The sequence below is a fragment of the Pseudomonas sp. C8002 genome, assembly GCF_013385765.1.
Lineage (GTDB): Bacteria > Pseudomonadota > Gammaproteobacteria > Pseudomonadales > Pseudomonadaceae > Aquipseudomonas.
Genome location: NZ_JACAPJ010000005.1, coordinates 678312 through 735982, shown reverse-complemented (window position 1 = coordinate 735982; position 57671 = coordinate 678312). Strand labels below are relative to the sequence as shown.

The window sequence follows — 57671 nt, the reverse complement described above, 5'->3', positions numbered from 1 at the left end:
CCTCGCCAGATATCCGCGCCCAGCTTCAAGGCTTCGCCCCGATGCAACCGGGCCGCGCGCTGCGGGATACCGGCATCAGCGCGATCATCCTGATGGACAGCCAGATCGACCACACCACCGGCCTGCTCAGCCTGCGCGAAGGCTGCCCGCACCAGGTGTGGTGCACCGACATGGTCCATGAAGACCTGAGCACCGGCTTCCCGCTGTTCACCATGCTGACCCACTGGAACGGCGGCCTGGCCTGGAACCGCATCGAGCTGGACGCCAGCTTCACGATCCCCGCCTGCCCCAACCTGCGCTTCACACCATTGCCGCTGCGCAGCGCGGCACCGCCCTACTCGCCTCACCGATTCGACCCACACCCGGGCGACAACATCGGCCTGATCGTCGAAGACCTGCGCACCGGCGGCAAGCTGTTCTATGCGCCGGGCCTGGGCAAGGTTGACGCACCGTTGCTGGAAATCATGGCCGGCAGCGATTGCCTGCTGGTGGACGGCACGATGTGGGACGACGACGAAATGCAGCGCCGTGGCGTCGGCACCCGCACCGGTCGCGAGATGGGCCACCTGGCACAAAACGGCCCCGGCGGCATGCTGGAAGTGCTGGAGCAGTTGCCCAAGCAGCGCAAGGTGCTTATCCACATCAACAACACCAACCCGATCCTGGATGAAGACTCGCCCGAGCGAGCCGAGCTGCTGCGACGCAATGTAGAAGTGGCGTACGACGGCATGAGCATTGAATTGTAGGAGCGAGCCAAATGACTGACACACCGCTGACCACCGCCGAGTTCGAACAGGCCCTGCGCGCCAAGGGCGCCTTCTACCATATCCATCACCCGTATCACGTGGCGATGTACGAAGGCCGCGCCACCCGCGAGCAGATCCAGGGCTGGGTCGCCAACCGTTTTTATTATCAGGTGAACATTCCCCTCAAGGACGCCGCGATCCTGGCCAACTGCCCGGACCGGGAGATTCGTCGTGAGTGGATCCAGCGCCTGCTGGATCACGACGGCGCTCCCGGCGAAGACGGCGGCATTGAAGCCTGGTTGCGCCTGGGACAGGCCGTCGGCCTCGACCCGGATCAACTGCGCTCCCAGGAGTTGGTACTGCCGGGCGTACGATTTGCGGTAGACGCCTACGTCAACTTCGCCCGCCGGGCCAGCTGGCAGGAAGCCGCCAGCAGTTCCCTGACCGAGTTGTTCGCCCCGCAGATCCACCAGTCGCGCCTCGACAGCTGGCCCCAGCATTACCCATGGATCGACCCCGCCGGCTATGAGTATTTCCGCACCCGCCTGGGCCAAGCTCGCCGGGATGTGGAGCACGGTCTGGCCATCACCCTGCAGCACTACACCACCCGCGAAGGCCAGGAGCGCATGCTGGAAATTCTCCAGTTCAAACTGGACATTCTTTGGAGCATGCTCGATGCAATGAGCATGGCTTATGAACTGAAACGCCCGCCGTATCACAGTGTGACCGACCAGCGTGTATGGCATAAGGGGATCTCCCTATGAGCTTCGATCGCAGCAAAAAACCGACCTGGCGCCAGGGCTATCGTTTCCAGTACGAACCGGCGCAAAAAGGCCATGTGCTGCTGTACCCGGAAGGCATGATCAAGCTCAACGACAGCGCCGCGTTGATCGGTGGCTTGATCGACGGCGAGCGCGATGTCAGCGCAATCATCGCCGAGTTGGACAAGCAGTTCCCTGGCGTGCCCGAGCTCGGTGAAGACATCGAGCAATTCATGGAGGTTGCCCGTGCTCAGCACTGGATCGAACTTGCCTGACCTGCCACCCAAGCCGGAAATCGGCCTGCCGCTCTGGTTGCTGGCCGAGCTGACCTACCGCTGCCCGCTGCAATGCCCGTACTGCTCCAATCCGCTGGATTTCGCCGAGCAGGGCAAGGAACTGAGCACGGAACAGTGGATCAAGGTATTTCGTGAAGCCCGGGAAATGGGCGCTGCGCAACTGGGGTTTTCCGGCGGTGAGCCGCTGGTGCGCCAGGACCTCGCCGAACTGATCGCCGAGGCGCGCAAGCTGGGTTTCTATACCAACCTGATCACCTCCGGCATCGGCCTCACCGAGCAGAAGATCAGCGACTTCAAGAAGGCCGGCCTGGACCATATCCAGATCAGTTTCCAGGCCAGTGACGAGCAAGTGAACAACTTGCTGGCCGGCTCGAAAAAAGCCTTCGCGCAAAAACTCGAAATGGCCCGGGCAGTGAAAGCCCATGGCTACCCGATGGTGCTGAACTTCGTCACCCATCGGCACAATATCGACAAGATCGACCGCATCATTGAGCTGTGTATTGCCCTGGAAGCGGACTTTGTCGAGCTTGCCACCTGCCAGTTCTACGGCTGGGCCCAGCTCAATCGGGTCGGCCTGTTGCCGACCCAGGAACAGCTGGTGCGCGCCGAACGCATCACCAACGAATACCGCGCCAAGCTCGAAGCCGAAGGCCACCCGTGCAAGCTGATATTCGTCACGCCGGATTACTACGAGGAACGCCCGAAAGCCTGCATGAATGGCTGGGGCAGCATCTTTCTGACAGTAACGCCGGACGGTACTGCCCTGCCGTGCCACGGCGCCCGACAGATGCCGGTGCAATTTCCCAATGTGCGCGACCACAGCATGCAACACATCTGGTACGACTCGTTTGGCTTCAACCGCTTTCGCGGCTACGACTGGATGCCCGAGCCGTGCCGTTCATGTGACGAGAAGGAAAAGGACTTCGGTGGGTGCCGCTGCCAGGCGTTCATGCTGACCGGAGATGCCAGCAACGCCGACCCGGTGTGCAGCAAATCGGAGCACCACGGCATGATCCTCCAGGCCCGCGAAGAAGCGGAGCACGCCACCCAGACCATTGAGCAACTGGCCTTTCGCAATGAGCGCAACTCACGGCTGATCGCGAAAGGCTGAGGTCTTTTAGCGTTTGGCGATGATGTACACCGCGTGCACGATGCCGGGAATGTAACCGCACAAGGTCAGCAGGATGTTCAGCCAGAACGCGCCAGCGAAACCCACTTGCAGGAACACACCCAGTGGCGGCAGCAGAATAGCGATGATGATGCGAATGATATCCATGGGTTCAGCTCCAGAAAATCGGCTCGTGTGAGCCGTACAAGCTAATCGACCTTGGCCGTTGGTAAGGGTTCAGTGGGATCTGGCACTCAGCCATCGTCTAATTCGCGGACAAAAAAACGCCCCCAGCCAAAAGAATCAGGCTGGAGGCGCCGCGTATACCGCGAGACGGTTCAGGAAATATGGGGCTTAAACGGCAATGCCCTTGCGGCATTGCAGCTGTGCAGTGCGCACCCGGGAGAAGGTACGGGCCAGACGCAGGAGCATTTCGTCGACGTTGCTTTTGCTCAATGTGAGCGCCGGGGTGAAGCGCAGGCAATCGGGTTGCGGCGCGCTCAGGATCAGGCCTTCACTGAGCGCGGCGTTTACCACCGCATCTGCCGAATCCTCCGACAGAGTCAGTCCCCACATCAGGCCCTGGCCGCGCAGTTCACCCTGGTCATAGCGATGCGCCAGGCGGGCAAGCCCTTCGCCCAGATAAGCGCCAACCTCGCAAACGTGCTCCAGAAATTCGTGACTCAGTACGGTATCGAGCACCGCTATACCAGCGGAAGCCATCAGCGCGTTGCCATGGTGGGTGCCTTCCAGCTCACCGATTTCAAAACAACACGCCTTGCCCCGCGCCAGCAACGCCGCCAGTGGCACACCACCACCCAAGCCCTTGCCCAGGCAGATGATGTCGGCACGTACGCCGTAGTACTGTTCGGCGAGCAACGTGCCACAACGGCCGGTGCCGGTTTGCACTTCATCGAGGATCAACAGAATTCCCAGCTCACGGCACAGACGTTCGACACCCTTGAGGTAATGCTCGGTCGCGGGAATGACGCCGGCATCGTTCTGGATCGGTTCCAGCATGATTGCCACGGTTTGCGCATCCACCGCCGCGTGCAGCGCCGGCAGGTCGTTGAACGGCACGTGGCTGAAGCCTGGCAACTGGGGCTCAAAACGGTTTTCACTGGCGGCTGCCGAGGCCGACATCGCGGCAAAGCTGCGGCCATGGCAACCGTTGCTCGCGGTGATGATGCGATAGGCGCCACCACGGTGCAGTTGGCCCCATTTGCGCGCCAGCTTGATGGCCGCTTCGCAGGCTTCGGCGCCGCTGTTGAGCAGGTAGGCCTGGTCGCTGCCGGTGCGATGGCACAGGCGGTCGGCGAGGTTCAGTTGAACGCGGTTGTGCAGGCTGTTACCGGGATTGATCAGCGATTGGGCCTGATCGGCCAGCGCCTTGGTCACTGCCTGTGGGCTATGGCCCAGGCTGTTGGCGCCGCCACCCTGGCTGAAGTCGAGATAGGCGCGGTCTTCGCTGTCCCACAGCCAGGAGCCCTGGCCGCGTACAAACACCTGGGGCGGGCGGGCCACGCTGGGCATCAGGCAATCGCTGGAAAGATCGTCTCGCAGAGCCGGGGTCTTCGCCTCGAGGATCAGATCATCCAGGCTGGGGGCGGGGCGACGCAGGTTGAACAGGTTCATGGATGAACCTCTTTGGCAATCGCACCTTGGTCGGTATTACCGATAAACCCATGGCGGAGGTTTTTTGCCTTGCCTATGCAAACACCGTCAACATAAACACTACTCATCTTGCTTTCCGGCCCTGTAAGCCCTGTGAATAGGCGCTAGACTAGGCGCCTTGGGGGCACTCGGCCATTTCGATTTTCCAGCATTTTCGATAAGCATTACTTATGGATTTCAAGCAACTGCGTTATTTCGTCGCGGTGTACGAAGAAGGCCATGTGGGGCGGGCAGCGGAGCGCCTGTCGATCTCCCAGCCAGCTTTGTCGCAGCAGATTCGCCAGCTCGAGCAAAACCTTGATGTGAGCCTGTTCGAACGTAGCAGCAAGCGCCTGCTGCCGACCCTCGCCGCCCACACTTTGTATAACCACGCCCTGCCCTTGCTCGACGGTATGCAGCATGCGGTGGAAGCGCTGCGTAACTTCAAGGGCCAGGCACTGCGCACCTTGGCGATCGGCGTTCTGCAAACCGTGCACACCAGCCTGGTGCCGCAGATGCTCGAACGGGTGCGCAAGGCCCAGCCGCACCTGGTCGTACAGATCTACGAGCTGACCGGGATGGAAATCGAACGCCGGCTGCTCAACGGCTCGCTGGATATCGGCATCAGCTACCTGCCGCCACGCCAGCCGGGGCTGCACGGCGTGCTGCTGTATGAAGATGAACTGAAGGTGGTCATCCCGGCTGATCACCCGCTGCGGGAATTCAAGAAAGTCTCCCTGAAGCAAGCCGCCGAGTTACCCATGTTGCTGCTGGGGGAAGAGTTTCAGGTGCGCCAGATATGGCAAGGTCAATTGGCCAACCTGGGCCGACGCCCGCAAGTGCAGGCCGAGTTGAATACGATGGCGGGGATTCTCGACAGCCTGCCCCACACCAAGCTGGCGACGGTGCTTCCCGGACGCTCCCAGGATGAACACAACAGCAAGGCGTTGCTGTGGAAACCCTTGAGCGAACCACGGGTGCCGTTGAAAGTGGGGTTGGTGTGCCGGGATGTGCAGCGCCAGCAGGCGACGCTGGAATTGTTGCGCACGCTGCTGGAAGACGTGATGAACGCGCCCGCCTGACTTTTTCGCAGGCAAAAGAAAACCCCGCCGAAGCGGGGCTTTGCAGACTGTTTCCCTGACATCCATTTCACTCCGCCTTCCTGGCAGAATCCTACGTGTCCGTGTTGTTGCTTTGCGCTTCCTGCGCGACGTCCATGTGAAGTAGATTATCCGTGGATCCAATTTGGCGATAGAGGACGAATAGCAGCACGTCATGTAAGAGAATGCTTACACGCCCTCCAAGTCCTTAGAACAGTGCTTCATCCAGCAAGAACAGCGATTCGCTACCGGCTTTTACCGAGGCGCTGAGGGACGCGATCCGCGGCAGCAAGCGCGCAAAGTAGAAACGCGCGGTTCCCAGCTTGCTCGCGTAGAAGTCTTCCTGAGCCTCTTTACCCAGAGCCGCCTTGGCCATCAGGGCCCACATGTAGGCATAAGCCATGTAGCCGAACGCGTGCAGGTATTCCACGGATGCCGCGCCGATTTCATTCGGGTTGGATTTGGCGCGGTCCAGCAGCCAGGCGGTCAGTTCGTCCAGGTCATCCACGGCCGCGTTCAGCGGCTTGGTGAATTCGGCCAGTTCGGCGCCGGCAGTGGCGGTGAAATGGCGGATCTCATCAGCGAACAGCTTGTAGAACGCCCCACCGCTGCCGACGATCTTGCGTCCCACCAGGTCCAGGGCCTGAATGCCGTTGGTGCCTTCGTAGATCTGGGTGATGCGCACATCACGCACCAGTTGCTCCTGGCCCCATTCGCGAATGTAGCCGTGGCCGCCGAAAATCTGCTGGCCGTGCACGGTGGTTTCCAGGCCCAGGTCGGTCAGGAACGCCTTGGCAACCGGGGTCAGCAGAGCAACCAGATCGTCCGCGCGTTTGCGGACGGTGGCGTCTTCGCTGAACTTGGCGGTGTCGAGCTGCATCGCCACATAGGTGGAGAACGCACGGCCACCTTCGTTCGAGGCTTTCATGGTCAGCAGCATGCGCCGCACGTCCGGGTGGACGATGATTGGGTCAGCGACCTTGTCCTTGGCTTTCGGACCGGTTGGCGAACGGCTTTGCAGGCGGTCGCGCGCATATTCGATAGCGTTCTGATAAGAGCGCTCACCGGAGGCCAGGCCCTGGATGCCCACACCCAGGCGCTCGTAGTTCATCATGGTGAACATCGCGGCCAGGCCACGGTTCGGCTCGCCCACCAGGTAGCCCACGGCTTCGTCGAAGTTCATCACGCAGGTCGCAGACGCCTGGATGCCCATCTTGTGTTCGATGGAGCCGCAGGTCACCGGATTGCGCGCCCCCAGGCTGCCGTCGCCATTGACCATGAACTTGGGCACCAGGAACAGCGAAATACCCTTGGGACCCGCCGGTGCGTCCGGCAACTTGGCCAGCACCAGGTGGATGATGTTCTCGGTGAGGTCGTGCTCGCCACCGGTGATGAAGATCTTGGTGCCGCTGACCTTGTAGGAACCGTCTGCCTGAGGCTCGGCCTTGGTCCGAATTATCCCCAGGTCAGTGCCGGCATGAGGTTCGGTCAGGCACATGGAACCGGCCCACACGCCGGAGTACATATTCGGCAGGTAAGTGGCCTTGAGCTCTTCACTGGCGTGGGTGTTGATCGACACGCAGGCGCCGGAGGTCAGCATCGGGTACAGGCCGAAGGCCAGGCCCGAGGAGTTGATCATCTCTTCCACCTGGGCCGACACCGCCTTGGGCATGCCCATGCCGCCGTACGCCGGGTCGCCGCCAACACCTACCCAACCGCCTTCAGCGTAGGTTTTGTAGGCGTCCTTGAAGCCAGCCGGGGTGAAGACCGCGCCATTCTCCCAGCGGCAGCCTTCTTCGTCGCCGCCGCGGCTGAGCGGGGCGACGGTCTTGGAGGTGACTTTGCCGGCTTCTTCGAGGATTGCCTCAACGGTCTCGGCGTCGACGGTCTCCGCCAGCGCGGGCAGTTGGGCCCAGAGTTTGGCGACCTCGAAAACTTCGTTGAGGACGAAGCGCATATCGCGCAGCGGCGCTTTGTAGTCAGCCATGGCAAACCTCGTGAGAACTTTAACGTTATTCGGGTGGGGTCGGTTTTACAGACCCCGAGTGTAACCGAACAACTTTTGTGACACATAGGGTCTGCTTGTGACCAACAAGTATTTTACGGTCACTAAAGCGCAAACAGCTCCGCCGGCAGACTCATCAGGCACTCACTGCCCGCCTCCACCGCCGCCCGGTGCGCGGCCGTGCGCGGTAGCAGGCGCTTGAAGTAGAACTCGCAGGTCGCCAGCTTGCCTTGGGCGTAATCGGCATCACCGCTACCGCTGTCCAACTGCTCTTGTGCCACCAGCGCCATGCGCAGCCACAAGTAGGCAAGGATGATGTAGCCGCTGTACATCAGGTAATCCAGGGCTGCAGCGCCGACTTCATCCGGGTTTTTCATGGCTGCCATGCCTACCTTGACCGTCAGCTCACCCCACTGCTGATTCAACTGGTTGAGCTGAGCCACATGGGCCTTGAGTTGCGGATGTTCGGCGTTGGCCGCGCAAAACTTGTGGACGATTTTGGTAAAGCCGCGCAGCAGCTTGCCCTGGCTGCCGAGCACCTTGCGCCCGAGCAAATCCAGGGCCTGGATGCCGTTGGTCCCTTCATAGATCGGCGCAATCCGGCAATCGCGAACCAGTTGCTCCATGCCCCATTCACGAATGAAGCCATGGCCACCGAACACCTGCATGCCGTGGTTGGTCACCTCCAGCCCGGTTTCGGTCATGAACGCCTTGCAGATCGGCGTAAGGAAGGCCAACAGGTCTTCGGCTTCCTGGCGTTGCCCCTCGTCGCCACTCAGGTGTGCGGTATCGAGCAACTGTGCCGAGAAGTAGGTCAATGCGCGGTTGCCTTCATTGAAGGCTTTCATGGTCAGCAACATGCGCCGCACATCCGGGTGGACGATGATCGGATCAGCGGCTTTTTCGGGTGCCTTGGCGCCGGTCAGCGAGCGCATCTGCAAGCGGTCGTTGGCGTACTTGATCGCACCCTGGAAGCTCGCTTCCCCCAGGCAAAGGCCCTGCATGCCGGTGCCCAGGCGCGCATGGTTCATCATGGTGAACATGCAGTTGAGGCCCTTGTTCGCCTCACCGATCAGGAAACCCCGGGCGCCATCGAAGTTCAGCACACAGGTGGCCGACGCCTTGATGCCCATCTTGTGCTCGATGGAGCCGCAACTCATCGTGTTGCGCTCGCCCGAGTCGGCATGGAACTTGGGCACGATAAACAGCGAGATTCCCTTGGTGCCGGCCGGCGCATCCGGCAGCTTGGCCAGCACCAGGTGGATGATGTTGTCACTCATGTCATGCTCGCCGGCCGAGATGAAAATCTTGCTGCCGGTGACTGCATAACTGCCGTCGGCCTGCGGTACGGCGCGGGTCTTGATCAGGCCAAGGTCGGTGCCGCAATGGGCTTCAGTCAGGCACATGGTGCCGGTCCACTGGCCCGCGGTGAGTTTGCTCAGGTAGGTGTTTTTCTGCTCTTCAGTGCCGTGGGCACGGATCGCCGACATCGCACCGTGGGTCAGGCCAGGGTACATGCCCCAGGACGTATTGCTGGAGGAGATCATCTCCGCGAGCACCAGGCCCAGGGACATTGGCAAGCCCTGCCCGCCGTAGGCCGGGTCAGCCGCCAAACCGTGCCAGCCGCCTTCCACGTACTGCGCGAAGGCTTCCTTGAAGCCCTTGGGCGTGGTCACCACACCGTTGTCGAAATGGCAGCCTTCTTCATCGCCGGAGCGGTTCAACGGCGCCAGGACGTTTTCGCAGAACTTCGCACCTTCCTCGAGGATCGCGCCGACCATGTCCGGGCTGGCATCGCTTGCACCCAGCGCGGCGTAGTGGCCGTGGAAGTCAAAGACGTGATCGATCAGAAAGCGCATGTCGCGCAGGGGAGCTTTATAGTCAGGCATGGCAATGTCTCCGGCAGCAGATGCCTTCAACCTACTGCCGCACGGCCCACCGGACAATCACTGTAGGGCCGCTGAATACACCACCATCACTCAACCGGCAGCGCTGTCCATGCGGACCGCGCCGCGGCGGGCCTGCCCCGCAGCGACCACGCAGTTACGCCCCGCGCCCTTGGCGTTGTACAGCGCCTGGTCGGCGGATTTGAGCACTTCTTCAGGGCTGCGCTGCTCGGCCTGGCGTTCGGCCACACCGATGCTGACGGTCACCGACACGCTGGAAGCGCCATTGCCCACACGACGCTGGCGCCCCTGCTGGTCGTCGTGGGGACGGTCCGGGTTACGCAGTTTGATGTCGTAGTTGGCGATGATTTCGCGGATCTCTTCCAGGTGCGGCAGGCATTCATCCAGGGTCTTGCCGGCGAATACCACGGCAAATTCCTCACCGCCATAGCGGTAGGCCCGGCCGCCGCCGTTGACCTTGGACAACTTGCTGGCCACCAGGCGCAGTACCTGGTCGCCCACGTCGTGGCCATGGGTATCGTTGAAACGCTTGAAGTGATCGACGTCGCCCATGGCCAGCACATAATTGCGCCCCAGGCGCTGCATGCGCTCATTGAGCGCGCGGCGGCCCGGCAACCCGGTCAGCTCGTCACGGAAGGCCATTTGATAAGCCTCGTGGGCCACCCCGGCAGCGATCATCAGCATCACCTGGCTGCACATGATGTTCAGGGTGAACGGCAGGATGAACGTCTGCGGCAACATCCAGAACAACCCCAGCAACCCTACCAGCTGCGCGGCGTGCAGCGGTCTTGGTTGATACCAGTACTGCGCGGCCAGGGTCACAAAACCAATCAGGAACATCGGATAGGACAGCTGGATCAGGCTCATCCAGCGGCCATGCAAGGCGGGCCAGCGAATTTCGGCCAACCAGCTTAATAAGGCATGGGGGAAACTTTGTTCAAGGGCAAGCGCCACGCTGCCTACCGCAAACAGCACCGCGCAGCGTGCGACGAAGTCGCGAAACAGATGGGTTTTTTCTTGCCAGACCGCGTAGATGCCGAACAGCAACGGTAACAACAGGCAACACAGATGGAAGACCACGGCCGCGTCGTCCCGCACGCGACCGTTATCGCGGTAGTAATCGGTCTGGGTATCCAGCAGGAAATAGACCACGTACACCGTGATCATCAGGAACAGCTCTCGCTGGCGCCGGTAGACCGCGCAGTACGAACCGCCCAGCAGCAGCACGAGGGTCGGCAGCACATTGAACAGTGAAGTGAAGAACACATTGAGATCCTTCACATACGCAGCCGAGAGCCCCGCCAGCAGTAAAAGCAGTGAAGGTAAAAAATGACTGAAACGTACAGCAGACGCGCGCGACAAGGGTAAAGCTCCGACCCACAAAAAAGATGGCATAGTGCCTTCACTGATCACAGTTAAGCACATTCAATGTGATGCGTATCACATTGCCATCACTGTAACGGCCGCTCGGAGCAATCCCTGAGTGCGGTACTGTGGTTTTTTATCGCGCAAAAAAAACCGCCGCTCCCGAAGGAGCGGCGGCTTTTGAAGCGAACTGGCCGAGGCTTAGTAGCCCAGGTCGAAGTTCTCTTCTTTCATGTCCATCAGGTTGTTGGCGCCCGACAGCATGGTTGCAACGTGGGTGCGGGTACGCGGCAGGATGCGCTGGAAGTAGAAGCGCGCTGTCTGCAGCTTGGCGGTGTAGAAGCCTTCTTCGGTGGTGCCGGCAGCCAGTTTCTCGGCGGCCAGGCGGGCCATGTCGGCCCAGAAGTAAGCCAGGCAGGCATAACCGGAGTACATCAGGTAATCCACCGAAGCGGCACCGACTTCTTCGCGGTCTTTCATGGCCGCCATGCCGACCTTCATGGTCAACTCGCCCCACTCTTTGTTCAGTGCCGCCAGCGGTGCAACGAATTCCTGTACGGCTTCGTTGCCTTCGTTGGCCTGGCAGAACTTGTGGACGATCTTGGTGAAGCCCTTCAGCGCTTCGCCCTGGGTCATCAGCACTTTACGGCCCAGCAGGTCGAGGGCCTGGATGCCGGTGGTGCCTTCGTACAGCATCGAAATGCGGCTGTCGCGAACGTTCTGCTCCATGCCCCACTCGGCGATGAAGCCGTGGCCGCCGTAGATTTGCACGCCGTGGTTGGCGGCTTCAAAACCGACTTCGGTCATGAACGCCTTGGCAATCGGGGTCATGAAGGCCAGCAGTGCGTCAGCCTGTTTCTTGGCTTCGTCGTCAGTGCCGTACTTGACCACGTCAACCTGCTTGGCGGTGAAGTACACCATCGCGCGGTTGCCTTCGGCGAAGGCTTTCATGGTCAGCAGCATGCGGCGCACGTCAGGGTGCACGATGATCGGGTCGGCTGCCTTGTCTGGCGCTTTCGGGCCAGTCAGGGAGCGCATTTGCAGGCGGTCGCGAGCGTATTTGAGGCCGCCCTGGAAGCCGATTTCAGCGTGGGACAGGCCTTGCAGCGCGGTGCCCAGGCGAGCGGTGTTCATAAAGGTGAACATGCAGTTCAGGCCTTTGTTCGCCGGGCCGATCAGGAAACCGGTGGCCGCGTCGAAGTTCATCACGCAGGTGGCGTTGCCGTGGATACCCATCTTGTGTTCCAGGGAACCACAGGACACCGCGTTGCGTTCGCCAATCGAACCGTCGGCGTTCGGTACGAACTTGGGAACGATGAACAGCGAAATGCCTTTGGTGCCAGCCGGTGCGTCCGGCAGGCGAGCCAGCACGATGTGGACGATGTTGTCGGCCATGTCGTGTTCGCCGGCCGAGATGAAGATCTTGGTACCGGAAACCTTGTAGGAACCATCAGCCTGAGGCTCGGCCTTGGTGCGCAGCATGCCCAGGTCGGTGCCGCAGTGCGGTTCGGTCAGGCACATGGTGCCGGTCCACTCGCCCGACACCAGTTTGGTCAGGTAAGCCTCTTGCTGCTCGGGGGTGCCGTGCTCGGAAATGGTGTTCATCGCGCCATGGGACAGGCCCGGGTACATGCCCCACGACCAGTTGGCTTCGCCGACCATTTCGCTGACCGCCAGGCCCAGGGATTCCGGCAGGCCCTGGCCACCGTGCGCCACGTCGTGGGCCAGGCTTGGCCAGCCGCCTTCAACGAACTGTTTGTAGGCTTCTTTGAAACCGGTAGGGGTCTTAACGCCTGACTCGCTCCAGGTGCAACCTTCGATATCACCCACGCGGTTCAGCGGTGCCAGTACCTGCTCACAGAACTTGGCGCCTTCTTCGAGAATGGCGTCAACCATGTCCGGGGTAGCGTCCTGGCAAGCCGGCAGGCTCTGATAGTGCGCTTCATAGCCAAGCAGTTCGTCACGAACGAAGCGAATATCACGCAAGGGGGCCTTGTAGTCAGGCATAGCGATAAACCTCTGCTGATGTATCTGGGATGAACAACCGCATGGATGTGTTGTGGCGGTCAAACAGTTGTTTGAAACATACGTTTACGACCAATCCTTGTCAAGCGTCGCGCAAACGCCGTTTGTCATGACGCAGGTCAACGTCAGGCACGGCAAGGCCTGCAGCGAAATGCCGCATGACGATTCAGGAGGAAAAAGATTATTGAGCGGTGAAGATCAATGTGGGAGCTGGCTTGCCTGCGATGCGGGCGCCGCGGTGTATCAGGAGGATCGAGGTGACGCTATCGCAGGCAAGCCAGCTCCCACAGAGAAGCCAGCTCGCACGATAAGAGGGGGGGGTTATGCGTAAGTATCGATCAAGGTGCCGAGCATTTCGTCGGAAGCCTTGGCGACTTTGGCGCCCAGTTCAACCTGGAACTTGCCTTGGGCCATCTCGACCATGTTGCTCGCCGAGTTGCTCGCCTGATTGGCGTCTACCGAACGCAAACGATCATTTTGCGCGTCCGAAGGCTGGGAAGTGGCGGCGCTGGCAATCTTGCCGGCGGCCTGGTCGACACGGTTCTGCCCGGTCTGAATCGCGCTCAGTCCCGAGTAAAACGCACTGCTACCAGAGATTTCCATGGCGTGAACCTGCCTATAAGAGAATCGTGAACTGTTATTGAAGCAGACCTACCGGCAAAACGCCCGTCAAAAACACTAATGGCATAATGCCTTCGCGATAGGCAAAACTAGTCAAGCAGGTCCAGTTGCAAGTACGCGGCGACCGCTTCGGCGCTGGGATGCTTGAGCTTGGGCACCCTTCCCAGGCATGGCGCGGGGAGTCGTTCAGCCAGGGTCGCGAGGTTTTCTTCCAGACGAGAGGTCTTGGGGTCGATGATATTGGCCACCCAGCCCGCCAGCGGCAACCCGTCCCGGGCGATGGCTTCTGCGGTCAACAACGCGTGGCTGATACACCCCAGCCGCACACCCACCACCAGGATCACCGGCAGCTTCAGCGCCTGGGCCAGGTCCGACAAATTGTCCTGGTCCGCCAATGGCACACGCCAGCCGCCCGCACCTTCGATCAAGGTGAAGTCCGCCTGCTTGGCGAGAACGTGCTGCATGGGTTTCAACAACGACTGCACCGTCAGCGCCACGCCGGCTTCACGGGCCGCCAGATGCGGCGCGATGGCCGGCTCGAAGGCCACCGGGTTGACCTCGGCATAACTCAACGGCAACGAACACTCGGCCAGCAACGCCAGGGCGTCCGAATTGCGCAGGCCCTTGGGCGTCAGCTGGCACCCAGAGGCTACCGGCTTGCCCGCCGCCGTACTTTTGCCGGCTTGCCGCGCGGCATGCAGCAGGCCGGCAGCGACGGTGGTCTTGCCGACGTCGGTGTCGGTCCCCGTGATGAAGTAAGCGGCATTCATAGAGGTTTCTCCAGGACGGCGTACACCACTTGATAAGTTGCCGGCAGGCCCTGGGCCTGGCGGAACTGCTCGTAGGCTTGCACCAGTGCAACAATCCGCGCCCGGCCCGTCAACCCTCCTGGGCGCCCCGGGTTCAGATTGTGCGCACCCAACGCTTTCAGTTCGTGGGTCAGGCTGCGCACGTCGGGGTAATGCAACACGTGGGGACACTGCTCCAGGCTGCGCACCCGCAAACCACTGGCTGCGCACAGTTGCTCATAAGCACTGAACGGCCGGAAGCGGTTCACATGAACCATGCCATCCGCTGCGCGCCAGCTTTCGCGCAACTCATCCAGCGTACCCACGCAGAGGCTGGCAAACGCCAGCACGCCGCCGGGCTGCAATACGCGCCGCGCTTCGCTGAGCACTGCGGCAAAATCCGAGCACCACTGCACCGCCAAACTGGAGTAAATCAGCCCGCAACTGGCGTCCTGCAACGGCAAGCGCTCGGCATCGCCAGCGATGAAATGTTGTGCACCGCCCAGCGGCCGGGCGTGTTTGAGCATGCCCTCGGCGATATCCAGGGCCAAACCCTGGCTACCCGCAAATGACTGGCCCAGCACACGACTGAAATAGCCCGTGCCACTGCCCAGGTCCAGCCAGCGTTGTGGAGAAAGACCTTCGGGCAAACGCCGCAACAGCTCGCTGCCCACCGCACGCTGCAACTCGGCAACGCTGTCGTAACTGGCGGCTGCGCGGGAAAAGGAGGCCGCTACCTGGCGCTTGTCTGGCAAGCCGCCGGGCAGCACATGGGACAAATCAGTCATCACCGCACTCATGCAAAAAAGCCTGGATGGCCCCCGCCACACCGTGGGGGTCCTCCAGTAGAAAAGCGTGACCGGCCTGTTCAATCAGGCCGATTTCAACGTCAGGCAACAAGGCGAACAACTCACTGGCCACTTCAGCCGGAACCAGCCCGTCCAGCCCGGCAAACAGATGCAACTGCGGCCCTTGAAAGTCGACCAGCGCCTGGCGGGTGTCCAATCGGCCCAACAGCTCCAGACCACTGAGCAAGGTCTGCGCGGAGGTTTTAGGGGCACCCGCCAGCAATAGCCGAGCAAGTGATCGGGGATCGCTGGAACCCCGGGCGCAAAGCAGACTGAAGCGTTTTAACGTCGCAACCGGATCAAGGCGGCAACCGTTAAGAAACGCAATAAAATCCTCTTCGTGCATGCCATGGTCCCAGCGAGACCAGGCCACGAAGCTTGCGTTGCTGGCAAAGGTGAGCAAACCGCAACAATGATCACCGCGCCGGGCGGCCAACTCGGCAGCAAGCATGCCGCCGAGGGACCAACCACCCAGCCAGACGTCTTGGGGCAAGGTCGAATCCAGCTCATCGAGCCACTCTTGAAGGTCGTCCGACTCCACGTCCGGCAACGGTTCGATCTGCACCTGCAAGTGTTCATCCAGCCCCTGCAACGCCGCCGCCAGCGGTTCCAGCGGCGAAACGCCGAGGCCCCAGCCAGGCAGCAGTATCAGTCGATCACGCATGGTCGGGCTCCTGGCCTAACAAGCGGAAACACTCTTCCAATGCGCTTAACAATAGCTGCACCTGGGCTTCACTGTGGGCTGCCGTGAGAGTCACCCGCAGACGGGCACTGCCGGCGGGCACGGTCGGTGGCCGGATCGCGGTCACCATCAGCCCGCGCTCGCGCAGCATCTGCGACAAACGCACCGCGCGGGCACTGTCGCCAATCATGATCGGCTGGATCGGCGTGAAACTGTCCATCAGCTCCAGGCCGATCTGCTCGGCGCCCTGGCGGAACTGGCGAATCAGCCCATTGAGATGCTCACGGCGCCAATGCTCGGTGCGCAGCAATTCCAGGCTTTTCAGCGTGGCACAGGCCAGCGCCGGCGGTTGGCTGGTGGTGTAGATATACGGACGGGCGAACTGGATCAGGCTTTCGATCAGCTCTTCGCTGCCCGCGACAAACGCGCCGGCGGTACCGAAAGCCTTGCCGAGGGTGCCGACCAGCACCGGCACATCTTCCTGGCTCAAGCCAAAATGCTCGACGATCCCACCACCGTTGGCGCCCAAAGGCCCGAAGCCATGGGCGTCATCCACCATCAACCATGCGCCCCTGGCCCGGGTTTCACGGGCCAGTGAGGGCAGATCCGCCAGGTCGCCGTCCATGCTGAACACGCCGTCGGTCACCACCAGCGTATTGCCGGTGGCTTTCTCCAGGCGCTTGGCCAGGCTTTCAGCATCGTTGTGCAGGTAACGATTGAAGCGCGCACCCGAGAGCAAACCGGCATCCAGCAACGAGGCGTGGTTAAGGCGGTCTTCCAGCACCGTATCGCCCTGCCCCACCAGCGCGGTGACGGCGCCAAGGTTAGCCATGTAACCGGTGGTGAACAGCAGCGCCCGCGGGCGACCAGTGAGGTCGGCCAGGGCCTCTTCCAGTTCATGGTGCGGCGTGCTGTGGCCGATCACCAGATGCGAAGCGCCGCCACCCACGCCCCAGCGAGCCGCGCCCGCGCGCCAGGCTTCAATCACTTGCGGGTGATTGGCCAGGCCCAGGTAATCGTTGTTGCAGAACGCCAGCAACGGCTGGCCGTCGACCACCACGTCAGGGCCTTGCGGGCTCTGCAGCAGTGGACGTTGGCGATACAGGTGTTCGGCACGACGAGCCGCAAGACGCGCGGCGAGATCGAAAGACATGAGACCTCGGTAGATCAGGTTGAACGCAGTCAAAAATGTGGGAGCGGGCTTGCTCGCGAAAGCAGTGGATCAGTCAGCTTATGTATTGGCTGACACACCGCCTTCGCGAACAAGCCCGCTCCCACATTTGGATGGCATTCCAAAGTGGACTTATCAAACAGCCGCGTTGTAAAACTGCTCGCTGCTCTTCTGCTCCACCAGCGCCTGCTCGATCGCCGCCTGGTGCACTTCATCGGCGTGCTCTTCACGAGCTTCCGGCAAGATGCCCAGGCGCGAGAACAGTTGCATGTCCTTGTCCGCCTGCGGGTTGGCAGTGGTCAGCAGCTTGTCGCCGTAGAAAATCGAGTTGGCGCCAGCAAAGAATGCCAGGGCCTGCATCTGCTCGTTCATCGCCTCACGCCCGGCCGACAGCCGCACATGGGACTGCGGCATCAGGATGCGCGCCACCGCCAGCATGCGGATGAAGTCGAACGGGTCGATGTCGTCGGCGTTTTCCAGCGGCGTGCCGGCAACTTTCACCAGCATGTTGATCGGCACCGATTCCGGATGTTCCGGCAGGTTGGCCAACTGGATCAGCAGGTTGGCGCGATCGTCCAGGGACTCGCCCATGCCGAGGATGCCGCCGGAGCAGATCTTCATCCCCGAATCACGCACGTACGCCAGGGTTTGCAGGCGCTCGCCGTAGGTGCGGGTGGTGATGATCGAACCGTAGAACTCCGGCGACGTGTCGAGGTTGTGGTTGTAGTAATCGAGGCCGGCCTGGGCCAGGGCTTCGGTCTGGTCCTGGTCGAGACGGCCGAGGGTCATGCAGGTTTCCAGGCCCATGGCTTTCACGCCTTTGACCATCTCCAGCACGTAGGGCATGTCTTTGGCTGACGGATGCTTCCAGGCGGCGCCCATGCAGAAACGGGTCGAACCGATGGCCTTGGCGCGAGCGGCCTCTTCGAGGACCTTCTGCACTTCCATCAGCTTCTCTTTTTCCAGGCCCGTGTTGTAGTGGCCCGACTGCGGACAATATTTGCAATCTTCCGGGCAGGCGCCGGTCTTGATCGACAGCAGCGTGGAAACCTGGACGCGGTTAGCGTCGAAATGCGCGCGGTGCACGGTCTGCGCCTGGAACAACAGGTCGTTGAAGGGCTGTACGAACAGCGCTTTGACTTCGGCTAAAGACCAATCGTGACGCAGGTTGGCAGTGATGCTGGCGCTCATGGGCGATTCCTTGATTATGCTTTGGCAAGCCCTGCGGGAAGTAATACCCACAGGCACGACACGGATGCTCGGCATATTTAAGGAAGATTCATGCACTGTCAACTTGAGAACAAACACGAGGTTTACATCTGGTTAAAAAGCAACCAAACCTGTTTAGTCTGCGATGAAAGCAGCGGAACGGCCGATCCTGTCTGCAGCGCCTGCGAAACCGAGCTGCCTTGGCTGATGGAACATTGCGAGGTGTGCGCACTGCCATTGCCGGCGACTGGCCTGGTGTGCGGCCAGTGCTTGAAGCAACCTGCGGCGTTCAAGCAGGTTGTCGCGCCGTGGACCTACAGCTTCCCCATCGACAGCCTGATCAGCCGTTTCAAGCATCAGGCCCGCTGGCCGCTGGGGCATCTGCTTGCGCACCTGTTGGGACAATTCCTGCAACACCGCTATGAAGATGCCGCGCTGGCTCGCCCCGACTGCCTGCTGCCCGTGCCCCTGGCCCGCAAACGCCTGCGGGAACGGGGGTTCAACCAGGCGGCAATGCTCGCCCGCTGGCTGAGTGAGGACCTGAACATCCCCTGGGATGAGCACCTGCTGTCACGGCCGCGTGAAACCGTGGCGCAGCAAGACCTGGACGCCAGGACCCGCAAGCGCAACCTGCACCAGGCCTTCGCCCTGGCCGACGGCGCGCAAGTCAAAGGCCGGCACTTGGCGCTGATCGACGACGTACTGACTACCGGCGCCACCGCCAGCAGTCTCGCCCGCCTGTTGATGGATGCCGGCGCCCGACAGGTGGATGTGTATTGCCTGGCACGGACGCCCAAGCCCGGCACATGACTTGACTCGCGGGCGCCCTGCCCGCAACGTCAGCCCATTCCATCGAAGCGTGTAACCATGTCCCTGCCAACCCTCTTGAGCCAACACATCGTCCGTCGCCCGCAGCGCATTGCACTGCTGCAACATATTGCCGAACAAGGCTCCATCACCCGCGCCGCAAAGAGCGCGGGGCTGAGCTACAAGGCGGCCTGGGACGCCATCGACGAACTGAACAACCTGGCGCAAAAGCCCCTGGTGGAACGCAGCGTCGGCGGCAAGGGCGGTGGCGGCGCCAGGTTGACGGCCGAGGGTGAGCGGGTATTACGCCTTTACCAACGCCTGCAGGTACTGCAAGCCCAGGTGCTGGATTCCGCCGAAGACGCCAGCGACTTCAACCTGCTGGGCCGCCTGATGCTGCGCACCAGCGCACGTAACCAGTTGCACGGCCGGGTGATCGCCATCGACAGCCACGGCCGCAATGACCTGATTCGCCTGGAGCTGGCAGCCGGGCTGCGCCTGGATGCGCAGATCACCCACGACAGTACCTTGCGCCTGGAGCTGGAGATCGGCACCGAAGTCGTCGCCCTGATCAAGGCCGGCTGGCTTGAAGTACTGGCCGTCACGCAGGCAGCAACACCTGGACACAATTGCCTGGAAGGAAAAATCGACGCCATTCTCGATGCCGAAGACGGCCCCAGCGAGGTGCGGATCACCTTGCCCAACGGCCAGGTTCTCTGCGCCCTGGCCCGGCCCGACGCGCTTGCGCAGATCCATGCCGCCGAAGGCCTGCAGGTGAAGGTGCAGTTCTCCCCCAGCAACGTGCTGCTGGGCACTCCGGTGTAGCGCTTCAAACTGCAACAATTTCGTCACGACTGCTCCCTAAGGTGGCTGCAAAAACCCGCAGGGAGCCTGAAATGAGCCTATTAGAAGAAAACCAAGCCACCGACCTGGAACAGATGGTCGGCCTCAGCCGCCGGCGTTTTATCGGCGCCGGCGCCCTGTGCGGTGCCGCGATGTTCCTCGGCGGCAACCTGCTGACCCGCAGCGCCCTGGCGGTCAACGCCGCGTCGAACAGCCCGCTTCTGGGCTTCGCCAGCATCGCCTCGGCCACCAGCGACACCATCACCCTGCCGCCCGGCTACAGCGCCTCGGTACTGATCAGCTGGGGCCAGCCGCTGCACAAGAACGCGCCGGCCTTCGACCCCAGCGGCAACGGCACGGCCAAGGCCCAGGAACAGCAGTTCGGCGACAACAACGACGGCATGAGCCTGTTCGCCTTCCCCGGTGACGACAACCGCGCGCTGATGGCGATCAACAACGAATACACCAACTACCGCTACCTCTACGCCCACGGCGGCGCGCCGCAATCGGCCGAAGACGTGCGCAAGGCGTTGGCCAGCGAAGGCGTGTCGGTGATCGAAGTACGGCGCAAAGGCGACACCTGGCAGTTCGTCCAGGACTCGCGCTACAACCGGCGCATCCACGGCAACTCGCCGATCCGGCTCGGCGGCCCTGCGGCGGGCCATGCCTGGCTGAAAACCAGCGCCGACAAAACCGGCAAAAAAGTCCTCGGCACCTTCCAGAACTGCGCCAACGGCAAGACCCCATGGGGCACGTATCTCACCTGCGAAGAGAACTTCACCGACTGCTTCGGCAGCAGCAACCCGCAACAAACCTTCGACGCCGGGCAGAAACGCTATGGCGTGGTGGCCGCCAGCAAAGACATCAACTGGCACCCCCACGACCCGCGCTTCGACATGGCCAAGAATCCCAACGAACTCAACCGCCATGGCTGGGTAGTGGAAATCGACCCGTTCGACCCGCAATCCACACCGGTCAAACGCACCGCCCTCGGCCGCTTCAAGCACGAAAACGCTGCCCTGGCGGAAACGCGCGACGGCCGCGCCGTGGTGTACATGGGCGACGACGAGCGCGGCGAGTTCATCTACAAGTTCATCAGCCGCGACAAGATCAATCACAAGAACCCCAAGGCCAACAAGGACCTGCTGGACCACGGCACCTTGTATGTGGCGATTTTCGACGCGGGCGACGGCAATGCCGACCATCCCAAGGGCCAGGGCCAATGGGTCGAACTGACCTACGGCAAGAACGGCATCGACGCCAACAGCGGTTTTGCCAGCCAGGCCGAAGTGCTGATCCACGCGCGCCTGGCCGCCAGCGTGGTGAAAGCCACCCGCATGGACCGCCCGGAATGGATCGTGGTCAGCCCCACCGACGGCCAGGTGTATTGCACCCTGACCAACAACGCCAAGCGCGGCGAAGACGGCCAGCCGGTGGGCGGCCCGAACCCGCGGGAGAAAAACGTCTACGGGCAGATCCTGCGCTGGAAGGCCAATGCCAACGACCATGGCGCGCCGGACTTCAGCTGGGATTTGTTCGTGGTGGCCGGCAACCCGGCGGTGCATGCCGGCACGCCAAAGGGCGGCTCATCCAACATCAACCCGCAGAACATGTTCAACAGCCCGGACGGCCTGGGCTTCGACAAGGCCGGGCGGTTGTGGATCCTCACCGATGGCGACTACAGCAACGGCGGCGACTTTGCCGGGATGGGCAATAACCAGATGCTGTGTGCCGACCCGTCGACCGGTGAAATTCGGCGGTTCATGGTGGGGCCGGTGGCCTGTGAAGTGACCGGGATCAGCTTCTCGCCGGACCAGAAAACCCTGTTTGTGGGGATTCAGCATCCGGGGGAAACCGGTGGGTCGACCTGGCCGGAGCATCTGCCAAATGGCAAGCCACGGTCTTCGGTGATGGCGATTCGTCGGGATGATGGCGGGATCGTCGGCGCCTGATAAGGCCTCTTCGCGAGCAAGCCCGCTCCCACACTTGACCGCATTCCAAAGCCAGGACTCGGTTTAATGTGGGAGCGGCGGTGCGACGATTCGACTTGCTCGCGAAGGCGTCAGAACAGTCACCACCTATCTCGACCCCGGTGCGTTACCATACCCGGCCGGACGCGGCGCCCTGCTGCGCGCAGGAGTTCGCATGGCACACCCGTTTGAAACACTGACCCCTGACCTGGTGCTCGACGCAGTCGAAAGCATCGGTTTCCTCAGCGACGCCCGCATCCTCGCGCTCAACAGCTACGAAAACCGTGTCTACCAGGTCGGCATCGAAGACTCCGAGCCCTTGATCGCCAAGTTCTATCGGCCGCAACGCTGGACCAACGAAGCGATCCTCGAAGAACACAGCTTCACCTTCGAACTGGCCGAGTGCGAAGTGCCGGTGGTGGCGCCGATGATTCACAACGGTGAAAGCCTGTTCGAGCACGCGGGTTTTCGCTTCACCCTGTTCCCGCGCCGTGGCGGACGCGCACCGGAGCCGGGCAACCTCGACCAGTTGTATCGCCTCGGCCAATTGCTCGGCCGCCTGCATGCGGTCGGTTCCACCCGCCCCTTCGAACACCGCGAAGCCCTGGGCGTGAAGAACTTCGGTCACGACTCCCTGAACACCCTGCTGGAGGGCAATTTCATTCCTCGCAGCCTGCTGCCAGCCTACGAGTCCGTGGCCCGCGACCTGCTCAAGCGTGTGGAGGAGGTCTATAAGGCCACGCCCCACAAGAACATCCGCATGCACGGCGATTGCCACCCCGGCAACATGATGTGCCGCGACGAGATGTTCCATATCGTCGACCTCGATGACTGCCGCATGGGCCCCGCCGTTCAGGACCTGTGGATGATGCTCGCCGGTGATCGTCAGGAATGCCTGGGGCAACTGTCGGAATTGATGGACGGCTACCAGGAATTCCACGACTTCGACCCGCGCGAACTGGCCCTGATCGAACCCCTGCGTGCCCTGCGCCTGATGCACTACAGCGCCTGGCTTGCACGGCGCTGGGACGACCCGGCGTTCCCCCACAGCTTTCCCTGGTTTGGCAGCGAACGTTACTGGGGCGACCAGGTGCTGGCGTTGCGTGAACAGTTGTCGGCGCTCAACGAAGAACCGTTGAAGCTGTTCTGATCCCTGCCGTCTGGGCCCTGACCTTGGGCCCTACACTTTCAACACACATCCGCTGACAAATATCCTTACAATCGCGGCTTTGTTAGCTGCCTAAGCAAGGATTCTGCATGCAAGCCGCCAACCCCCGTCGCGGGTACATATTGGGCCTGAGCGCCTACGTCATCTGGGGCCTGTTCCCGATCTACTTCAAGGCCATCGCCAGCGTTCCCGCCGCAGAAATCATCGTCAACCGCGTGCTGTGGTCGGCGCTGTTCGGCAGTCTGCTGCTGATAGTCTGGAAACACCCGGGCTGGCTCCGAGAACTGCGGGACAACCCCAGGCGCCTGGCGATCCTGGCCCTGAGCGGCACGTTGATCGCGGCCAACTGGCTGACCTATGTGTGGTCGGTGAACAGTGGCCGCATGCTGGAGGCCAGCCTGGGTTACTACATCAACCCGCTGGTGAACGTGCTGCTGGGCATGGTGATCCTCGGCGAGCGCCTGCGCCGCCTGCAATGGGTGGCCGTGGGCCTGGCAGCGGTAGGTGTGGCGCAACAGGTATGGCAAGTCGGCAGCCTGCCGTGGGTATCCCTGGTCCTGGCGGCGACCTTTGGTTTCTACGGGTTGATCCGCAAGCAGGCGCCGGTCAAGGCATTGCCCGGGCTGGTGGTGGAAACCTGGATGCTGGTGCCGATTGCCATCGCATGGTTGCTGTTCAACCCCTCGGCCCACAGCGCACAGATGGAATTCTGGAGCACCTCCGAAGCGTGGTGGCTGGTGGCCGCAGGTCCGGTGACGCTGATCCCGCTGGTGTGTTTCAACGCCGCCGCACGGCATTTGCCCTACACCGCCCTGGGCTTCCTGCAATACGTGGCGCCCACCCTGGTGCTGCTGGAAGCCGTGCTGTTATTCAACGAACACCTGGCACCCGCCACGCTGATCGCCTTCTGCTTTATCTGGGCCGGCCTGGTGGTTTACAGCATCGACGCCTGGATGACTGTGCGGAAAAACTGATCAAATAACGTACAAAACTCTGCAAGCCACGGCCGGTGTGGCTTGCAGGCATTCACCCCAAGGTTATCCACAGCCTGGTCCCCGGCGTTTGTGCACAAGCCCTTGAAACTGTTCGTTTTTTAGCCAGCTGGCGAAGAGCCACGGCCCGCCTGGGCCGGACGCGGGTCTCTACAGGTTATCCACAGGCCCATGCAAGATTTCCATGCATAACCTTGTGGGCAACTATTCCTCGCTGCGTAGTTCCAGTTCCACCATCAAGTCGTCGGCCAGGGTTTCCAGCGCCGCCTGCAAGGTTTCCAGCGGCAGCGTCAACGGCACCGCCAGCAAGGCTTCGGCGTGGAACAGCAGGTCGCTGCTCATGGGCGCCGGGCGCACGTCGGTGATCAAGCGCTCCAGGTTGACACCCTGCTTGCTGAGCAGCGCGGTGATGTCGCGAACAATCCCCGGCCGGTCGTTACCGACCAGTTCCATCGCGATGGGTTGCGACTCGCTGGGGGCGAGCGAACTGCTTTCGCCCAGCAGCACGCGAATGCCGTGGGTGGACAAGTCTTCCAGCGCGCCAATCAAGTCCAGCCGATTTTCCGCCGGCACGCTCACCCGCAAAATCCCGGCAAACTGCCCGGCCATGTGCGCCATGCGGCTTTCCAGCCAGTTGCCGCCATGGGCGGCGATGCATTGGGCGATGCGTTCGACCACACCGGGTTTGTCCGGGGCGATGACAGTCAGTACGAGATGGTCCATGGTGTCGTCCTCTTCTTATGAAAATCAGGTAGGAACCAGGCGTTCCCCTCGTACCTACCAAGGTGGACTCAGGTAGCCACGAAAACAAATCGTGTACCATTTTTATATTTATATGGAACAATCCAATAGTTTTTTGAGAACATCCCGTACCCCACTGTGACCGTACGACCAAAGTGGGTCGCTAAACGACGTATTTAGTCTAATTTTCACAACCGCAACTCATCATGTAGTATGCCCAATCGCGCACTACATAACGTTAGGTCGATGTCTGCCAAGGCAACCACGCACCGCGACGCAGCCCGCCCAGCCGCCTTCTACGGCATGTACTGGTGCAGCGTGTTCACGGTTTACATGGCCAGAGGCTTCATTGGTAAATTGAAAAGCTGAAAAGCGCATAAGCTCCGCAGAGTGAGGCAAGCAATGACTGAACACGTTCAAGTCGGTGGCCTGCAGGTCGCCAAAGTCCTGTTCGACTTCGTGAACAACGAAGCCATTCCTGGTACCGGCATTACCGCCGACCAGTTCTGGGCCGGTGCCGACAAGGTCATCCACGACCTGGCGCCGAAGAACAAAGCCCTACTCGCCAAACGCGACGATTTTCAAGTGCGGATCGACACATGGCACCAGGCACACGCCGGCCAGGCCCACGACGCGGTGGCCTACAAAGCCTTCCTTCAAGATATCGGATACCTGCTGCCAGAAGCCGCGGATTTCCAGGCCTCGACCCAAAACGTCGACGAAGAAATTGCCCACATGGCCGGCCCGCAGCTGGTAGTGCCGGTGATGAACGCCCGTTTCGCCCTCAACGCTTCGAATGCGCGCTGGGGTTCGCTGTATGACGCGCTCTATGGCACCGATGCCATCAGCGAAGCCGACGGCGCCGAGAAAGGCAAAGGCTACAACAAGGTGCGTGGCGACAAGGTCATCGCCTTCGCCCGCGCCTTCCTCGACGAAGCCGCACCACTGGCTGCCGGCAGCCACGTGGATTCCACCGGCTACAAGATCGTCGACGGCAAGCTCGTGGTCAGCCTCAAGGGCGGCAGCAACAGCGGCCTGCGCAGCGATGCCCAGTTGATCGGCTACCAGGGCGACGCAGCCAAGCCGACCGCCATCCTGCTGAAGCACAACGGCCTGCACTTCGAAATCCAGGTCGACGCCAGCACCCCGGTCGGCCAGACCGACGCCGCCGGCGTGAAAGACGTGCTGATGGAAGCCGCCCTGACCACCATCATGGACTGCGAAGACTCCGTCGCCGCCGTCGATGCCGATGACAAGGTGGTGATCTACCGCAACTGGCTCGGCCTGATGAAGGGCGACCTGTCGGAAGAAGTCGCCAAGGGTGGCAAGACCTTTACCCGCACCATGAACGCCGACCGCGTCTACACCGGTGCCGACGGCAAGGAAGTGACCCTGCACGGTCGTTCGCTGCTGTTCGTGCGTAACGTTGGCCACTTGATGACCATCGACGCGATCCTCGACAAGGATGGCAACGAAGTGCCGGAAGGCATTCTCGACGGCCTGCTCACCAGCCTGTCGGCGATCCACAGCCTTAACGGCAACACCCGCCGCAAGAACAGCCGCACCGGTTCGGTCTACATCGTTAAACCGAAAATGCACGGCCCCGAAGAAGCTGCGTTCACCAACGAGCTGTTCGGTCGCATCGAAGACGTGCTGAAGCTGCCGCGCAACACCCTCAAAGTCGGGATCATGGACGAGGAGCGCCGTACCACGGTCAACCTCAAGGCCTGCATCAAGGCCGCCAGCGAGCGCGTGGTGTTTATCAACACCGGCTTCCTCGACCGTACCGGCGACGAGATCCACACCTCCATGGAAGCCGGCGCGATGGTGCGCAAGGCCGCCATGAAGGCCGAGAAGTGGATCGGCGCCTACGAAAACTGGAACGTGGATATCGGCTTGAGCACCGGCCTGCAAGGCCGCGCACAAATCGGTAAAGGCATGTGGGCGATGCCCGACCTGATGGCCGCCATGCTGGAGCAGAAGATTGCTCACCCGCTGGCCGGCGCCAACACGGCGTGGGTTCCTTCGCCGACGGCGGCTGCGCTGCATGCGCTGCACTACCACAAGGTTGACGTGTTCGCCCGCCAGGCCGAACTGGCCAAGCGCGAACGTGCTTCGGTAGACGATATCCTGACCATTCCCCTGGCCCAGAATACCGATTGGTCCGAGGAAGAAATCCGCAACGAGCTGGACAACAACGCCCAGGGCATCCTCGGTTACGTGGTGCGCTGGATCGACCAGGGCGTGGGTTGCTCGAAAGTCCCGGACATCAACGACGTCGGCCTGATGGAAGACCGCGCCACCCTGCGTATCTCCAGCCAGCACATTGCCAACTGGTTGCGCCACGGCATCGTCAATGAAGCCCAGGTGATGGAAAGCCTCAAGCGCATGGCGCCGGTGGTGGACCGTCAGAACGCCGGGGATGCGCTGTATCGTCCGCTGGCTCCGGATTTCGACAGCAACATCGCGTTCCAGGCAGCGGTGGAGTTGGTGATTGAAGGGACCAAGCAGCCGAACGGTTACACCGAGCCGGTGTTGCACCGTCGGCGTCGGGAGTTCAAGGCTAAAAACGGCCTGTAAATAAATAAGCCCTGGTCGAGAGATCAGGGCTTTTTTGCAGCAGTTTAAGAAGAACTGAGTTTATAACCGCCATTGAGAACGACCGTATTACCATCCGACTCGAACCGCACATTCAAAAAGTTACCCTTGTGCGTGAAAGCGGTACCGGTCGGGGGGCGTTCAACTTCAAGAAAGATCGTCCCTTCAGTGGGTCCGAAATAATCCTTACCGTCCGGCGCCCGGTAAGTCACGCGCCTGCCCCTTGCCTCGAATTCATGAAGGCCGTTCGGCACATCGTGCCCATAATCCAGGTCAATACGCTCTTGACCATCCCCAAGCACCGCTGTCCATGACAGGAACCCGAGGACTTCCTTGGTGCTGAAAAACCGAAACTTGCCGGGAGCAAGCACAAGAACAAAAGCATCCCCGGATAGTGCCCTCACCCTTGCGTCCTGCAAGGCCTCATCTTCAACTCGAAAAAGTTTGGTGCTCATAGCGAACTCCTGTTCATGGCTTTATGAGGCGCTGATCGACGATCAGCACACCCCAAACCAGTAAACAGACGCTCTCAAGCTATTCCTACTGTCAGAATTGACAGTTCTTCGCGAAATCAGACCAATGGCACCGTCTAGGACGCCATCCCCAACTCCCGCTTCACCATTTTCGCCAGCTTCACGCTATCAATCGGCTTGAGCAAAAAGTCCACCACGCTCAAATGCATCGCATCAATCACATCCGGCGCTTCGGCGTCACCCGACATGATGATGATCGGCAGCGCCGCCCGGGTGGATTCGCGCACCTGGCGAATCAATTGCAGCCCGTTGCTCGGCGTCATGCGCAGGTCGGTGATCAGCAAGCCGATGGAGCTGCTGGAACTCAACAAGTCCCATGCAGCCTCGCCGCTGTCGGCGGTCATGCAACGAATGCCGTCCAGGCCAAGAATTTCTGCCAACAGTTCGCGCGCGTCCTTGTCGTCATCCACGATCAAAACCCGTTGTGGCGGCAAATCCGGCTCCTGCATAACAGCACTCAGGGCCTCGCGCTCGGCATCACTCAAAATATCGTGGTCGGACATACGTTTCTCGGCAGTTCTATTCAATCTCCCAGCACAGAAGTCAGACATCGCCGGAAGGGCGAACAATGTGCACTTCGTCGGAAAGTTTTCCTAGTGGGCGTTCTACGGGGTTTGGACGATATTCATGTAAGGTTTTTCCCTAGTCGTGGAAGGCATAACGCTACCTAGACTTACGTCCAATGGGCACCCGCAGCGCAGGAGTCGACCATGGGGCACGATAACGACAAAAAAACTGCGGTCATAGGTATGAGTAAAGCTGATGCTTTCACACAAGCGGGGAAAACCGCTGTGTTGCAGAACATCCACGGCACCCTGCAATTCCTGCAACGCTTCCCGCCGTTCAACCAAATGGAAAACGCCCACCTGGGATTTCTGGTAGAGCAGTGTCAATTGCGCTTCTATGGCCCCGGCGAGAGCATCCTCAAGCCCTCGGGCGGGCCGGTGGAACACTTCTATATCGTCAAGCAGGGGCGCGTAGTCGGCGAGCGGCCGGACTCGACAGAAACCACCTTTGAAATCACCACCGGTGAGTGTTTTCCGCTGGCGGCGCTGCTGGGGGAGCGGGCCACCCGTACCGAGCACAAAGCCGCCGAAGACACCTTCTGCCTGCAACTGAACAAGCCGGCCTTTATCAAGCTGTTCGCCCTTTCCAGCGCGTTTCGCGACTTTGCCTTGCGCGGCGTGAGCAGCTTGCTGGACCAGGTCAACCAGCAAGTCCAGCAAAAGGCCGTGGAAACCCTCGGCACCCAATATTCGCTGAACACCCGCCTGGGCGAATTGGCCATGCGTCACCCGGTCACCTGCAGCCCGCTGACGCCGCTGCGTGAAGCGGTCACGCAAATGCACGAGCAGCAAGTGGGCAGCATTGTGATCGTCGATGAACACAAGGCGCCCCTGGGGATTTTCACCCTGCGGGACCTGCGCCAGGTGGTGGCCGACGGCACCAGTGATTTCAACCAGGGCATCGAGCGCCATATGACCCAGGCGCCGTTTTTCCTCACGCCGGACCACAGCGCCTTCGACGCGGCGATTGCGATGACCGAGCGGCATATCGCCCACGTGTGCCTGGTCAAGGATCAGCGCCTGTGTGGCGTGGTGTCCGAGCGTGACCTGTTTTCCCTGCAGCGGGTTGACCTGGTGCACCTGGCGCGCACCATCCGCAATGCACCCAGGGTCGAAAACCTGGTGGCGATTCGTGGCGAAATAGGCCAGTTGGTGGAGCGCATGCTCGCCCACGGCGCGTCGTCTACGCAGATCACCCACATCATCACCTTGCTCAACGATCACACGGTGTGCCGTGTCATCGAGTTGACCCTGGCCGACAAGGGCGACCCGGGCGTGCCATTCAGCTGGCTGTGTTTCGGCAGCGAGGGCCGCCGCGAGCAGACGCTGTATACCGACCAGGACAACGGCATCCTGTTCGAAGCCCGGGACGCCGCCGAAGCCGCCGAGATTCGCGGGCGCCTGCTGCCGCTGGCACAACAGATCAACCAGAGCCTGGCGCTGTGCGGCTTCAGCCTGTGCAAGGGCAATATCATGGCCGGTAACCCGGAGCTGTGCCTGTCCCGGGCGGAATGGGCGCGGCGCTTTGCCGGGTTTATCCGTGAGGCGACGCCGGAGAATCTGCTGGGTTCGAGCATCTATTTTGATTTGCGGGTGGTGTGGGGCGATGAGCAAGGGTGCGAGCAATTGCGCCAGGGCATTCTCGACCAGGTGGCAGACAACCGTTTGTTCCAGCGCATGCTGGCCGAGAACGCGTTGCGCCAGCGCCCGCCGGTAGGGCGCTTCCGGGATTTTGTGTTGACGCGCAAAGGCGCCGACAAGGCAACCCTCGACCTCAAGGTGCAAGGCCTCACGCCATTTGTCGACGGTGCCCGTCTGCTGGCATTGGCCAACGGCATCAGCGCCATCAACACCCTGGAGCGCTTGCGCCAACTGGTGGCCAGGGAAGTCATCGAACGCCTTGATGGCGCCGCCTATGAAGAGGCCTATCACTTCATCCAGCAAACCCGCATGCAACAACACCAACTGCAAACCCGCGAGAACCTGCCCTACTCCAACCGCGTCGATCCCGACAGCCTCAACCACCTCGACCGGCGCATCCTGCGCGAATCCCTGCGCCAGGCCCAACGCCTGCAAGGCAGCCTGACGTTGCGGTATCAGCTGTGAACTGGTTTGGCTGGTTGCGCAAACCCAAACCTGGCCTGGATGCGGCGCAACAACGGCGCGTCGAACAATTGCCCACACCTGGGGAGCTGGGGGACGGATCGCTGCGGGCCCAGCGCTGGGTGGTGGTGGACCTGGAAACCAGCGGCCTGAACCTCAATCGTGACCAGGTGCTTTCGATTGGCGCCGTGGTGATCGAGGACGGCGCAGTGGACTTCTCGCAATTATTCGAGCGCACCCTGCACCGGGCCGAGACCAAGCTCAGCCCCAGCGTGCTGATCCATGGCCTGGGGCCCAGCGCCATTGCAGCGGGCAGTGACCCGGCAGAAGCGCTGATGGACTTCATGGAGTTTGTCGGCGACAGCCCGCTGCTGGCGTTTCATGCGCCCTTCGATCAACACATGCTGTGCCGGGCACTCAAGGACAGCCTGGGCTATCACTTGAACCACCCGTTCCTGGACGTGGCCGACATCGCCCCGCTGCTGTGCCCCGACGCCAACATCCGCGAAGCCGGGCTGGATGACTGGATCACGCATTTCAAGCTGCAAGTGGGCGAGCGTCACCATGCCAGTGCGGATGCGCTGGCAACGGCGGAACTGATGCTGATTTTGTTCAGCCGCGCACGGCAGCAGCAGATCGACAGCCCGCACGCGTTACAACAGCGCCTGGGCCAATGGAAACGCCGCAAGCAAGCGCCCTCATTCTAATGGTGGCGAGGGAGCTTGCTCCCGCTGGGGTGCGAAGCGCCCCCAAATCAGCCAACCCATTTCCAACTGAATAAATGCACTGCCTGGATTACGACTGCTGCGCAGCCGAGCGGGAGCAAGCTCCCTCGCCACAGTAAGCGGCATCATCATGATAGATAGCATTACGCCGCCGCCCGACCAACGCCAATTGCACCCGCCTTACACCTCTGCCACAATCGCGAATAATTCTCGTTAGTTTAAACTTTCCGATCGGTGTCGCCTTGTCGTCAATCCAAAGTCCCCACAGTGAGCTTGTTGGCGCGTTGTACCGCGATCATCGCAGCTGGCTGTTGGCGTGGCTGCGACGCAACGTGGCCTGCCCCAGCCGCGCCGAAGACCTCAGCCAGGACACCTTCATGCGCCTGCTGGGCCGTGAAGAACTGCGTGAACCCCGCGAGCCGCGGGCGTTCCTGGTGGCCATCGCCAAGGGCCTGCTGTTCGATTATTTCCGCCGCGCCGCGCTGGAACAGGCTTACCTCACCGAACTGATGCTGATCCCGGAAAGCGAGCACCCGTCCCCGGAAGAACAGCAACTGATCCTCGAAGACCTCAAGGCCATCGACCGCCTGCTGGGCAAACTCTCGAGCAAGGCCCGCGCGGCCTTCCTCTATAACCGCCTCGACGGCATGGGCCACGCCGAAATCGCCCAGCGCCTGGGGGTTTCCGTGCCCCGGGTGCGGCAATACCTGGCCCAGGGTATCCGCCAGTGCTACATCGCCCTGTATGGCGAGCCGCTGTGAGCCCGGTCAGTTCCAAGCCGGTGTCGGCGCGGGTGCTCGACGCGGCCATTGCCTGGCAACTGTCCCTCGACTCGGGCGACGGCAGTGCCGTGGAGCAGGAAGAATTCGCCAAGTGGCTGGCCAGCAACGAAGAACACGCCCGCGCCTGGCGCCAGTTGGGCATGCTCGATCAGCGTTTCAGTGTGGCCTCGGGCCCGGCCCGTGCGGCATTGCTGCAGTCACGCGAAGGCATTCGCCGCCGCGTGCGCAAGCTCGGCAGCGGCCTGGCCAGTGTGGTGCTGGTGTGCGGCCTGGCATTGTTCGTCGGCCAGCGCTACGTGCCGCTCAACTATTGGCTGGCCGACCAGCGCACCGCCACCGGTGAACAGCGCACCCTGAAGCTGGCGGATGGCACCGTGATCAACCTCAACACCCACAGCGCCATTGACGTGCGCTTTGACGAGAAACGTCGGCTGATCGTATTGCAGGAAGGCGAGATCCTTGTCGAAACCGGCCACAACGACGCCCGCCCGTTTTTTGTCGAAACCCGCGAAGGCAGCCTGCGCGCCCTGGGCACACGGTTTATCGTCAAGCGCGAGGAAGATGGCACCCGCCTCAGCGTGTTGCAGTCTGCCGTCGGCGCACAGCCTGAAGCGCTGCATCAAGAGCAGATCTTCAAGGAAGGCCAGCAAGTGCTGATGCGCCGCGACAGCCTCGGCCCGATGCTTGCCGTCAGCCCCGGCACCGACGCCTGGACGCGCGGCATGCTGGTGGTGGACAACGCGCGGCTCGGCGATGTGGTTGCCGAGCTGAGCCGCTACCGCACCGGTTACCTGGGTGTGGATAAACAGGTGGCCGACCTGCGGATCACCGGCAGCTTCCCGCTGCACGACACCAACCTGGCACTGAACGCGCTGCTGCCGACCTTGCCGGTGCAGATTCAACAACACACGCCGTGGTGGGTGACGGTGGCGCCCAAGCCGTAGGCTCCTGTGGTGCATAGGCCATTGTCATCGCAGGCAAGCCAGCTCCCACAGGTGGAATGCGTTCCCCTGTGGGAGCTGGCTTGCCTGCGATGAGTCCCTCAAAAACAGCACTCACCCACTAATAGAAATTATTTTCATCGAGCCCTATCACTTTTTGCATCTCGCTCGGCACATAGGCAATTGAGAAATGTTTCCATTCAGGAGCCGCCCTATGTCCCGCACGCTAGACACCTTGTTGCGCCCCAGCCTGTTGGCCGTGGCCATTGCCCTCAGCGCCCCGCTGGCCAGCACCCAGTTGCTCGCCGCCGAACAAGCGTCCAGTGTGCGCGCCTACAATCTGCCGGCAGCGTCGCTGGCCACCACCCTGAACCAGATCGCCAGCCAGGCCGGTTTGGCGCTGACGCTGAACCCGGGGTTGGCAGCGGGCAAGACTTCCGCGCCGGTAAAAGGGCAATTCGATGCACAAGGCGCATTGCGTGAAGCGTTGCGCGGGACCGGGCTGCAACTGGAGCAAAGCAGTGCAGGCACGTTCAGCCTGGTAGCGATCCCGGATGGGGTCGTGGCATTGCCGGAGACCAGCATTACCGGCCAGGCCGACGCGGAAAGCGCATGGGGGCCGGTTGACGGTTACCTGGCGACCCGCACCGCTGCCGGCACCAAGACCGATACCGCACTGGTCGAAGCCCCGCGTTCGATTTCCGTCGCCACTCGCCAGCAAATGCAGGACCGCAACGTCCAGAACCTGGATGACGCCGTCAAATACATGCCCGGTATCGTGTCCGCCAGCTACGGCAGTGACACCCGCTACGACTGGATGCGTGTACGCGGCTTCGAACCCACCCAGTTCCTCGACGGCCTGCCGCTGCCACGCGGCGTGTATGCCAACCCGAAAGCCGAAACCTGGAACCTCGACCGCCTTGCGCTGCTGCGTGGGCCGGCCTCGTCGGTCTACGGCCAGACGCCACCGGGTGGCCTGCTGGATATGGTCAGCCGCCGCCCCAGCGCTGAATCGAGCAATGCCATCCAGGTGCAGTACGGCAGCGACAACTACCGCCAGATCAACTTCGCCAGCACCGGCAAGATCGATGATGAAGGCCAGTTTCTCTACGGCCTCAGCGGTGTGGTGCGCGACGCCGGCACCCAGGTCGATCACATCGACAACAAGCGCTACAACATCGCCCCCAGCCTGACCTGGAATATTGATACCGACACCAAGCTGACGTTCCTGTCGCAGTTCACCCGCGACGATACCGGTGCTACCAGTCAGTTCCTGCCCATTGTCGGCACCAAGATCAAATCGCCGTTGGGGGACATCTCTCATCACAAGAACCTCGGCGACCCGGACTACGAGTACTACGACCGCACCTACTACGCGCTGGGCTACGCCTTCGAGCATCGCTTCAACGATACCTGGCAGTTCAAGCAGAACCTGCGTTACACCAAGTCGGAGCTGGCTTTCCAGCAACTGACCGTGGGTTCCTACGGTTACTCGACCATTGATGCCGAGGGCAATACCAGCCGCTCGTCGACCAACGTGGACGAAAACATCGGCCAGTTCGCCGTCGACAACAATTTCCAGGCTGACTTCGCCACCGGTGATATCACCCACACGCTGTTGCTCGGCCTGGATCACCAGCGCACCGACACCTCGTACCTGTCGATCTTCGGTGACGGCGGCACAGTCAACCTCTACAACCCCGTCAACACCAAGCCGGTGGTGCGTCCGGCGCGCTCCACCGCTTATTACGACTACAACCAGAAAACCATCCAGACTGGCCTTTACGCCCAGGACCAGATGGCCCTGGACAAGTGGCGCCTGACCCTCGGCGGGCGTGAAGACTGGGTGCACCAAGGCACCACCTACTTCAACAAAAACGATGCAACCAATACCGACCGCAGCAAGAACTTCAGTGGCAACGCCGCGCTGAGCTATGTGTTCGATTCGGGCTTCGTTCCGTACCTCTCCTACGCCGAATCGTTCCAGCCAGCGAGTAACGCCAGCGTCTCGCCAACCGAGTCGTACAAACCCACCGAGGGCAAGCAATGGGAGCTGGGGGTCAAGTACCAGCCACCCGGCTCAAATACCCTGCTGAGCGCTGCGGTCTATGACCTGACCCAAAAGAACGTGCTGGTTACCAGCTTCGGTGCCGGTGGCCAGTCGATCACCGACCAGACCGGCGAAGTGAAGGTCAAGGGCCTGGAATTGGAAGCCGTCTCTGACGTGACCGAGAACCTTAAGGTCATCGCGGCATACACCCTGGCCAAATCCGAAGTGCAAAAAGGCCAATACAAAGGCAACCGCCTGCAACTGATGCCAAACCAGCAAGCCTCACTGTGGACCGACTACACCTGGCACGCCGGTGTGCTCGACGGTTTCGGCATTGGCGCGGGTGCCCGCTACACCGGCAATACCTATGGCGACCAGGGCAACACCTGGCTGGGCAAGGCCAATGCCTACACCGTGTTCGATGCCTCCGTGCATTACGACCTCGGCCGCCTGGACAATAGCCTCAAGGGGGCTTCGGTGAAACTGAATGCCACCAACCTGTTCGACAAGGACTACATTTCCACCTGCGATGCTTCCTACTGCTACTACGGCGACCAACGCAGCGTCGTCGCCAGTGCCACCTACCAGTGGTAATCGGCTGAGTTAACAACCGGGCCGCCCCCGTGGGCGGCTTCGGTGTGTCTGAAGGCTAGAAAATGAAAAGCAAAACCATCCGCCGCTGGTCCTTCATCCACACCTGGACCAGCCTCGTCTGCACCGTATTCCTGCTGCTGCTCGCCCTCACCGGCCTGCCGTTGATCTTTCACCACGAGATCGACCACCTGCTGGGCAACGAACCCGAGCTGGCACAGATGCCCGCCGATACCCCACAGCTGAACCTCGAACAGCTTGTTGCCAAAGCCCAGGCCCATCGCCCCGGCGAAGCCATGCAATACCTGGCCTGGGACGAAGACGACAAGAACGGCGTGATCGCGATCATGGCCGCCACCGCCGGCACCGAACCCAATTCCTCCCACACCTTCATGCTCGACGCCCGCACCGGCGAGGCCGTGGAAACGCCTTCGGCCAACGGCGGGCTGACGATGTTCCTGCTGCGCCTGCACGTCGATATGTTCGCCGGGCTGCCGGGCAAGTTGCTGCTGGCGTTCATGGGCATTCTGTTTGTGCTGGCGATCATCTCCGGCACGGTGTTGTACCTGCCGTTCATGCGCCGGCTGAAATTCGCCACCGTGCGCCAGGACAAATCCACGCGCCTGCGCTGGCTCGACCTGCACAACCTGATCGGCGTGGTCACCCTGACCTGGGCGCTGGTAGTGGGCGTGACCGGCGTGATCAGCGCCTGCGCCGACCTGATCATCGCCGCGTGGCGCACCGACAGCCTCAGCGCAATGATCGAGCCTTACAAAAACGCCCCGCCGCTGACCCTGCGCGCCCCCGCCACCGACCTGCTGACGATTGCCGCCAAGGCCGCGCCCGGGATGGAGCCGGACTTTATCGCGTTCCCCGGCACGCGTTTCTCCAGCGAGCATCACTACGCGGTGTTCATGAAAGGCAGCACCCACCTGACTTCACACCTGCTGACGCCGGTATTGATCGACGCCAGCAACCTGCACGTCACCGCCATCGCCGAACGGCCGTGGTACATGGACGCCATGGGCATGTCCCAGCCGCTGCACTTCGGTGACTACGGCGGCATGCCGATGAAGATCCTCTGGGCGGTGCTGGATGTGCTGACCATCATCGTCCTGGGCAGTGGCGTGTACCTGTGGCTGGTGCGGCGCAAGGCGGCCAAGTCATGAAGCCGAGGCAATCGAGTTTCTGGAAGGTATTCGGCATTCCGCTGGCCATCGGGTTGTTGAGTGCTGCCGGATTGTTTGCGGCATTGCTGGGGGACGGCTTGTGGGATTCGCTGAGCTGGGTGGGGCTGGGCATTCCGGCCGCCATAGGTAGCTGGGCGTTGCTCAAGCGTTGAGATAGATTAGCGCTGCCCTTTTCCGAGGAATGCCCATGTCCACCCCCAGCATGACGTTGTTCCACAACCCTGCCTCGCCGTTTGTGCGCAAAGTACGGGTGTTGTTGCACGAGACCGGTCAACTGGACCGCGTGACCTTGCACGCCTGCGTGCCGACGCCGGTCAAGCCCGACGCCGATGTAATCCTGGACAACGCGCTGGGCAAGATCCCCGCCCTGCGCCTGGCCGACGGCAATGCGCTGCACGACAGCCGGGTGATCCTCGATTACCTCGACTACCAACACACCGGGACTCCACTGATCCCCCGGAACGGCCCGGCCCGCTGGCGGCGCCTGACCCTGGCCTCGACCGCCGACGGCATCATGGATGCCGCCGTACTGGTGCGTTATGAAACCGCCATGCGCCCCGAGGAAAAACATTGGGACCTGTGGCTGGAAGGCCAGCGCGACAAGATCCGCCGCGCCCTCGACATGCTCGAACAGGACGCCATCGCCGAACTGGCCGGGCCGTTTGACGTGGCCGCGATCAGCGTGGCGTGTGCACTGGCTTATCTGGACTTCCGCCACCCGGACATGCAGTGGCGGTCGAGCCATCCGAAGCTGGCGGCGTGGTATGCCGAGGTGAGTCAGCGGCCGTCGATGCTCCAGACCCAGCCACCGGCCTAACCTGCTGCAAGGGTTCGCTTGTGGTGAGGGAGCTTGCTCCCGCTGGAGTGCGAAGCGCTCCCAGGATTTTTGGGGCCGCTGCGCAGCCCAGCGGGAGCAAGCTCCCTCGCCACAAAAAGCTCCCGGGCTTCGGGAAACAGTGCGTTGATCCGCATCATCAACGTTGCTCCTACCTGCTGATCTTCCCGCAACCCCAACGACCTACTCATCACCCACCTCCTTGCGTTTGCCCACCCCATACCAATCCAGCTTGCGGGTCAGCACCATCACCGTGCCCAGCAACCCGAACAGCAGCAACGAGCCCATCAACAACGCGTAATCCTCGGCACTCAGCAACCCGTACAGCAAGCCATACAACGCCGCCAACCCTGCTGAAAACCCCAGGCCATGGGCGACACTGCGCAGCACATGGCAGACGTAAAACCCGATCAGCAACACACAGGCCGCCGCCGATATCAGGTAAGCCGGGCCAAACCCGATGTGCTCGGACAACGACAACAGCAGCAGGTAGAAAAACGCCAGGGCAACCCCCACCAGCGCGTACTGGATCGGGTGCACCGCCAGGCTCTTGAGCACCTCGAACAGGAAGAAACCGGCAAACGTCAGCGCAATGAACAGCAGCGCATATTTGATCGCCCGATCGCTCTTGAGGTACTGGTCCACCGGGTCGATAAAGCTCACGCCGAAGCTGCGGCTGTTGAAGTCGTCACAGCCGCGCTCGGCCAGGCAACCGCGCAGTGCTTCTTCCAGGTTGGTGGAGAAGAATGTGGTCTGCCAATTGGCGCTGAAGCCTTGGGCGGTGACCTCGCGCTGGGTCGGCAGGAAGTTGCCGATAAAGCTCGGGTGCGGCCAGTTGGACGCCAGCTTGACCTGGCTGGTCTTGCCCACCGGCACCACTTGCAGCTGCTCGGTGCCTTGCAGGCGCAGGTCAAAGGCGAAGTCAAAAGGTGACGGATTGTGGCTGTCCTGCTCGGGCAGCATCACGTGCACACCCTCCCCCAGCCAAGCCACTTGAGTGCCCGGGGAAAACGCCAGTTGCTGGCTGCCCAGCTCCAGCTTCAACGCATTTTCGATGCCGCGAATGTCGCTGATACCCACTGCCAGATACGCCGGCTCAAAGCGGTAATCGGCAAAGTTTTCCGTGATGCCCCACTGCTCCGGCAACACAAACCGCCCACTGATACGGCTGTCGGCGTGGAACAACCGCGCCTGGTAGATGCCCCGGGCGCGCACTTCGGTTTGCACCTGCCCGTCGAGGGCAAATTGCTCCGGCAGGAAATACAGATGACCACGCACCTCGCGGGTTTCTTCGTAGCGTTCGTTGAGCTTTTCATTGAGCTTCCACTCCCGGACGGTCTTGCGATAAGGCACCACCAGCACCGGGCCATTGAGGCGCTGGCTGTAGCTGGAACTGCGGGCGATATCCTGCAAGACGTCGTCGCGCAGTTGCTGACGGTCGGTAATCACCCCGTGGATCATCAGCAACGGAATCAACAACAGCACGATCAGCAGCGCGATGGCGCCCAATTTGAAAAGCAGATTGCGGTTCATGAAGCTCTCCCTGTTTTGATGGGGGAGAGTCTGGCGGGCGCTTAAGGGGGATTTATGAAGGGAATGTGGAGACTGTGTGGAGATGCAGTTTTACCTGCACGCCGCCGGGCACGTTGCCGATCTGCAATGAGCCGCCGTGCAGCTTCATCACCTCTTCGACAAAATTCAGCCCAAGGCCGGTGCTCTTGCGCCCGCTGGCCGGGCGCGGCAGGGAATAGAAGCGCTCGCTCAGGCGCGGCAACGCGTACTCGGGAATGGCGTCGGCCTGGTTGAACAGGGTGAATTCGATCCCGTCATCCAAGGCCTTGGCGCTGAACCGCAATGTGCCACCGGGCGGTGTGAAATCCAGTGCGTTTTCCAGCAGGTTACCCAGTGCCTGGCGCAGCAGGAACGGCTCGCCGTACACCTGCAGATCCGCGTCAATCGCCTGCTCGACCTGCAACCCGGCGCCTTCAATGCGCGCACATTGAGCTCTGAGCACTTCGTCCACCAGCGCCGCCAAGGACAGGCTGGCCTGGTCCTCAAGGCCCTGGCGCTGCTCCACCTGCGCCAGGTTCAGCAGGCGTTCGATCAACTGCTGCAAGCGCGCACTTTCACTGTCGATATTGCTCACGAAACGCTGCTGCTGGTCACGGGACATGTCGCCCTGCAACAGCTCCGCCGCACCACGAATCGCCGCCAGCGGGCTTTTCAATTCGTGGGTCAGGGTGTGCACATAACGTTCGACGTACGCCTTGCCTTCCAGCTGGGTGCGCATGTGTTCCACGGCGGTGGACAACTGCTCCAGTTCACCGCCGCGATAGTGCGGCAACTCGGCACGCCGGCCTTCACTCACCGCCTGGGCATACGCCGTCAGCCGGCGCAGTGCGACACTCAACCACCACGACAACAGCGCACCAAACAGCAAGCCCAGGGCGACCAGCCCGGCGCCGTACCACAGCAGCCGGTCTTCGGTGCGGTCCACATAGGGTTGCAGTGAACTGTTGGGCTTGGCCACAGTAACCACGCCGATGATCTGCCCGCTATCGCGGATCGGCGCGCCGACGTGCATCACCGACGAAGCGGGGTCATCCAGTTCGCTGCGGGTCGAGCGCGCACCGTATTCGCCGCGCAGGGTCAGGTACACATCGTTCCACTTCGAATAGTCCTCGCCCACCGCCTCGCCGGTGGAGTCCAGCAACACGATGCCCTTGGCGTCGGTGACGTAGATGCGGTGGTTGACCTGGTTTTTCGGCAGGCCCCAGATATTCGCGCCGGGCTGACGCTCACCGTAGGCCTTGAGCAGTTCGGGCCAGTGGCTCTGGCCGAGGGTGCCGTTCTTCACATCGTCGCGCAGGATTTCCGCCAGCAGGTTGGCGGTGTCCACCAGGGTTTCCTCGGTGGACTGGCGCACGCCGGGGCGGATTTCCTTCATCACGGTGCTGAGTACGAAGTAGCCGGTCAGGCCGATAAACAATGCGTACACCAGGAAGAACCGAATCCCCAGGCGCATCAGCTGTTGCCCGGGCTGTAGCTGTAGCCAAGGCCGCGATGGGTCTGGATGGGCTCCGCCTCGGGCGCCACCGCGCGCAATTTGCTGCGCACGCTTTTGATGTGGCTGTCGATATTGCGCTCGTAGCCTGCGTCCGCCGCCACGCCCACCGCATCCAGCAGTTGCTCGCGGCTGAACACGCGCTCGGGTTGCTCCAAAAGGCTGTGCAGCAGACGGAATTCATGGCGAGTGAGGCTCAGGGGCTGGCCGCGATAACTGATCTGCATGCGCTCCAGGTCCACCTGGAACACCGCCGGAGCAGCACCGGGGCCCACGCGCTTGAGAATGGCCCGTACCCGCGCTGCCACTTCCCGCGGGCTGAACGGCTTGACTACATAGTCGTCAGCGCCGATCTCAAGACCCACCACGCGGTCGATCTCACCGTCCCGGGCGCTGAGGAACATCACCGGTACTTCGCTGAAACGCCGCAGTTGCTTGCAGGTTTCGAAGCCGGTGATGTCCGGCAGGCCGATGTCGAGGATGACCAGGTCCGCCGGGGTTTGCCGCTGATGGGCCAGCGCCGCCTGGCCGAGGCTCAACCAGGTGGTGGTGAAGCCCTCGCCTTGCAGGGCGAAAATCAGCGTGTCGGCGATAGCCGCTTCGTCTTCGACAATCAGGATATGCGCCATGGTGTTCCGTCAGCAGTCCGGTTTGTCCGCAGTGTAACGGCGGGCCGGGTTTACCGCAGCGCCGAATTCACGCAGGGCCTTGGCGCCGATCAGCAGCGGGTAGTTGAAGCTGCTGCGGTCGGTGAGGTTGACCTCGACGGTGCGCTTGACGTTGCCCAGGCACATTTCCAGGTCGATCACCGGGCGCTTGGCCACGGTGGCTTCGTCCTTGTCGTCATCTTCGTCGGCGCGGCTCTTGATTTTGCTGATGCGCGAAACCTTGTGCTCGTACACCTTGTTGGTGGCGTCCTTGCCGCCGAGGCGGAAGCGTACCCAGTCGTCGCCATCACGGGTGAAGGTCTCGATGTCCCGGGCCGACAGCGAGGCGGTCAGCGCGCCGGTGTCCATCTTGGCCTTGAAGGTCTCACCGATTTCCGGCAGTTGGATGTATTCGTAGCGACCGTAAAGGGTCGGCTCGGCGGCCATGACAGGCAAGGCCACCAGCGTTAGCAGGGCAAGGATGGATTTCACGTAGGAGGTTTCCTTGAAATAAGTGGGCCAATTCTAGACTGCAAATTCGCTGCTTAGTTAGATCACAGAGCATACCCAGCCCGCTGTGAAACATTCGTAAGCTTATTTGCGATTTGGTCTCCAGGCCCAAGCTGCTTATCATGGCGGGCCAAAAATGATTCCAAGAGTTACTTATGCGCCGCCTGCTCACCGGCTGTTTCGTCACATTGCTGCTGTTGCTCAACACCCTGGTGCTGTTCGGGCCGCTGATGGTGTTTGCCCTGCTCAAGCTGGTGGCCCCCGGTCGCTTTCGTGACTATGCCTCCTGGGCCGTCATGTGGATCGCCGAAACCTGGGCCGAGATCGACAAGCTGATCTTCGCCCTGTGCATCCCCACCCAATGGGACATTCGCGGCGGCGGCGACCTGCGGGGTGACACTTCTTACCTGGTGATCAGCAACCATCAATCCTGGGTCGACATCCCCGCACTGATCCAGGCCCTCAACCGGCGCACGCCGTTCTTCAAGTTCTTCCTGAAAAAGGAACTGATCTGGGTACCCTTCCTGGGCCTGGCCTGGTGGGCACTCGATTATCCGTTCATGAAGCGCTACAGCAAGGCATTCCTGGCCAAACACCCTGAACTGGCAGGCCAGGACCTGAAGATCACCAAAGAGGCCTGCGAGTTGTTCAAGCGCCAGCCGGTCACCGTGGTGAATTACCTGGAAGGCACGCGGTTCACCCCGGCCAAGCGCAAACAGCAGGCTTCACCCTTCGAGCGCCTGCTCAAGCCCAAGGCGGGTGGCGTGGCGTTCGTGCTCGCGGCGTTGGGTGAACAGCTGGATGCGGTGCTCGACGTCACCGTGGTTTATCCACAGGAAAACATTCCGGGCTTCTGGGACTTGATCAGTGGTGCGGTGCCGAAGGTGATCGTGGATATCCGTACCCGAGAGCTGGATCCGGCGTTGTGGCAGGGGGATTACGAGAACGATCCGGCGTTTCGCCAGACCGTCCAGAACTGGGTCAACCAGCTCTGGAGGGAGAAGGATGCGCGCATCGCCCAACTGCGCGCGGAGCGGCCTTAGCCGCCAGTGCCCCAGGCCGAAGCCAGTTTGCCCAGCACCGATTCGCTGGCGCCCTGGCCGCCCAGGTATTTCAGGATAACCGGCGCAAACTGGCCAACCATCCCACTGTCCATGCCCAGCGCGCTGAACGCGGTGTTCAGGTCGTTGGTGTTCTTCACGTTACCCAACACGCCGTCCAGGCCCGAGGTCTTGCTGCCGCCGCTCTGGCCGAGCATGCCGCTCAGGGCGCCGAGGCTGCCCAGGGAGTTGCTGCCGGAGAGCTTGTCCAGGCCCGGTACGCTTTTGGTCAGTTGCGAGTAATCACCGCCGCCCAATTTATTCTTGGCCAGGCCCAGCATTGCGCCGGTACCACCAACGGCCTGCTCAGGGGTCACGTTCAATTGCGAGGTCAGTGCCTGCAGCAGACCAGCGGTCTGTGAAGTGGGTGCAGCCGCTGCTGCCTTGTCGCCACCTTGTGCACCGGACACGGCATTGGCCACGTCGCCGAGGCTGAAACCTGCCGCAAATACCGGGCTGGCCGCCACGGTCAACAGGCAGGACAGGGCAAAACCGCGTGAAATCTTCATCAAGACAACCTCTGAAAGTAAGCGCAAAAAGCAGGAGTTTGACTGGGTACGCCGAAGGATTGTTCCCTCCCTGCAGATTAGTTCAGAAAACCACTGCATCCGATGCGCCTTGCGCTGCGTATATCCACCACGAGCCGCACGGAGGTAGATGGAATGAATGCCCAAGCTGGACTAACCTCAGCCTGCCCTCTTTACCGTGCGCCGTCCCATCGCCCTGTTGCAAGCGCCTGGAGAAGCCCTATTTCGACCCACGATGCAGATCAGCTACGGCAATTGCTGGCCCAGTGTTCACTGGGTAATCGCCAGGCGTTCGAAACGCTCTATCGCAGCGTTTCCCCGCGTTTGCATGGTGTTGCCTTGCGTTTCATGGGTCGCAAGGAGCTGGCCGAGGAGGTGTTGCAGGAAAGCTTCGTGCGCATCTGGTACAACGCCTCACGCTATGAGGCCCATCTGTCGGCGCCCATGACCTGGATGGTCAATATCACCCGCAACCTGGCGATCGACCAGTTGCGCAAACACCGCGAACAACCCTTGAACGAAGGCCAGGAGGACGCCACGGCCGACGAAAGCCCCAGCGCCCATGAACAGCTCGACAGCGAGCGTGAAGCCCTCGCCCTGAACCGCTGCCTCGACAGCCTCGAAGGCATGCAGCGTCAATCGATCACCGTGGCTTACTTCCAGGGCTTGTCGTGCTCGGAATTGGCCGAACATCTGGCCGCGCCCCTGGGCTCGGTCAAATCCTGGATTCGCCGCGGCATGGAGCGCTTGCGCAGGTGCCTTGAATCATGAACTACCAGACCACCGCCCTGCGCCGCGCCCTGGCGGCTGACTACGCCATCGGGCTGATGCCTGCCACCGCCCGCCGGCGCTTTGAAGCGCTGCTGCGGGATGACGCGGCGCTGCGCGTCGAACTCGGGCACTGGCAGGATGCCCTCGCCAGCCTCACCGGGCCGCTGCCTGAACGGCCGGTGCCGGACCACGTATGGGAAGGGATCAAGGCGCGCATTGAGCCGCAAGTGCTGCATATGCCGGCGAAGAAACCGTTCTGGATGAACCTGCGCTTGCTGGTAGCGGCGTGCGGGGTGGTGATCGCGGTGTTGGTGGGCGTGTTGTACCAGCGCGACCTTGGGGTGGAGTACAACGCCACGCTGGTGGCGGCCAATCAACAGCCCGCGCTGAAGATCCAGGCCTATGCGGATCATCTGCAAGTGGAACCGCTGACCCTGGCGACTGTGGAGCCGGCCCGCGCGTTGGAACTGTGGGCAATCCCGGCGGGCGGCAAACCCATCTCCCTGGGGTTGTTGCCGGTGTCGGGTAACGGCCGAATCCAGTTGAGCAAAGAACACCAGGCGCTGCTGACGGCGCCGCTGACCCTGGCAGTGAGCCTTGAGCCTCAGGGGGGCTCGCCGACCGGACAACCCACCGGGCCGGTGCTGTATCAGGGCCAATTGGCATCACTCTGATCCGAGGCTCAATACGACGGATGAGGAACCGATCGCCGTTAACTGGGTCCATGAAAGACTACAAAACATGTCAGGAAGAGCCTAATGACTGCGATCAACCCCCAAGTGATTGAGCACAAGCCTTCATTCTGGAACCGCCCACGCCTGTTCGTCGGCGCCTGTTTGGTGATAGTGGCAGGCGTCGGCGGCGCCCTCTACACCCAGGACAGCGTCAAGGCTGCCGCATTGCTGGTGAACACCACCCAGCAACCGGCCACGCAAATCGTGGCCCACAAGGATTACCTCGAAGTGCAGCCGATTGCCGCCACCGCACCGGCTCCGGATCAAAGCCTGGAACTGTGGGCCGTCCCGGCTGACGGCACGCCAGTGTCGCTGGGCCTGCTGCCGGAAGACGGCAAAGGCATTATCGGCATCAACCCTCGCCAGCAGGAGTCGATCAGCAAGCCGGTGACACTGATGGTCAGCTCGGAAACCAAGGGCGGCTCGGTGAGCAAGCAGCCAACGGGGCCAACGGTGTATCAGGGGGCTTTGGCGATTCGCTGATTCTCCCACCCAACCGCAGATGCAAAAAAGGCGACCCTGAGGTCGCCTTTTTATTTGCCCGCGATTTAAGCCGCGCTGAACAACTTGTGCGGATCAATCACAAACTTCTTCGGCACGCCCGCATCGAACTCGCCGTACCCGCGTGGCGCGTCATCCAGGCTGATGACTTCCACACCGACGATGTCGGCAATGTTGATACGGTCCCACATGATCGCCTGCATCAACTGGCGGTTGTACTTCATCACTGGGGTTTGCCCGGTGTGGAAGCTGTGGGACTTGGCCCAGCCCAGGCCGAAACGAATGCTCAGGCTGCCCATTTTTGCAGCGGCATCCACGGCACCCGGGTCTTCTGTCACGTACAGGCCCGGAATACCGATTTTGCCAGCCACCCGCACCACGCCCATCAACGAGTTGAGCACGGTGGCCGGAGCCTCCGCCTTGGCCCCTTCATGACCATGGCCACGCGCTTCGAAACCCACGGCATCGACGGCGCAATCCACTTCCGGCTCGCCCAGCAACGCAGCGATCTGTTCGTGCAGCGGGGTGTCTTTCGACAGGTCGGCAATTTCAAAACCCTGGGCCTTGGCGTGGGCCAGGCGGATCGGGTTGACGTCACCGATGATCACCACCGCAGCGCCCAGCAGGCGAGCGGAAGCGGCAGCCGCCAGGCCTACCGGACCGGCACCGGCGATGTAGACCGTGCTGCCCGGGCCAACGCCCGCAGTGACTGCGCCGTGGTAGCCGGTGGGCAGGATGTCGGAGAGGCAAGTCAGGTCGCGGATTTTCTCCATGGCCTTGTCGCGGTCCGGCAGTTTCAACAGGTTGAAGTCGGCGTAAGGCACCAGCACGTATTCGGCCTGGCCGCCAGTCCAGTCGCCCATGTCGACATAGCCGTAGGCGCCACCGGCACGGGCCGGGTTGACGGTCAGGCACACGCCGGTGTGCTGCTCCTTGCAGGAACGGCAACGGCCGCATGCGACGTTGAACGGCACCGACACCAGGTCGCCGATCTTCAGGTTCTCGACGTCGCTGCCCTTCTCGATCACTTCGCCGGTGATTTCGTGGCCCAAGACCAGGCCGGTCTGGGCAGTGGTGCGGCCGCGCACCATGTGTTGGTCGGAGCCGCAGATGTTGGTGGAGACCACGCGCAGGATGACGCCGTGCTCAATCTTCCTGCCACGGGGGTCCTGCATTTTGGGATAGTCGATTTTCTGTACTTCGACCTTGCCGTTGCCGAGATACACGACACCACGATTACCAGACATGCTTTCACCTCGCTGTTGTTTTTATGGAACCGCGTTGCCCAGGCAGGCAGCGCGTTTAAGTGCTCGGGTACAGATGCTGTTTTTGCGTTGTTAGTAAGGGCCTCTTCGCGAGCAAGCCCGCTCCCACAGTTGACCGAGTCCTACCTTTGAAATGCGGTCGAATGTGGGAGCGGGCTTGCTCGCGAAGGCGTCCATCAGAGCACCACTGTCCGATTGGCGTTCAAGAACACCCGCCGCTCAATGTGATACCCCACGGCCCGGGCCAGGGTCAGGCCTTCGATATCCCGTCCCTTGGCAATCAAATCTTCCGGATAGTGACTGTGGTCCACCACCTCCACGCCCTGGGCGATGATCGGGCCTTCGTCCAAATCGTTATTGATGTAATGCGCAGTGGCGCCCACCAGTTTCACCCCCTTGTTGTAGGCCTGGTGATACGGCTTGGCGCCCTTGAAACCGGGCAGCAGGGAGTGGTGGATGTTGATGGCTTTACCGTCAAGCTTGCGGCACAGCTCCGGCGACAGCACTTGCATGTAGCGCGCAAGAATCACCAGCTCGGCGCCGGATTCCTCGATCACCTGCCACACCTGGCGCTCCTGCGACGGCTTGTCGTTGGGGTCCAGGGGAAAGTGGTAATAGGGAATCTGGTGCCAGTCGGCCAGGGGCTTGAGGTCCGGGTGGTTGGAGACTACGGCGACCACGTCCATCGACAGTTGGCCGATGCGCTGGCGGTAGAGCAAATCGTTGAGGCAGTGATCGGCCTTGGAGACCATGATCACCACTTTCGGCCGGTAGTTCGGCGCGGTCAGTTCGAAGATCATGCCGAAGGCTTCGCCACGGGTGGCCAGGCCATCGCGGAAGGCTTGTTCGTCGAAACCATCGGGCTGGCGGAACTCCACGCGGATGAAGAACCGGCCCGAGAGCCGGTCATCGAAGGAGTGGTGCTCAGTGACGTAGCAGCCCTGCTCGAACAGGTAGCGAGTGACCGCGTCCACCGTGCCGAGCACGCTGGGGCAGTCGGCGGTCAAAATCCATGTATCGGGTACGCGGCTCATTATTCGTGACTCCTTGATCGTTCCCACGCTCTGCGTGGGAACGCCGCAATGGACGCTCTGCGTCCGCTCTTGGGACGCGGAGCGTCCCGGGATGCATTCCCACGCGGAGCGTGGGAACGATCAGGCCTGGACGCTTAAACCATACTCAGCCGCCGCATCCTGCAACCACAGCCACCAGTAATCCGAGAAGCTGCGACGAATCACCAGCTCCCAGGTGTCTTCAGCAGTATGGCGAATCACCAATTGCGACTTGGCAAACACCGTGCCCACCGCCTTGCCCACCGGGAAGCTGTTGGGGTGCACGTCGTAGCTGGTGGATTTCATCAGCACATCGCGCACGTTGGGGCCGCTGAGTTCGAGAATCTGCTGGCCGCCGCTGACGTTGACGACCTGGATATGCAAATCACCCAGCGCCTCACGCAAGCTTTTCTCGGCGGCGAATTCCTCACCGCCTGGCACTACCAGCAACCACTCATCCGGACCGAGCCATTGCAGGCTGGTCTCACCCTTGACGATGACTTGCAGGGCACCGGGCAATTCGATACCCAAGGCTTTGTGCACACCGGCGGCGAAGGCTGCGTCATGGCCATCGCCACGAATGGTCAGGTGGCCCAGCAGTTTCTTTTCACGCACGGTCACGCCGGCGTTCTTGCGGCCCTTGCCTACCAGGCTGGCGAGGTCGGCATGGTGCAGCGACGACTCGGCCTTGGCTCCGGAGGTGGGGCGTTGTTGGTAAACATTGGCTGCTGTCATAAAGCACCTGTGTTGAATTTGATCGTTCCCACGCTCTGCGTGGGAATGCCGCCATGGACGCTCTGCGTCCGCTCTTGGGGCGCAGAGCGCCCCGGGATGCATTCCCACGCGGAGCGTGGGAACGATCAGGTGTCAGATGTTCTGACGATCGCCTTTAGGATCAAAGAACACCGAAGAAACAATCTCCGCCTCGATCACGCTGCCATCCGCCAGCGGTGCAAACACCCGCTCGCCGATGCGCTTCAAGCCGCCCTTCACCACGCCCATGGCAAACGAATAACCGAGGGAGTTATGGGCATAACTGGAGGTGACGTGGCCGACCATCTTCATCGGGATCGTCTGCTTGGCGTCGAACACCAACTGCGCGCCTTCCGGCAGCCACACGTTCGGGTCGATCGGCTTCAGTCCGACAAGCTGCTTGCGGTCTTCACGCACGCAATCCTCGCGATTCATCCCGCGCCAGCCGAGCCACGAGAACGGTTTGGTGCGGCCTACACACCAGCCCATGTTCAGGTCGTCCGGGGTCATCGAGCCGTCGGTATCCTGGCCAACGATGATGAAACCCTTCTCGGCCCGCAGCACGTGCATGGTCTCGGTACCGTACGGGGTCAGGTTGTACTTTTTGCCGGCCTCGACGATTTTCTCGAGCACGCCCATGGCGTAGTCGGCCTGCACGTTGACTTCGTACGACAGCTCACCGGTAAACGAAATCCGGAACACCCGCGCCGGCACGCCGCCAACCAGGCCTTCTTTCCAGGTCATGAACGGGAAGCCGTCCTTGTCCAGGTCGATGTCGGTGACTTCGCTCAGCAGCTTGCGGCTGTTGGGGCCGGACAAGGTCATGGTTGCCCAGTGGTCGGTGACCGAGGTGAAGTACACCTTGAGGTCCGGCCATTCGGTCTGCTGGTAGATTTCCAGCCACTGGAGTACGCGTGCTGCGCCGCCGGTGGTGGTGGTCATCAGGAAGTGGTTGTCGGCGAGGCAGGCAGTCACGCCGTCGTCGAAGACCATGCCGTCTTCCTTGCACATCAGGCCGTAGCGGGCCTTGCCCACGTCGAGCTTGGTCCAGGCGTTGCTGTAGATGCGGTTGAGGAACTCGCGGGCATCCGGGCCCTGGATGTCGATCTTGCCGAGGGTGGACGCGTCCAGCAGGCCGACGCTGTCACGCACGGCCAGGCATTCGCGCTTCACTGCGGCGTGCAGGTCTTCACCGTTGCGCGGGAAATACCATGGGCGTTTCCACTGGCCGACGTCCTCAAACTCGGCGCCGTTTTTCACGTGCCAGGCTTGCAGCGCGGTGTAGCGCACCGGCTCGAAGATGTGCCCACAGTGCCGGCCTGCTACCGCGCCGAAGGTCACCGGCGTGTAGTTGGGACGGAACATGGTGGTGCCCATCTGCGGGATGGTCACGTTCAGCGAACGGGCCGCGATGGCCAGGCCGTTGACGTTGCCGAGCTTGCCCTGGTCAGTGCCGAATCCCAGTGCGGTGTAGCGCTTGACGTGCTCCACCGACTCGAAACCCTCGCGGGTGGCGAGTTCGATGGCGGCCGCGGTGACGTCGTTCTGCAGGTCGACAAATTGCTTCGGCGCCCGTGCGGTAGCTTTCTCGTGAGGTACCTGGAACAGCGCCAGGGTCGGTTCTTCCAGACGGCTCAAGGCTTTGGGCAGCGTACCTTCCACCGGCGCAAACCCGGCTTCGCTGGCAGCGCGCACGCCACCTTCAAAACCGTCGGCCAGGGAATCGCCGAGGCCGTAGACGCCATTGATGCCACCGACGCACACGCGTTTCTGCGGTGCTTCGCCCGGTACAAAACCGAGGATGTCTTCACGCCAGGTCGGCTTGCCGCCCAGGTGCGAGGCCAGGTGGACCACCGGGCTGTAGCCGCCGGAGCTGGCGACCAGGTCGCACTCCAGCCACTCGCCGGGGCTGGTGACTTTATGAGCTTTGACATCGATGGCCGCAACACGGGCGCCAGTGACGTGCTTGCTGCCACGGGCCTCGATCACGGCGCTGCCGGTGAGGATGCGAATGCCTTTGGCACGCGCCTCTTCAACCAGCGCGCCCCGTGGGTTGTGGCGGGCATCGGCTACGGCGACAACGCTGAGGCCGGCGTCGAACCAGTCCAGCGCCACGCGGTAGGCGTGATCGTTGTTGGTGGACAGCACCAGCTTCTTGCCCGGTGCCACGCCGTAGCGACGCACGTAAGTGGAGACCGCTCCCGCCAGCATGTTGCCCGGTACGTCGTTGTTGCCGTACACCAGCGGACGCTCGCACGCACCGGTGGCCAACACCACGCGCTTGGCGCGAACCCGGTGGATACGCTGACGCACCTGGCCGATCGGCGCACGGTCACCGAGGTGGTCGGTGAGGCGTTCGTGAATGGTCAGGAAGTTATGGTCGTGGTAACCGTTGACGGTGGCGCGAGGCAGCAGCACCACGTCCGGCAGGGCCTTGAGTTCAGCAATCACACTGGCAACCCACTCGGCCGCAGGCTTGCCATCGAGGCTTTCGCGGGAGTCCAGCAAGGAGCCGCCGAACTCTTCCTGCTCGTCCGCGATGATCACCCGGGCGCCACTGCGGGCGGCGGCCAACGCAGCCGCCAGGCCGGCAGGGCCCGCGCCCACAATCAGCACGTCGCAATGACGGTTCATGTAGTCGTAGGTGTCCGGATCGTTCTCGGTCGGCGAGCGGCCAAGACCGGCTGCCTTACGGATGTACTTCTCGTAAGTCATCCAGAACGATTGCGGGTACATGAAGGTTTTGTAGTAGAAACCCGGCGGCATCAGCTTGCCGCCGACCTTGCCGAGAATGCCCATCATGTCGTTGTTCACGCTCGGCCAGCCGTTGGTGCTGGTGGCGACCAAACCCTGGTACAGCGCCTGTTGCGTGGCGCGCACGTTGGGGATTTGCGTGGCTTCGGTCGCGCCGATCTGCAGCACCGCGTTCGGCTCTTCGGCACCGGCGGCGAAGATGCCGCGCGGGCGGGAATACTTGAAGCTGCGACCGATGATGTCGACGCCGTTGGCCAGCAGCGCAGCGGCCAATGTGTCGCCTTCAAAGCCTTTGTAGCTCTGGCCGTTGAAGGTGAAGCTCAGGGCTTTGTTGCGGTCGATCCGGCCACCGTTGGACAGGCGATTGATCTGGCTCATACCTTCTCTCCAGAAGCCTTGGCGGTGAATTGCGGCTTGGTGCCTATCTTGTAGGTTTCAAGAATTTCGTAGGTCACGGTGTCGCGGGTCGCGTTGAAATACTGGCGGCAACCGGCAGCGTGAATCCACAGTTCGTGGTGCAGGCCGCGCGGGTTGTCGCGGAAGAACATGTAGTCGCCCCACTCCTCGTCGGTGCAGGTGTTCGGGTCCAGTGGGCGCGGGATGTGCGCTTGGCCGGAGGCGTGGAATTCCTCTTCGGAGCGCAGTTCGCCACAGTGAGGACAGAAGATATGCAACATAGGGAATTTCTCCTGTTAGTGGGCGACGGCCGCAGCGCCGTGTTCGTCGATCAGCGCGCCGTTGTGGAAACGGTCGATGGAGAATGGAGCTGCCAATGGGTGCATTTCACCCTTGGCCAGGCTGGCGGCAAATACGTTGCCTGAGCCTGGAGTCGCTTTAAAACCACCGGTGCCCCAACCGCAGTTGAAGAACATGTTCGGGACCGGGGTCTTGGAGATGATCGGGCAGGCATCCGGCGTGGTGTCGACGATGCCGCCCCACTGGCGGTTCATGCGCACGCGGGACAGCACCGGGAACATCTCTACGATGGCCTGGATGGTGTGCTCGATCACCGGGTACGAGCCGCGCTGGCCATAGCCGTTGTAGCCGTCGATACCGGCGCCGATCACCAGGTCGCCCTTGTCGGACTGGCTGATGTAACCGTGCACGGCGTTGGACATGATCACGCTGTCGATGATGGGTTTGATCGGCTCCGACACCAGTGCTTGCAGCGGGTGGGATTCGATCGGCAGGCGGAAGCCCGCCAGGGATGCCATGTGGCCGGAGTTACCGGCGGTCACTACGCCGACGCGCTTGGCGCCGATGAAACCCTTGTTGGTTTCCACGCCGATGCACACGCCGTTTTCCTTGCGAAAACCGATGACTTCGGTCTGCTGGATCAGGTCCACGCCCAGTGCGTCAGCGGCGCGGGCAAAGCCCCAGGCCACGGCATCGTGACGGGCAACGCCGCCGCGACGTTGCACGGTGGCGCCCATTACCGGGTAGCGAGTGTTCTTGGAGCAGTCGAGGTACGGGATCTCGTCGGCCACTTGTTTGGCGTTAAGCAGCTCGCCGTCCACACCGTTGAGGCGGTTGGCGCTGACGCGACGCTCGGAGTCACGGATGTCCTGCAGGGTGTGGCACAGGTTGTAGACGCCACGCTGGGAGAACATCACGTTGTAGTTCAAATCCTGGGACAAACCTTCCCAGAGTTTCATCGCGTGTTCGTACAGGTGCGCCGACTCGTCCCACAGGTAGTTGGACCGCACGATGGTGGTGTTGCGCGCGGTGTTACCGCCGCCCAGCCAGCCTTTCTCGACCACCGCCACGTTGGTGATGCCGTGCTCCTTGGCCAGGTAGTAAGCCGTCGCCAGACCATGCCCGCCGCCGCCGACGATGACCACGTCGTAGACCTTTTTCGGGGTGGGCGTGCGCCACATCTTCTGCCAGTTTTCGTGGTGGCTGAGTGAGTGCTTGAAGAGGCCGAAGCCCGAGTAGCGTTGCATAGTCATTACTCCAAAACCGCGCTCAGCGATAAACCGGGAAATCAGCGCACAGGGCGGCCACATGCTTGGCGACGTTGGCCTCCACATCGGCGTCGCCGAGGTTGTCGAGGATGTCGCAGATCCAGCCGGCCAACTCCAGGCATTGGGTCACTTTGAAGCCGCGTGTGGTCACCGCCGGCGTGCCGATACGCAGGCCCGAGGTCACGAACGGCGACTGCGGGTCGTTGGGCACGGCGTTCTTGTTGACGGTGATGTGAGCGCGACCGAGGGCGGCGTCCGCATCTTTGCCGGTGAGGCCCTGACGGATCAGGCTGACCAGGAACAGGTGGTTATCGGTGCCGCCGGACACTACATCGTAGCCGCGTTTGATAAACACGCCGGCCATGGCCTGGGCGTTGTCGATCACTTGCTGTTGATAGGCCTTGAAACCTGGTTCCTGGGCTTCCTTGAAGCACACCGCCTTGCCGGCGATCACGTGCATCAGCGGGCCGCCCTGGGCGCCCGGGAATACCGCAGAGTTGAGTTTCTTTTCAATTTCTTCGTTGGACTTGGCCAGGATCAACCCGCCACGTGGACCGCGCAGGGTCTTGTGGGTGGTGGTGGTGACCACATCGGCGTAGGGCAGCGGGTTCGGGTACAGACCGGCGGCCACCAGGCCGGCGACGTGGGCCATGTCGACGAACAGCAGCGCACCGACCTTGTCGGCGATCTGGCGAAAGCGCGGGAAATCCAGGGTCTTGGAGTAGGCGGAAAAACCCGCCACGATCATCTTCGGCTTGTGCTCCACGGCCAGGCGCTCGACTTCGTCGTAGTCGATCAGCCCGGTGTTGGTGTCGATGCCGTATTGCACCGCGTTGTACAGCTTGCCCGAGGACGACACTTTGGCGCCGTGGGTCAGGTGGCCGCCGTGGGCCAGGCTCATGCCGAGGATGGTGTCGCCGGCGTTCAACAGCGCCAGGTACACCGCACTGTTGGCGGACGAACCGGAGTGCGGCTGCACGTTGGCATAGTCGGCGCCGAACAGTTGCTTGGCGCGCTCGATGGCCAGCACTTCAACCTTGTCCACATGTTCGCAGCCGCCGTAGTAACGCTTGCCCGGGTATCCTTCGGCGTACTTGTTGGTGAGGCCGCTGCCCTGGGCTTCCATGACACGCTTGCTGGTGTAGTTCTCTGACGCGATCAGCTCGATATGATCTTCCTGGCGCTGCTCCTCGGCATTCATGGCCGCCAGCAGTGCATCGTCATAACCCTGGATCTGGTCTTGCTTGCTGAACATCGCGTCTCTCCCAGCGGCGGCGGTGCGCCAATCGTATTGTTGGGGCCGCCGCACGACGGAGGGGCCCTTTGATGCGATGGTAGGGCTGGCGCAGAGAGGTCAAATGCCTATGGACGCCACGCAAAGGTGCGTTTACGACATGGCCCCCGGCATTTGTAGGAGCGAGCTTGCTCGCGAAAAACCTGAGGGCGCCGCGCGCATCCAGACAGCCCTCGTAATCGTTGACGTTTTTCGCGAGCAAGCTCGCTCCTACAAGGGGTTAGGCGATGATCTTTCGAAGGAGTAGCAGCAGCAGGAAATGCGCCGGATAAAGCGCATACGCCCAGCGCCGCATGGCCGGTGGCGATACCTGCCCGGCATGTCGCAACAAGACCAATCCGGCCAGCGGCGCAATCAGGCATGTCGCCAATCCCAGCATCGCCACCAGCGTGCCGCTATTGAGCAGGATCTGCCATTGATTGGCAGCCAGGCACACCACACCCGGCAGCACGCTGAAGTACCACGGCCGGCGAAACACCAGCAGCATCGCCAACGGCAGCAGCACACCAAAAAACCCGAACATCAACTGAGCCGAAAACAACCCCGCCAAAACCAGCGCGATCAACGCCAATCCTCGATCAATAACCGTCTTCTGCTGCCATCCCCGGGCAACCAGCAAACCCAGCGCCAGGGTCGGCAGTACGTTCAGCGTGTCGGCGTCGTCGATGAACATCCGGTACGGCACCTCACTGATCACACTGAACAGCAGCAACCAGCCCAGATAGCGCCATTGCCCCGTCACCGGCGCGCCCTTGACCCGATGCAAATTCGCCGCAACCGCCAGGCAAAACCACGGGAACGCCAGGCGGCCCGGCACATACAGCCCGTCCAGGCTCAAACCGACATACCGCAGGTGGTCCAGCACCATACTCAGCAGCGCCAGCCACTTGAGCAGGTCCAGGGCGCCATCGCGGACGCGGCTTACAGGAACGCTTTCAGAACCGTGCATAATTCCCCAATGACTTTGCATTAACAGTGCGTGCGCCCGCCCGACAATCTTGGGTAAAGTGCGCACCAACATCGACCACAGGACTGGGCCATGACCGACAAGAGCCAACAATTCGCCAGCGACAACTATTCCGGCATCTGCCCGGAAGCCTGGGCCGCCATGGAACTCGCCAACCAGGGCCATCAACGCGCCTATGGCGATGATGAATGGACCCACCGCGCCGCCGACGGTTTCCGCAAACTGTTCGAAACCGACTGCGAAGTGTTCTTCGCCTTCAACGGTACCGCAGCCAACTCCCTGGCGCTGTCCTCCTTGTGCCAGAGCTACCATAGCGTGATCTGCTCGGAAACCGCCCACGTCGAAACCGACGAATGCGGCGCGCCGGAGTTTTTCTCCAACGGCTCCAAGCTGCTCACTGCCCGCACCGAAAACGGCAAGCTGACCCCGGAGTCGATCCGCGAGATCGCCCTCAAGCGCCAGGACATTCACTACCCGAAACCCCGCGTCGTGACCCTGACCCAGGCCACCGAAGTCGGCAGCGTCTACACCCCGGAAGAAATCCGCGCCATCAGCGCCACCTGCAAGGAACTGGGGCTGAACCTGCACATGGACGGCGCACGGTTCTCCAACGCCTGCGCATTCCTCGGCTGCTCGCCGGCCGACCTGACCTGGAAAGCCGGGGTCGACGTGCTGTGCTTTGGTGGCACCAAGAACGGCATGGCCGTGGGTGAAGCGATCCTGTTCTTCAACCACAAGCTGGCCGAAGACTTCGACTACCGCTGCAAACAAGCCGGGCAGCTTGCCTCAAAGATGCGCTTCCTCTCCGCCCCGTGGGTGGGCCTGCTGGAAAACGACGCCTGGCTCAAACACGCCCGCCACGCCAACCACTGTGCACAATTGCTCAGCAGCCTGGTGGCGGATATCCCGGGTGTGGAGTTGATGTTCCCGGTGCAGGCCAACGGCGTGTTCCTGCAACTGTCGGAACCGGCAATTGCCGCGCTGACGGCCAAGGGCTGGCGCTTCTACACCTTCATCGGTAAAGGCGGCGCGCGGTTCATGTGCGCGTGGGATACCGAGGAAGAGCGTGTAAGAGAATTAGCCGCAGATATTCGGGAAGTGATGAGCGCCTGAAGTAGGCATCAGCGCCTCAGATAATGGCGAAAGGCCTAGACTGTTTTTTGATATTTCTGACAGCAACAAACTCCGTTTTCATTGACTAGCCTCTTGGAACCCGGAAGGAAAAGGCCGCCTTTCGGGACTAACCGCCAGCCGAATAATCGGCCGGAAACGGAAATCCAGCAGAGGGCAATACCATGGAAGCGCAACGCTACGGAAACAACTTGCTAGGCGAAGGCACTATCAGCACCACCGTCATCGACTGGGACGAATTCAGAAAATCCGCGAAAATCGGTGACACCATCAGCGAACCGACGAGGACATTGCGGATCACTGACAAGGTCTATGAACTGACAGCATCCGGCCAGCACTTCGTCGTGCATATCTATGCCCAATAACCTCTAACTGATCGTTCCCACGCTCTGCGTGGGAACGCCTCCCCGGACGCTCCGCGTCCAGGCCACACCACGGTTCAAGGACGAATTGATGGGCAGAAGCCGCTACACCATTACCGAACCTGAAAAACCACACTTCCTGACATGCACTGTCATGGAATGGACACCGCTATTTACCCGCGACTACCTTGTCGGCCACCTATTGAGTTGCTGGCGATATCAACAAACCCACGAACATTTCAATCTCTACGGCTACGTCGTTCTCGAAAACCATCTGCACTTCGTCGCTCAAGCACCTGACCTGGGTAAATGTGTCAGCCAGTTCAAATCCTTCACCGCTCGAACCATCATTGACGACCTGCAGAAACGAGGAGCGGAGCGAGTGTTGCAGCGTTTGCGTTTCAGCAAACGGGCGCATAAAACGGACCGGATTTATCAGCTATGGCAAGAGGGGTCACACGCCGAGTTGGTGTACAGCGAAGCGGTGATGCGCCAAAAGCTTGATTACATTCACCACAACCCTGTGAAGCGTGGTTATGTGGACTTGGCCGAGCA

General features: G+C 61.6%; 54 protein-coding genes and 1 pseudogene (1 of these 55 only partly in view). 26 read left to right on the top strand and 29 right to left on the bottom strand.

Features of this window, described 5'->3' with window-relative positions; genetic code table 11:
* The 4 genes in view from pqqB to pqqE are tightly spaced (at most 11 nt apart) and all read left to right on the top strand, a layout consistent with a single transcriptional unit that may run on beyond the window.
* On the top strand, nt 1-746 hold the 3' portion of the coding sequence (gene pqqB, locus HX814_RS10060; protein ID WP_003211040.1) for a pyrroloquinoline quinone biosynthesis protein PqqB. The gene continues 166 nt to the left of window position 1, outside the view; only the last 746 of its 912 coding nucleotides appear in the window; the start codon falls outside the window, past its left edge; it ends in the stop codon at nt 744-746.
* Nucleotides 747-757: 11 nt separating this feature from the next.
* Nucleotides 758-1510: a pyrroloquinoline-quinone synthase PqqC gene (gene pqqC, locus HX814_RS10055; RefSeq protein ID WP_177008811.1), complete on the top strand. Its 753-nt coding sequence runs from the start codon at nt 758-760 to the stop codon at nt 1508-1510.
* Complete coding sequence (gene pqqD / locus HX814_RS10050) at nt 1507-1782, top strand: pyrroloquinoline quinone biosynthesis peptide chaperone PqqD (RefSeq protein ID WP_003211043.1); 276 nt, start codon at nt 1507-1509, stop codon at nt 1780-1782. The genes pqqC and pqqD overlap by 4 nt, the downstream gene beginning before the upstream one ends.
* Entirely contained in the window at nt 1775-2914 is a 1140-nt protein-coding gene (pqqE, locus tag HX814_RS10045; RefSeq protein WP_008434380.1) for a pyrroloquinoline quinone biosynthesis protein PqqE, read from the top strand. The genes pqqD and pqqE overlap by 8 nt, the downstream gene beginning before the upstream one ends.
* A gap of 6 nt (nt 2915-2920) precedes the next feature.
* On the opposite strand, the gene HX814_RS10040 is transcribed toward pqqE, so the two are convergent.
* Both HX814_RS10040 and HX814_RS10035 read right to left on the bottom strand, forming a co-directional pair.
* A complete protein-coding gene (locus tag HX814_RS10040; protein WP_003211049.1) occupies nt 2921-3079 on the bottom strand; it encodes a YqaE/Pmp3 family membrane protein in 159 nt (52 codons plus the stop codon).
* 186 nt (nt 3080-3265) lie between these two features.
* A complete protein-coding gene (locus HX814_RS10035; RefSeq protein WP_177008812.1) occupies nt 3266-4546 on the bottom strand; it encodes an aspartate aminotransferase family protein in 1281 nt (426 codons plus the stop codon).
* Nucleotides 4547-4755: 209 nt separating this feature from the next.
* On the opposite strand from HX814_RS10035, the gene HX814_RS10030 reads away from it, so the two are divergent.
* Complete coding sequence (locus HX814_RS10030; RefSeq protein ID WP_003211052.1) at nt 4756-5646, top strand: LysR family transcriptional regulator; 891 nt, start codon at nt 4756-4758, stop codon at nt 5644-5646.
* A 226-nt stretch (nt 5647-5872) separates the two neighbouring features.
* Here the strand turns inward: HX814_RS10030 and HX814_RS10025 are convergent, their stop codons facing one another.
* The 10 genes from HX814_RS10025 to bioB all read right to left on the bottom strand — a co-directional run bounded on the left by HX814_RS10025 (nt 5873) and on the right by bioB (nt 18267).
* Nucleotides 5873-7651, bottom strand: coding sequence for an acyl-CoA dehydrogenase C-terminal domain-containing protein (locus HX814_RS10025; protein ID WP_177008813.1), 1779 nt, complete (start codon nt 7649-7651; stop codon nt 5873-5875).
* A 122-nt stretch (nt 7652-7773) separates the two neighbouring features.
* Complete coding sequence (locus tag HX814_RS10020) at nt 7774-9558, bottom strand: acyl-CoA dehydrogenase C-terminal domain-containing protein (protein ID WP_177008814.1); 1785 nt, start codon at nt 9556-9558, stop codon at nt 7774-7776.
* Nucleotides 9559-9648: 90 nt separating this feature from the next.
* Nucleotides 9649-10938 carry a diguanylate cyclase gene (locus tag HX814_RS10015; RefSeq protein WP_177008815.1) on the bottom strand — a complete coding sequence of 430 codons (1290 nt, stop codon included), beginning with the start codon at nt 10936-10938 and terminating at the stop codon, nt 9649-9651.
* Nucleotides 10939-11142: 204 nt separating this feature from the next.
* On the bottom strand, nt 11143-12948 hold the full coding sequence (locus HX814_RS10010; protein ID WP_008434376.1) for a phenylacyl-CoA dehydrogenase: 1806 nt from the start codon (nt 12946-12948) through the stop codon (nt 11143-11145).
* A 339-nt stretch (nt 12949-13287) separates the two neighbouring features.
* Nucleotides 13288-13569, bottom strand: a complete 282-nt coding sequence (locus tag HX814_RS10005) for a hypothetical protein (protein WP_008434375.1) — start codon at nt 13567-13569, stop codon at nt 13288-13290.
* Between the two features lie 107 nt (nt 13570-13676).
* Nucleotides 13677-14357, bottom strand: coding sequence for a dethiobiotin synthase (gene bioD / locus HX814_RS10000; RefSeq protein ID WP_008434374.1), 681 nt, complete (start codon nt 14355-14357; stop codon nt 13677-13679).
* Nucleotides 14354-15163, bottom strand: a complete 810-nt coding sequence (gene bioC, locus HX814_RS09995; protein ID WP_003211066.1) for a malonyl-ACP O-methyltransferase BioC — start codon at nt 15161-15163, stop codon at nt 14354-14356. Before bioC ends, bioD begins: the two co-directional genes overlap by 4 nt.
* Nucleotides 15156-15887, bottom strand: coding sequence for an alpha/beta fold hydrolase (locus tag HX814_RS09990; RefSeq protein ID WP_003211068.1), 732 nt, complete (start codon nt 15885-15887; stop codon nt 15156-15158). The genes bioC and HX814_RS09990 overlap by 8 nt, the downstream gene beginning before the upstream one ends.
* Nucleotides 15880-17058, bottom strand: a complete 1179-nt coding sequence (gene bioF / locus HX814_RS09985) for an 8-amino-7-oxononanoate synthase (RefSeq protein ID WP_177008816.1) — start codon at nt 17056-17058, stop codon at nt 15880-15882. Before bioF ends, HX814_RS09990 begins: the two co-directional genes overlap by 8 nt.
* Nucleotides 17059-17211: 153 nt before the next feature.
* Nucleotides 17212-18267, bottom strand: coding sequence for a biotin synthase BioB (gene bioB / locus HX814_RS09980; protein ID WP_003211072.1), 1056 nt, complete (start codon nt 18265-18267; stop codon nt 17212-17214).
* 90 nt (nt 18268-18357) lie between these two features.
* Here bioB and HX814_RS09975 point away from each other — a divergent pair, with 90 nt between their 5' ends.
* The 5 genes from HX814_RS09975 (at nt 18358) to rarD (ending at nt 24047) form a co-directional block, all read left to right on the top strand.
* A complete protein-coding gene (locus HX814_RS09975) occupies nt 18358-19095 on the top strand; it encodes a ComF family protein (RefSeq protein WP_177008817.1) in 738 nt (245 codons plus the stop codon).
* Between the two features lie 57 nt (nt 19096-19152).
* Nucleotides 19153-19917 carry a TOBE domain-containing protein gene (locus tag HX814_RS09970; protein WP_177008818.1) on the top strand — a complete coding sequence of 255 codons (765 nt, stop codon included), beginning with the start codon at nt 19153-19155 and terminating at the stop codon, nt 19915-19917.
* A 71-nt stretch (nt 19918-19988) separates the two neighbouring features.
* Nucleotides 19989-21887, top strand: a complete 1899-nt coding sequence (locus HX814_RS09965; RefSeq protein WP_177008819.1) for a PhoX family phosphatase — start codon at nt 19989-19991, stop codon at nt 21885-21887.
* Between the two features lie 193 nt (nt 21888-22080).
* Entirely contained in the window at nt 22081-23055 is a 975-nt protein-coding gene (locus HX814_RS09960) for a serine/threonine protein kinase (RefSeq protein WP_003211077.1), read from the top strand.
* 107 nt (nt 23056-23162) lie between these two features.
* Entirely contained in the window at nt 23163-24047 is an 885-nt protein-coding gene (gene rarD, locus HX814_RS09955) for an EamA family transporter RarD (RefSeq protein ID WP_003211079.1), read from the top strand.
* Nucleotides 24048-24269: 222 nt separating this feature from the next.
* Here the strand turns inward: rarD and HX814_RS09950 are convergent, their stop codons facing one another.
* Complete coding sequence (locus HX814_RS09950; protein ID WP_003211081.1) at nt 24270-24788, bottom strand: glycine cleavage system protein R; 519 nt, start codon at nt 24786-24788, stop codon at nt 24270-24272.
* Between the two features lie 420 nt (nt 24789-25208).
* Here HX814_RS09950 and HX814_RS09945 point away from each other — a divergent pair, with 420 nt between their 5' ends.
* Nucleotides 25209-27386, top strand: a complete 2178-nt coding sequence (locus HX814_RS09945) for a malate synthase G (RefSeq protein ID WP_177008820.1) — start codon at nt 25209-25211, stop codon at nt 27384-27386.
* 44 nt (nt 27387-27430) lie between these two features.
* On the opposite strand, the gene HX814_RS09940 is transcribed toward HX814_RS09945, so the two are convergent.
* Together HX814_RS09940 and HX814_RS09935 are read right to left on the bottom strand one after the other, a co-directional pair.
* Nucleotides 27431-27859: a hypothetical protein gene (locus HX814_RS09940; protein WP_177008821.1), complete on the bottom strand. Its 429-nt coding sequence runs from the start codon at nt 27857-27859 to the stop codon at nt 27431-27433.
* 134 nt (nt 27860-27993) lie between these two features.
* Entirely contained in the window at nt 27994-28440 is a 447-nt protein-coding gene (locus HX814_RS09935) for a response regulator (RefSeq protein ID WP_003211086.1), read from the bottom strand.
* A gap of 246 nt (nt 28441-28686) precedes the next feature.
* Between HX814_RS09935 and HX814_RS09930 the strand changes: the two genes are divergently transcribed.
* From HX814_RS09930 to HX814_RS09895, 8 genes are all read left to right on the top strand, one after another.
* A complete protein-coding gene (locus tag HX814_RS09930; RefSeq protein WP_003211088.1) occupies nt 28687-30609 on the top strand; it encodes a putative nucleotidyltransferase substrate binding domain-containing protein in 1923 nt (640 codons plus the stop codon).
* Nucleotides 30606-31313, top strand: a complete 708-nt coding sequence (locus tag HX814_RS09925) for a 3'-5' exonuclease (RefSeq protein WP_177015411.1) — start codon at nt 30606-30608, stop codon at nt 31311-31313. The genes HX814_RS09930 and HX814_RS09925 overlap by 4 nt, the downstream gene beginning before the upstream one ends.
* A 260-nt stretch (nt 31314-31573) precedes the next feature.
* A complete protein-coding gene (locus HX814_RS09920; RefSeq protein WP_010167452.1) occupies nt 31574-32092 on the top strand; it encodes an RNA polymerase sigma factor in 519 nt (172 codons plus the stop codon).
* A complete protein-coding gene (locus HX814_RS09915; RefSeq protein ID WP_177008822.1) occupies nt 32089-33057 on the top strand; it encodes a FecR family protein in 969 nt (322 codons plus the stop codon). Before HX814_RS09920 ends, HX814_RS09915 begins: the two co-directional genes overlap by 4 nt.
* A gap of 211 nt (nt 33058-33268) precedes the next feature.
* Nucleotides 33269-35698: a TonB-dependent siderophore receptor gene (locus HX814_RS09910; RefSeq protein WP_177008823.1), complete on the top strand. Its 2430-nt coding sequence runs from the start codon at nt 33269-33271 to the stop codon at nt 35696-35698.
* A gap of 62 nt (nt 35699-35760) precedes the next feature.
* Nucleotides 35761-36864 (top strand): PepSY domain-containing protein, encoded by a 1104-nt coding sequence (locus tag HX814_RS09905; RefSeq protein ID WP_003209218.1) that lies wholly within the window; start codon nt 35761-35763, stop codon nt 36862-36864.
* Nucleotides 36861-37037, top strand: coding sequence for a hypothetical protein (locus HX814_RS09900; RefSeq protein WP_003209216.1), 177 nt, complete (start codon nt 36861-36863; stop codon nt 37035-37037). The genes HX814_RS09905 and HX814_RS09900 overlap by 4 nt, the downstream gene beginning before the upstream one ends.
* Before the next feature lie 35 nt (nt 37038-37072).
* Entirely contained in the window at nt 37073-37702 is a 630-nt protein-coding gene (locus tag HX814_RS09895) for a glutathione S-transferase (RefSeq protein WP_003209214.1), read from the top strand.
* Between the two features lie 201 nt (nt 37703-37903).
* On the opposite strand, the gene creD is transcribed toward HX814_RS09895, so the two are convergent.
* Genes creD through HX814_RS09875 form a run of 4 tightly spaced genes read right to left on the bottom strand, consistent with a single transcriptional unit; the run spans nt 37904 to nt 41923 of the window.
* Nucleotides 37904-39253: a cell envelope integrity protein CreD gene (creD, locus tag HX814_RS09890; RefSeq protein ID WP_008434346.1), complete on the bottom strand. Its 1350-nt coding sequence runs from the start codon at nt 39251-39253 to the stop codon at nt 37904-37906.
* Nucleotides 39254-39305: 52 nt separating this feature from the next.
* On the bottom strand, nt 39306-40745 hold the full coding sequence (gene creC / locus HX814_RS09885) for a two-component system sensor histidine kinase CreC (RefSeq protein ID WP_177008824.1): 1440 nt from the start codon (nt 40743-40745) through the stop codon (nt 39306-39308).
* On the bottom strand, nt 40745-41413 hold the full coding sequence (creB, locus tag HX814_RS09880; protein ID WP_003209207.1) for a two-component system response regulator CreB: 669 nt from the start codon (nt 41411-41413) through the stop codon (nt 40745-40747). Before creB ends, creC begins: the two co-directional genes overlap by 1 nt.
* A 9-nt stretch (nt 41414-41422) precedes the next feature.
* A complete protein-coding gene (locus HX814_RS09875; protein ID WP_003209205.1) occupies nt 41423-41923 on the bottom strand; it encodes an ATP-dependent zinc protease in 501 nt (166 codons plus the stop codon).
* A gap of 173 nt (nt 41924-42096) precedes the next feature.
* Between HX814_RS09875 and HX814_RS09870 the strand changes: the two genes are divergently transcribed.
* Nucleotides 42097-42984: an acyltransferase gene (locus HX814_RS09870; protein WP_087694754.1), complete on the top strand. Its 888-nt coding sequence runs from the start codon at nt 42097-42099 to the stop codon at nt 42982-42984.
* On the opposite strand, the gene HX814_RS09865 is transcribed toward HX814_RS09870, so the two are convergent.
* Nucleotides 42981-43550, bottom strand: coding sequence for a DUF2780 domain-containing protein (locus tag HX814_RS09865; RefSeq protein WP_003209203.1), 570 nt, complete (start codon nt 43548-43550; stop codon nt 42981-42983). The two genes, HX814_RS09870 and HX814_RS09865, sit on opposite strands and share 4 nt — an antisense overlap.
* A gap of 153 nt (nt 43551-43703) precedes the next feature.
* Here HX814_RS09865 and HX814_RS09860 point away from each other — a divergent pair, with 153 nt between their 5' ends.
* From HX814_RS09860 to HX814_RS09850, 3 genes are all read left to right on the top strand, one after another.
* The gene (locus tag HX814_RS09860; protein ID WP_177008825.1) at nt 43704-44339 is read left to right on the top strand and encodes a sigma-70 family RNA polymerase sigma factor; all 636 of its coding nucleotides are present in this window, start codon (nt 43704-43706) and stop codon (nt 44337-44339) included.
* Nucleotides 44336-45013: an anti-sigma factor domain-containing protein gene (locus HX814_RS09855; protein ID WP_177008826.1), complete on the top strand. Its 678-nt coding sequence runs from the start codon at nt 44336-44338 to the stop codon at nt 45011-45013. The genes HX814_RS09860 and HX814_RS09855 overlap by 4 nt, the downstream gene beginning before the upstream one ends.
* Before the next feature lie 84 nt (nt 45014-45097).
* The gene (locus HX814_RS09850) at nt 45098-45556 is read left to right on the top strand and encodes an anti-sigma factor domain-containing protein (protein WP_003209196.1); all 459 of its coding nucleotides are present in this window, start codon (nt 45098-45100) and stop codon (nt 45554-45556) included.
* Between the two features lie 65 nt (nt 45557-45621).
* Here HX814_RS09850 and fdhA read toward each other — a convergent pair whose 3' ends face one another.
* The 9 genes and pseudogenes from fdhA to HX814_RS09810 form a co-directional block, all read right to left on the bottom strand.
* A complete protein-coding gene (fdhA, locus tag HX814_RS09845; RefSeq protein ID WP_003209194.1) occupies nt 45622-46821 on the bottom strand; it encodes a formaldehyde dehydrogenase, glutathione-independent in 1200 nt (399 codons plus the stop codon).
* A gap of 194 nt (nt 46822-47015) precedes the next feature.
* A complete protein-coding gene (gene purU / locus HX814_RS09840; RefSeq protein ID WP_003209192.1) occupies nt 47016-47873 on the bottom strand; it encodes a formyltetrahydrofolate deformylase in 858 nt (285 codons plus the stop codon).
* Between the two features lie 120 nt (nt 47874-47993).
* The gene (locus tag HX814_RS09835) at nt 47994-48626 is read right to left on the bottom strand and encodes a sarcosine oxidase subunit gamma (RefSeq protein WP_102604381.1); all 633 of its coding nucleotides are present in this window, start codon (nt 48624-48626) and stop codon (nt 47994-47996) included.
* Between the two features lie 132 nt (nt 48627-48758).
* Nucleotides 48759-51776, bottom strand: a complete 3018-nt coding sequence (locus HX814_RS09830) for a sarcosine oxidase subunit alpha (RefSeq protein WP_177008827.1) — start codon at nt 51774-51776, stop codon at nt 48759-48761.
* The gene (locus tag HX814_RS09825) at nt 51773-52075 is read right to left on the bottom strand and encodes a sarcosine oxidase subunit delta (RefSeq protein WP_003209187.1); all 303 of its coding nucleotides are present in this window, start codon (nt 52073-52075) and stop codon (nt 51773-51775) included. Before HX814_RS09825 ends, HX814_RS09830 begins: the two co-directional genes overlap by 4 nt.
* Nucleotides 52076-52090: 15 nt before the next feature.
* The gene (locus tag HX814_RS09820; protein ID WP_003209185.1) at nt 52091-53341 is read right to left on the bottom strand and encodes a sarcosine oxidase subunit beta; all 1251 of its coding nucleotides are present in this window, start codon (nt 53339-53341) and stop codon (nt 52091-52093) included.
* Between the two features lie 22 nt (nt 53342-53363).
* Nucleotides 53364-54617, bottom strand: a complete 1254-nt coding sequence (gene glyA, locus HX814_RS09815; RefSeq protein ID WP_008434333.1) for a serine hydroxymethyltransferase — start codon at nt 54615-54617, stop codon at nt 53364-53366.
* Nucleotides 54618-54771: 154 nt separating this feature from the next.
* A pseudogene (locus HX814_RS31475) lies at nt 54772-54858 on the bottom strand (outer membrane lipoprotein carrier protein LolA); the annotation flags it as partial.
* A gap of 18 nt (nt 54859-54876) precedes the next feature.
* Entirely contained in the window at nt 54877-55605 is a 729-nt protein-coding gene (locus HX814_RS09810; RefSeq protein ID WP_177008828.1) for a TraX family protein, read from the bottom strand.
* 90 nt (nt 55606-55695) lie between these two features.
* Here HX814_RS09810 and HX814_RS09805 point away from each other — a divergent pair, with 90 nt between their 5' ends.
* The 3 genes from HX814_RS09805 to HX814_RS09795 form a co-directional block, all read left to right on the top strand.
* The gene (locus tag HX814_RS09805) at nt 55696-56736 is read left to right on the top strand and encodes a low specificity L-threonine aldolase (RefSeq protein WP_177008829.1); all 1041 of its coding nucleotides are present in this window, start codon (nt 55696-55698) and stop codon (nt 56734-56736) included.
* A 182-nt stretch (nt 56737-56918) separates the two neighbouring features.
* Nucleotides 56919-57119 carry a hypothetical protein gene (locus HX814_RS09800; RefSeq protein ID WP_003209176.1) on the top strand — a complete coding sequence of 67 codons (201 nt, stop codon included), beginning with the start codon at nt 56919-56921 and terminating at the stop codon, nt 57117-57119.
* Between the two features lie 88 nt (nt 57120-57207).
* Nucleotides 57208-57671: transposase (locus HX814_RS09795; protein ID WP_177008830.1), on the top strand; the 464-nt coding region annotated here is incomplete at its 3' end.

Coding starts and splice junctions, on each gene's coding strand:
- pqqC (WP_177008811.1), top strand. CDS start 758: ATGACTGACACACCGCTGACCACCGCCGAGTTCGAACAGGCCCTGCGC.
- pqqD (WP_003211043.1), top strand. CDS start 1,507: ATGAGCTTCGATCGCAGCAAAAAACCGACCTGGCGCCAGGGCTATCGT.
- HX814_RS10040 (WP_003211049.1), bottom strand. CDS start 3,079: ATGGATATCATTCGCATCATCATCGCTATTCTGCTGCCGCCACTGGGT.
- HX814_RS10035 (WP_177008812.1), bottom strand. CDS start 4,546: ATGAACCTGTTCAACCTGCGTCGCCCCGCCCCCAGCCTGGATGATCTG.
- HX814_RS10030 (WP_003211052.1), top strand. CDS start 4,756: ATGGATTTCAAGCAACTGCGTTATTTCGTCGCGGTGTACGAAGAAGGC.
- HX814_RS10025 (WP_177008813.1), bottom strand. CDS start 7,651: ATGGCTGACTACAAAGCGCCGCTGCGCGATATGCGCTTCGTCCTCAAC.
- HX814_RS10020 (WP_177008814.1), bottom strand. CDS start 9,558: ATGCCTGACTATAAAGCTCCCCTGCGCGACATGCGCTTTCTGATCGAT.
- HX814_RS10010 (WP_008434376.1), bottom strand. CDS start 12,948: ATGCCTGACTACAAGGCCCCCTTGCGTGATATTCGCTTCGTTCGTGAC.
- HX814_RS10005 (WP_008434375.1), bottom strand. CDS start 13,569: ATGGAAATCTCTGGTAGCAGTGCGTTTTACTCGGGACTGAGCGCGATT.
- bioD (WP_008434374.1), bottom strand. CDS start 14,357: ATGAATGCCGCTTACTTCATCACGGGGACCGACACCGACGTCGGCAAG.
- bioC (WP_003211066.1), bottom strand. CDS start 15,163: ATGACTGATTTGTCCCATGTGCTGCCCGGCGGCTTGCCAGACAAGCGC.
- HX814_RS09990 (WP_003211068.1), bottom strand. CDS start 15,887: ATGCGTGATCGACTGATACTGCTGCCTGGCTGGGGCCTCGGCGTTTCG.
- bioF (WP_177008816.1), bottom strand. CDS start 17,058: ATGTCTTTCGATCTCGCCGCGCGTCTTGCGGCTCGTCGTGCCGAACAC.
- bioB (WP_003211072.1), bottom strand. CDS start 18,267: ATGAGCGCCAGCATCACTGCCAACCTGCGTCACGATTGGTCTTTAGCC.
- HX814_RS09975 (WP_177008817.1), top strand. CDS start 18,358: ATGCACTGTCAACTTGAGAACAAACACGAGGTTTACATCTGGTTAAAA.
- HX814_RS09970 (WP_177008818.1), top strand. CDS start 19,153: ATGTCCCTGCCAACCCTCTTGAGCCAACACATCGTCCGTCGCCCGCAG.
- HX814_RS09965 (WP_177008819.1), top strand. CDS start 19,989: ATGAGCCTATTAGAAGAAAACCAAGCCACCGACCTGGAACAGATGGTC.
- HX814_RS09960 (WP_003211077.1), top strand. CDS start 22,081: ATGGCACACCCGTTTGAAACACTGACCCCTGACCTGGTGCTCGACGCA.
- rarD (WP_003211079.1), top strand. CDS start 23,163: ATGCAAGCCGCCAACCCCCGTCGCGGGTACATATTGGGCCTGAGCGCC.
- HX814_RS09950 (WP_003211081.1), bottom strand. CDS start 24,788: ATGGACCATCTCGTACTGACTGTCATCGCCCCGGACAAACCCGGTGTG.
- HX814_RS09945 (WP_177008820.1), top strand. CDS start 25,209: ATGACTGAACACGTTCAAGTCGGTGGCCTGCAGGTCGCCAAAGTCCTG.
- HX814_RS09940 (WP_177008821.1), bottom strand. CDS start 27,859: ATGAGCACCAAACTTTTTCGAGTTGAAGATGAGGCCTTGCAGGACGCA.
- HX814_RS09935 (WP_003211086.1), bottom strand. CDS start 28,440: ATGTCCGACCACGATATTTTGAGTGATGCCGAGCGCGAGGCCCTGAGT.
- HX814_RS09930 (WP_003211088.1), top strand. CDS start 28,687: ATGAGTAAAGCTGATGCTTTCACACAAGCGGGGAAAACCGCTGTGTTG.
- HX814_RS09910 (WP_177008823.1), top strand. CDS start 33,269: ATGTCCCGCACGCTAGACACCTTGTTGCGCCCCAGCCTGTTGGCCGTG.
- HX814_RS09905 (WP_003209218.1), top strand. CDS start 35,761: ATGAAAAGCAAAACCATCCGCCGCTGGTCCTTCATCCACACCTGGACC.
- HX814_RS09900 (WP_003209216.1), top strand. CDS start 36,861: ATGAAGCCGAGGCAATCGAGTTTCTGGAAGGTATTCGGCATTCCGCTG.
- HX814_RS09895 (WP_003209214.1), top strand. CDS start 37,073: ATGTCCACCCCCAGCATGACGTTGTTCCACAACCCTGCCTCGCCGTTT.
- creD (WP_008434346.1), bottom strand. CDS start 39,253: ATGAACCGCAATCTGCTTTTCAAATTGGGCGCCATCGCGCTGCTGATC.
- creC (WP_177008824.1), bottom strand. CDS start 40,745: ATGCGCCTGGGGATTCGGTTCTTCCTGGTGTACGCATTGTTTATCGGC.
- creB (WP_003209207.1), bottom strand. CDS start 41,413: ATGGCGCATATCCTGATTGTCGAAGACGAAGCGGCTATCGCCGACACG.
- HX814_RS09870 (WP_087694754.1), top strand. CDS start 42,097: ATGCGCCGCCTGCTCACCGGCTGTTTCGTCACATTGCTGCTGTTGCTC.
- HX814_RS09865 (WP_003209203.1), bottom strand. CDS start 43,550: ATGAAGATTTCACGCGGTTTTGCCCTGTCCTGCCTGTTGACCGTGGCG.
- HX814_RS09860 (WP_177008825.1), top strand. CDS start 43,704: ATGAATGCCCAAGCTGGACTAACCTCAGCCTGCCCTCTTTACCGTGCG.
- HX814_RS09855 (WP_177008826.1), top strand. CDS start 44,336: ATGAACTACCAGACCACCGCCCTGCGCCGCGCCCTGGCGGCTGACTAC.
- HX814_RS09850 (WP_003209196.1), top strand. CDS start 45,098: ATGACTGCGATCAACCCCCAAGTGATTGAGCACAAGCCTTCATTCTGG.
- fdhA (WP_003209194.1), bottom strand. CDS start 46,821: ATGTCTGGTAATCGTGGTGTCGTGTATCTCGGCAACGGCAAGGTCGAA.
- purU (WP_003209192.1), bottom strand. CDS start 47,873: ATGAGCCGCGTACCCGATACATGGATTTTGACCGCCGACTGCCCCAGC.
- HX814_RS09835 (WP_102604381.1), bottom strand. CDS start 48,626: ATGACAGCAGCCAATGTTTACCAACAACGCCCCACCTCCGGAGCCAAG.
- HX814_RS09830 (WP_177008827.1), bottom strand. CDS start 51,776: ATGAGCCAGATCAATCGCCTGTCCAACGGTGGCCGGATCGACCGCAAC.
- HX814_RS09825 (WP_003209187.1), bottom strand. CDS start 52,075: ATGTTGCATATCTTCTGTCCTCACTGTGGCGAACTGCGCTCCGAAGAG.
- HX814_RS09820 (WP_003209185.1), bottom strand. CDS start 53,341: ATGCAACGCTACTCGGGCTTCGGCCTCTTCAAGCACTCACTCAGCCAC.
- glyA (WP_008434333.1), bottom strand. CDS start 54,617: ATGTTCAGCAAGCAAGACCAGATCCAGGGTTATGACGATGCACTGCTG.
- HX814_RS09810 (WP_177008828.1), bottom strand. CDS start 55,605: ATGCACGGTTCTGAAAGCGTTCCTGTAAGCCGCGTCCGCGATGGCGCC.
- HX814_RS09805 (WP_177008829.1), top strand. CDS start 55,696: ATGACCGACAAGAGCCAACAATTCGCCAGCGACAACTATTCCGGCATC.
- HX814_RS09800 (WP_003209176.1), top strand. CDS start 56,919: ATGGAAGCGCAACGCTACGGAAACAACTTGCTAGGCGAAGGCACTATC.